Raw genomic sequence first — 55,375 nt, forward strand, 5'->3', positions numbered from 1 at the left:
CGGCAGGCGGCGGCGGTGGCCGCGGCATGCGCGTGGTGCACACCGAGGCGGCGCTGGTCAACGCGATCCAGATGACCAAGGCGGAAGCCGCCGCGGCCTTCAACAATCCGGCCGTGTACATGGAGAAGTTTCTCCAGAACCCGCGCCACATCGAAATCCAGATCCTCGCGGACAAGCACAAGAACGCGGTCTACCTGGGCGAGCGCGACTGCTCCATGCAGCGCCGCCACCAGAAGGTGATCGAGGAATCGCCGGCTCCCGGCATTCCGCGCAAGCTGATCGAGAAAATCGGCGAGCGTTGCGCCACTGCCTGCAAGAAGATCGGCTACCGCGGCGCCGGCACCTTCGAGTTCCTGTACGAGAACGGCGAGTTCTACTTCATCGAGATGAACACGCGCGTGCAGGTGGAGCATCCGGTCACGGAGTTCACCACCGGCATCGACATCGTGAAGACGCAGATCATGGTCGCCGCCGGCGAGAAGCTGCCGTTCACGCAGCGCCAGATCGAGATGCGCGGCCACGCCATCGAGGTGCGCATCAACGCCGAAGACCCGTGGAAGTTCACGCCGTCGCCAGGCCGCATCACCATGTGGCACCCGCCGGGCGGCCCGGGCGTGCGCGTCGATTCGCACGTGTACACCAACTACTTCGTGCCCCCGAACTACGACTCGATGATCGGCAAGATCATCGTGTACGGCGACACCCGCGAACAGGCCATGGCGCGCATGCGCACGGCCCTGAACGAGACGGTGATCGAAGGCATCCAGACCAACATGCCGCTGCACCGCGAGCTGATGGTCGACGCCAAGTTCATGAGCGGCGGCACCAACATCCACTACCTGGAAGAGTGGCTCGCAGCGCACAAGCGCTGAGTCCACGCGCAACGCCTTGTATGTTTGAACTCCGCCTCATGGCGCCGGAAGACCGGGTCGAAATGCTCGGCGATGCGCTCGACGCACTCGATGCGCTGAGCGTATCGGTCGAAGACGCCGATGCGCAGACCGATGCCGAGCAGGCCCTGTTCGGCGAGCCCGGCATGCCGCCGCCCAAGGAGGGCTGGCAGCGTTCGCGCGTGATCGCGCTGTTCCCCGACGAAGCTGCTGCCCACGAGGCGGCCTCGGTGCTCGCGCTGCAGGACTTCTTTGAAGGCTGCGCGGTGCTCGGCGTGGCGCCGGTGCCGGACCAGGACTGGGTGCGGCTCACGCAATCGCAGTTCGCACCGGTCGAGATCACGCCCGAGTTCTGGATCGTGCCCACCTGGCACGAGCCGCCGGCCCAGGCCAAGCAGGTGATCCGGCTCGACCCGGGCCTGGCCTTCGGCACGGGCACGCACCCGACCACGCGCATGTGCCTGCGCTGGATCGCGACGCAAGGCGAGGGCGCTTTTGCCGACCAGCGCGTGCTCGACTACGGCTGTGGCTCCGGCATCCTGGCCATCGGCGCGGCCAAGTTCGGCGCGCGCAACATCGACGCCATCGACATCGACGAAGCCGCGGTCTCCTCGACCCGGCTCAACGCCGAAGCCAACGGCGTGCAGCTGAACGCGGGCCTGCCCGAAGCAGCGAAGGGCGAGTACCAGACGGTGCTTGCCAACATCCTCGCGACGCCGCTCAAGGTGCTGGCGCCGCTGCTGCGCAGCCATGTGGCCGCCGGCGGCTCGCTGGTGCTGGCCGGCATCCTCGAGCGCCAGGCCGACGAGCTCAAGGCGGCCTACGCGCCGTACGCCGCGCTCGAAGTCAGCGACACCGAGGACGGCTGGATCCTCATGACCGCGCGCTGCTGAAGCGCGCGGCCGGGCGCTCGCACCGCGGGCGCCCCGGGCACCTGCCTGCACGGTGAGGGCCCAACCCTACAATCGCCCGGTCATGAGCCTCGTCACGCGTTGCCCCGCCTGCACCACCACCTTCAAGGTGGTGCGCGACCAGCTTCGCATCTCGGACGGCTGGGTGCGCTGCGGCCGCTGCAGCCATGTGTTCGATGCCACGCTCGACCTGCAGGAGGCGCCCGACGGTGCGGCGTCCGCGCCTGCCGCGCCGGCACCCGCGCCCACGCCGTCACCTTCGCCGATGTCTTCGATGGCCGCACTGGTGGCGTCTTTCGAGGACGCGCGCCTCGACCTGGCGGCCGCACGGCCGGCGGTCGAGGAGGCCGACTTTCTCGATGACGAGTCCGAGCCGCAGGCGCCACCGCCTGCCCCTCAAGACGAGGCCGGGTTGTCGACCGCCGCCACCAACGTCGCGCCGGCTGCATCCCCGCTGCCTTTCGAGCTGACGCTGCCCGCACACGGCCTCGCCGCGGACGAACCCTGGTCCGATCTCGATGCCACCGAGCCCGCATGGCGTCCACCCGCGAGTTCGCTGCCGCCGTTTCCGAACATCGACCTGAACCTCGGCGCGCCGCCTCCCGCATCGCCGCCGCCTGCGCCGCCTTTGCCCGACCTGCCGCGCAGCTCAGCGCTGCGCGGGCTGGTTGCAGCGACCGGCGAGAACGACGACGGCGCGGCCGCGGAGCGCGAGCAGGAAGAGAAGGACCACGACCAGCTCCTGATCCAGAAGGCGCTGCGCCGTGCGCGCGCCAAGTCGGCCAAGATCGCGAACGCCAAGGCCCGCGATGCGCAACACGAAGAGGCTGCCGCACCGCTGCCGGGTCCCGGCGTGCGGGCCGAAGGCGAGCCGGACTTCTCGCTCTCCGCGACCTTCGAGGCGCCTGAAGAGCATCCCTTCGCCGAAGAAGACGAGCCGACCGAAAAGGCTGTCGGCTTCTGGCAGCGCAAGGGCGTGCGTCGTCTGCTCGTGCTGCTGGCCGTGCTCGCGGCGTTGGCCCTCATCGTGCAGATCGTTCGCCACGAGCGCGACGGCATCGTGGCGCGCCAGCCGAACCTGCGGCCCGCGCTGTCGGCGCTGTGTCAGTACACCGGCTGCGAGCTCGCGGCGCTGCGCCAGATCGGCGACATCGTGATCGAAGGCGCGGCCTTCGCGCGCGAGAAGAGCGGCGGCAACGACTACCGGCTGAGCTTCACCTTGCGCAATGCGGCGACCGTGCCGCTCGCGATGCCGGCCATCGAACTGTCGCTGCTCGACACGCAGGAACAAGCCGTCGTGCGGCGCGTGCTGACGCCTGCCGACTACGGCGCGCCGGGCGTGCTGGCGGCGCGTGCCGACCGCGCGGCCTCGTTGCCGCTGACCCTGTCGGCCAGCGAGGCGGCGGCATTGCCGCCGATCGCGGGCTACCGCGTCGAAGCTTTCTATCCCTGAGCGGAGCGCCGACACGCGCGCCGCTCGTTCCCTTTCTCATCCAACCTACGGTCCACCCATGGCAGCAGTGATTTGCGGTTCCCTCGCGTTCGACACCATCATGACTTTCGAAGGCCGGTTCGCCGACCAGATCCTGCCGGACCAGCTGCACATCCTGAATGTGTCGTTCCTGGTGCCGGGCCTGCGCCGTGACTTCGGTGGCTGCGCCGGCAACATCGCCTACAGCCTCAACGCCCTGGGCGGCACGGCGCTGCCGATGGCCACGCTGGGCAGTGACGGCGCCGACTACGCCGAGCGCATGCGCACGCTGGGCATCAGCACGGAGTTCGTGCGTCAGCTCGACGACACCTTCACCGCGCAGGCGATGATCATGAACGACACGGACAACAACCAGATCACGGCGTTCCATCCCGGCGCGATGCAGCAGGCCCACATCACGAAGGTGGTGGCGCGCGAGGACATCAAGCTCGGCATCATCGCGCCCGACGGCCGGGAGGCGATGCTGCAGCACGCCGAGCAGTTCGCCGCCGCCGGCATTCCCTTCGTGTTCGATCCGGGCCAGGGCCTGCCAATGTTCGACGGCGACGCGCTGCGCCACTTCATCGAGCTCGCGAGCTGGGTCGTGGTCAACGACTACGAAGGCAAGATGCTGTCGCAGCGCACGGGCTGGAGCCTGGCCGAGATCTCGCAACGCGTGCGCGGCCTCGTGGTCACGCTGGCCGCCGAGGGCTGCGAGGTGTGGACCGGCGGCGAGCGCGAGCACGTGCCCGGTGTGACGCCCACGGCGGTGATCGAGCCCACGGGTTGCGGCGACGCGTGGCGCGGCGGCCTGCTGTACGGCCTGGAAAAGGAATGGCCGCTGGCGCGCTGCGCAGCGCTTGGCAACCGCATCGGCGCGCTCAAGATCGCGCAGCGCGGACCGCAGAACTACCAGATCGACCGCGCGACGCTCGACCTGTGATTCGCTGACGACCCGCCCGCATCGCTTCGGCGATTCGGCGACAGCGGGCGCCCATGAAAAAAGCCCGGCACCTTGCGGTGCCGGGCTTCGTGCCTTTCAAGGCCGCTGAGAATTCACTCAGGGCTTGCTGGCCGTCGGAAACGGCCAGGCTGCCTGGGGATTCAGCGTCGTTTGCGCCGCAGGGGCAGGCGCTACGGCAGCCTTCGCAGGCGCGGCGGCCTTCTTGGCAGCAGGCTTCTTGGCAGCAGCGGCAGGCTTGGCAGCGGGCTTTTTCGCGGCTTTCTTGGCCGCGGCCTTCTTGGCAGGGGCCTTCTTGGCGGCAGCCTTCTTCGCAGGGGCCTTCTTGGCAGCAGCCTTCTTGGCAGGCGCCTTCTTCGCTACGGCCTTCTTGGCAGGCGCCTTCTTGGCGGCGGCCTTCTTTGCCGGAGCCTTCTTGGCGGCGGCCTTCTTCGCCGGTGCAGCCTTCTTCGCTACGACCTTCTTGGCTGCAACCTTCTTGGCCGCGACCTTCTTTGCCGGAGCCTTCTTCGCTACGACCTTCTTGGCGACAGCCTTCTTGGCCGGAGCCTTCTTGGCAGCGACCTTCTTTGCCGGAGCCTTCTTCGCGGCGACAGCCTTCTTAGCCGGAGCCTTCTTTGCAGCGGCCTTCTTGGCCGGCGCTTTCTTTGCAGTTGCCATTTCTATTTCTCCTTGATCAAGTTGAAAAAATCAACCTATTGAAGCACTCCACGCGCGTTGGGAGCGTGAAGCGATTCATGGCGTTGGAATCTGAGCCCCAGCACCATGAACACCTGAGCCCTCGTCCATGCCGCGCTCTTTGGCGCAGTCGGTGGCAAGGGCAATTCTTGAATTCATGAATTGTTGTGTATCGAAAAATTCAATCCCAGGAGAGCGCACCACCCGACTGGTACTCGATCACGCGGGTTTCGAAAAAGTTGCGCTCTTTCTTCAGGTCAATCATTTCGCTCATCCAGGGGAACGGGTTTTCCTCGTTCGGGAAGAGCGTTTCGAGGCCGATCTGCTGCGCGCGCCGGTTGGCGATGTAGCGCAGGTAGCCCTTGAACATGGAGGCGTTCATGCCGAGCACGCCACGTGGCATGGTGTCTTCGGCGTATTTGTATTCGAGCTCGACGGCCTTCATGAAGAGGTCCTTGATCTCGGCCTTGAACTTTGCGGTCCACAGGCCAGGATTCTCGAGCTTGAGCTGGTTGATCAGGTCGATGCCGAAATTGCAGTGCATCGACTCGTCGCGCAGGATGTACTGGTACTGCTCGGCGGCGCCGGTCATCTTGTTCTGACGGCCCAGCGCAAGGATCTGCGTGAAGCCGACGTAGAAGAAGAGACCTTCCATCAGGCAGGCGAACACGATGAGCGACTTGAGCAGCGTCTGGTCGGTCTCGTGCGTGCCGGTCTTGAAGTTCGGGTCGCTGATGGCGTCGATGAACGGGATCAGGAACTGGTCCTTCTCGCGGATCGACGGCACTTCGTTGTAGGCGTTGAAGATCTCGCTCTCGTCCAGGCCGAGCGACTCGACGATGTACTGGTACGCGTGCGTGTGGATCGCTTCCTCGAAGGCCTGGCGCAGCAGGAACTGGCGGCACTCGGGAGCCGTGATGTGGCGGTAGGTGCCCAGCACGATGTTGTTGGCGGCCAGCGAGTCGGCGGTCACGAAGAAGCCGAGGTTGCGCTTGACGATGCGGCGCTCGTCTTCGGTCAGGCCGTTCGGGTCCTTCCACAACGCGATGTCGCGCGTCATGTTCACCTCTTGCGGCATCCAGTGGTTGGCGCAGGTGGCGAGGTACTTTTCCCAGGCCCACTTGTACTTGAACGGCACCAGCTGGTTGACGTCGGTCTGGCCGTTGATGATCCGCTTGTCGGAAGCCTTGACGCGCTGGCCTGCAGCGGCGGCCACCGGTGCGGTGGCAGTGGCGGGTTGTGCAAGCGACGAAGTCGGAGCGGCGACCGCGCGGCCAGCGGAAAGACCGCCGGTCGATGCGTGGTGCTGCTGCAATCCTTGTTGCATATCCTTTGGTAAGGAGGGCTTGACTTCTTCGTCCCAGGTCAACATAGAAAAATCCAATGCGCAATTATCGGAGCAACGATGTGAGTTGCAAAGTGCTCGTTCACATCGTGCGCCATTTATGGGGTTGTTATGTTGCTCGCATGCATCGCGCGACGTCAGTCAATGCCTTGATTGATTGAACGTCGCGCGCTTTTCACTTGTGCGAGCACCTCGCTGATCGATCGAAGCGTCTGGTGTGTTGACGCTTCACTTGCACATCACTGGCAGGCTTCGCAGGTCGGATCGTCGACACCGCAGAACGCGATGTCGGTGGCGGGCATCGCGCTCATCTGTGCCTTCGCTGCAGCAGCGGCGGCTTCGAGTGCGCTCATGCCCGAGGGTGCGTCGTTGCCCGACGACACCGCGTTGAGACGGCCCGATTGCACCGTCGACTTTTCAGCGTGCGTCGCGCTCTGCGTGCGCAGGTAGTAGGTGGTCTTCAGGCCGCGCAGCCAGGCGAGCTTGTAGGTGTCGTCCAGCTTCTTGCCCGAGGCGCCGGCCATGTAGATGTTCAGCGACTGCGCCTGGTCGATCCACTTCTGGCGACGCGCGGCGGCTTCCACCAGCCACGTCGTCTCGACTTCGAACGCGGTGGCGTACAGCGCCTTCACGTCCTGCGGCACGCGGTCGATGGGACGCAGCGAGCCGTCGAAGTGCTTCAGGTCCATGACCATCACGTCGTCCCACAGGCCCAGGCGCTTCAGGTCGCGCACCAGGTAGTGGTTGATCACGGTGAACTCGCCCGACAGGTTCGACTTGACCGACAGGTTGCCGAAGCAGGGTTCGATCGAGGCGTCCACGCCGATGATGTTCGAGATGGTCGCCGTGGGGGCGATGGCCACGCAGTTCGAATTGCGCATGCCGTCGGCCTTGATCTTGGCGCGCAGCGAATCCCAGTCGAGGGTGGCCGAGCGGTCCACTTCGACGTAGCCGCCGCGGGCCTTCTCGAGCAGGTCGAGCGAGTCGATCGGCAGGATGCCCTTGTCCCACAGCGAGCCCTTGTAGCTCGAGTACTTGCCGCGTTCCTTGGCCAGCTCGGTCGAGGCCCAGTAGGCGTGGTAGCAGATGGCTTCCATCGACTCGTCGGCGAACTGCACGGCTTCCTGCGAGGCGTAGGGAATGCGCAGTTCGTACAGCGCGTCCTGGAAGCCCATCAGGCCCAGGCCGACCGGACGGTGGCGCAGGTTGGAGTCGCGCGCCTTCTTCACGGCGTAGTAGTTGATGTCGATCACGTTGTCGAGCATGCGCATCGCGGTCGAGATGGTGCGCTTGAGCTTTTCCTGGTCGACCTTGCCGTCCTTCAGGTGCTGCAGCAGGTTCACGGAACCCAGGTTGCACACGGCGGTTTCGGTGTCGCTGGTGTTCAGCGTGATCTCGGTGCACAGGTTCGACGAGTGCACGACGCCGGCGTGCTGCTGCGGCGAGCGCACGTTGCAGGCGTCCTTGAACGTGATCCAGGGGTGGCCGGTCTCGAACAGCATCGTGAGCATCTTGCGCCACAGGTCCGAGGCCTGGAGGGTGCGCGCGGGCTTGATCTCGCCGCGGGCGGCCTTCTCTTCGTAGGCGACGTAGGCCTTTTCGAAGTCGGCGCCGAACAGGTCGTGCAGGTCAGGCACGTTGGAGGGCGAGAACAGCGTCCAGGTGCCCTTTTCCATCACGCGGCGCATGAACAGGTCGGGGATCCAGTTGGCGGTGTTCATGTCGTGCGTGCGGCGGCGGTCGTCGCCGGTGTTCTTGCGCAGCTCCAGGAACTCCTCGATGTCGAGGTGCCAGGTTTCCAGGTACGTGCAGACGGCGCCCTTGCGCTTGCCGCCCTGGTTCACGGCCACGGCCGTGTCGTTCACCACCTTCAGGAACGGCACCACGCCTTGCGATTCGCCATTGGTGCCCTTGATGTGGCTGCCCAGTGCGCGCACGCGGGTCCAGTCGTTGCCCAGGCCGCCGGCGAACTTCGACAGCAGCGCGTTTTCCTTGATCGACTCGTAGATGCCGTCCAGGTCGTCGGGCACGGTGGTCAGGTAGCAGCTCGAGAGTTGCGAGCGCAGCGTGCCGGCGTTGAACAGGGTGGGCGTGCTCGACATGAAGTCGAACGAAGACAGCACTTCGTAGAACTCGATGGCGCGGGCTTCGCGGTCGATTTCGTTCAGCGACAGGCCCATGGCCACGCGCATGAAGAACGCCTGCGGCAGCTCGATGCGGGTCTTGCGCACGTGCAGGAAGTAGCGGTCGTACAGGGTCTGCAGGCCCAGGTAGTCGAACTGGTTGTCGCGCTCGGCCTTCAGGGCGGCGCCCAGGCGGGGCAGGTCGTACTGCAGCAGCTTCTCGTCGAGCAGCTCGTTCTCGACGCCCTTCTTGATGAACTGCGGGAAGTAGTCGGCGTAGGCGGTGGCGCGCTCGACCGGCATCACTTCGCGGCCGATGATTTCCTTGAAGATCGTGTGCAGCAGCAGGCGCGCGGTGGCGAAGGTGTAGTCGGGGTCCTTCTCGATCAGCGTGCGGGCGGCCAGGATGGAGGCCTTGTAGACCTCGTCCAGCGGCACGCCGTCGTACAGGTTGCGCATCGTCTCGGCGACGATGGGGGCGGCGGTGATGCTGTCGCCCAGGCCCTGGCAGGCCGACTCGATCAGGCCCTTGAGCTCGTTCAGGTCCAGGGCCACGCGCTCGCCGTTGTCGAGCACGTGCAGCGCCGGCGCGGCGGGCACGTCCTGCTCGCCCTGCTTCGAACGTTCCTGGGTGCGGCGTTCGCGGTACAGCACGTAGGCGCGCGCGATTTCATGGTGGCCGCCGCGCATCAGGCCGAGCTCGACCTGGTCCTGCACGTCTTCGATGTGGAAGGTGCCGCCGCCCGGACGCGAGCGCACCATGGCGCGGATCACGCCTTGCGTCAGCGTGTCGACGGTCTCGCGCACGCTGGCGGAAGCCGCGCCCTGGGTGCCGTGCACCGCCAGGAAGGCCTTCATCATCGCGATGGCGATCTTGTTCGGCTCGAAGGGAACGACGGCGCCGTTGCGGCGGATGATCTGGTAGTGCGCGAGGTTCTGACCGGTGGGCGAGCCCGCAGTGTCTTGTTGCTGCTGCGGCGTCGCGGGGACGGCGCGGGGGGTCGACGGGGTGTTCAGTGCAGTTTGCATTCGCTTCCTCTCGGTTGTGCAATTCTTGTTGGTTGGCAAGGCCTCGCGGGCCTTGCGTCGGCGTTGTTGCCGAACGGGAAGACACTATATCTAGGGTGTCTGTGCCCTACAAGCCACTACAGGTAGTGTTTTCCTATGGATGCAAGCCTTACAGGAATTGCGCCGTACCCAGCGCATCGCCAGCGATGCCGCGTGAATACTGGCCCATGGTGGCGCAACCCGCATGGGGCGCGGCTTGCAAGGCGATTTGGGCCTGCAGCCCGCATGGTTGCTACGTCGCGTGCCTGCGCTTGCGAGATTGCTGCGCTGCGAGAGCGGCGCATCGCGGGCCACGGAGCGATTGAAAAAATTAGCGCGCGACCACCTGCTCGGGAAACATCTGTGGATTCCAGCCGAGCTGTTCGCGCAGCAGGCGCCAGTCGAAACCGGCGCCGGGGTCCTGCTTGCGGCCGGGCGCGATGTGCTCGTGGCCGGCGATGTGGGCGATGGCGTAGTGCTGCGCGAGCGCGGCGCACAGGCTCGCCAGCGTCTCGTACTGCGCCTCTTCGAAGCGCTCGCCCTCGAGGCCTTCGAGCTCGATGCCGACGGAGTCGTCGTTGCAGTTGGTGCGTCCGCGCCACGACGACACGCCGGCATGCCAGGCGCGGTCGTCGCAGCTCACGAACTGCCAGAGCTCGCCGTTGCGTCGCACATAGAAATGCGACGACACCTCGAGCCCGCGGATCGACTGGAAGTACGGGTGCGCGTCCCAGTCGAGCCGGTTGGTGAAGAGCTGCTGCACCGCGTCGCTGCCGTACTCGCCCGGCGGCAGGCTGATCGAGTGCAGCACGATCAGGTCGGTCTGCGCGCCGACGGGGCGCGGGCCGAAGTTGGGCGAGGGCAGGGCCTTGGCGAAGCGGTACCAGCCGGCGCGCCAAAGTCTGTCGTCGCCGGCCGGTGTCGTGGCGAAGTCGTCAGTCGTCGGCATGCGCGGTGGCACCGTCGTCGCCGTTGGGCGTGGAGATGCCCAGGCGCGCGATGCGGTAGCGGATCTGGCGCAGGCTCATGCCCAGCCGCGCGGCGGCGGCCGTGCGGTTGAAGCCGCTTTCGTGCAGCGCGCGCACGAGGATCTCGCGCTCCTGCTGGTCGAGCCAAGCTTGCAGGTCGGAGGGCAGCGGCGGCGCGGGCTTGGGCTCGACCGCCGGCGCGGGGGCCGCAGCCACCGCAGCGGCGGCTGGCGCTTCAGCGGATTCGCCGCGCGGCGCGGTGGGCATCGGCGTCATCGCGCCCATCAGGTCGATGTGCAGCTCGTCGCCGTCGTTCAGCGCCACGGCGCGGTGCAGCAGGTTCTCGAGCTCGCGCACGTTGCCGTCGAGCGGGTGCTGGGCCAGGCGCTGCAGCAGCGCGTCGGACAGGCGCGGCACGGGCAGGCCGCCGTCCTGCGCGATGCGCGCGAGCAGCGCGGTGCACAGCGCGGGCAGGTCTTCGCGGCGCTCGCGCAGCGCGGGCACGGCGATCTCGATCACGTTGAGCCGGTAGAACAGGTCCTGCCGGAAGCGGCCGGCCAGCACCTCGGCGTGCAGGTCTTTATGGGTGGCGCTCACGATGCGCACGTCGACCGCGTCTTCCTGCGTCGAGCCGATGGCGCGCACGCTGCGTTCCTGGATGGCGCGCAGCAGCTTCGACTGCATGGCCAGCGGCAGGTCGCCGATTTCGTCCAGGAACAGCGTGCCGTCGCGCGCCGCCTGGAAGTAGCCGTCGCGGTCCTGCGAGGAGCCGGTGTACGAGCCCTTCTTGGCGCCGAAGAACTCGGCCTCGAGCAGGTTCTCGGGAATCGCGCCGCAATTCACCGCGACGAAGGGGCCTTCGCTGCGCTGGCTGCAGCCGTGCACGGCGCGCGCGACCAGTTCCTTGCCGGTGCCCGACTCGCCGCGCACCAGCACCGGCGCCATGCCGCGCGCCACCTTGGCGATGCGCGACTTGACGAGGCGCATCGGGTCGGAGTCGCCGACCAGCCGGTCGAGCGCGGTGGCGCCGCTGCGCGTCACGGCCAGTGCATCGGGGCGTTCCCCGCCCTGGCCGGCGGCCTGCGGCGGCGCTTTCTGCGGCACGACCACCGCCGCGCGGTTGGCCTGCACCGCCGACGCCACCACGGCGCGGAACTGCTTCAGGTCGACCGGCTTCGTGAGGTAGTCGAAGGCGCCGGCCTTCAGCGCCTCGACCGCGTTCTCGGCCGAGCCGTAGGCGGTCATGACGACGCAGCGCTCGCTGCGCTGGTCTTTCTGGATGCGGTGGATGATCTCCATGCCTTCGCCGTCGGGCAGCCGCATGTCGGTGATCACGGCGTCGAAGCGGCCGGCTTCCAGGTGCTGCCAGGCTTCGGACACGCTGCCCGCGGCTTCCACCCGGTAGCCCTCACGCAGCAGCGTGAGTTCGTACAGCGTGCGCAGGTCGGGTTCGTCGTCGATGACGAGGATCTGCGCGGGGCGCGGGGCGGCGGCGGAAGGCGGGAGGGAGCTCACGGCCGCTATTGTGTCAGCCGGTTTTCGCTCGGTGCGAAGCTGACGAAGAATTCATTGCCCTCGGGGCCGCCCGACACCAGCGCGCGCCGTTCGTAGCCGATGGTGGCGCCGTGGCGCCGGCACAGCTCGCGGCACAGGAACAGGCCCAAGCCGCTGGAGCGGCTCTCGGACGAGAAGAAGGGTTCGAACAGGTGACGCTGCACCGCCGGCTCCAGCGGTGCGCCGTCGCTCCACACCAGCAGTGCGGGGCGCTGCACGCCGGCGCGCTGCAAGGTGGTGATGACCTGGATCGCGCCTTCGCGCTGGCTGGCGTAGCGGGCGGCGTTGTCCAGCAGGTTCACCAGCAGGCGGCGCAGGTGCTCGGCTTCGAAGCGCACCTCGCTGCCCTGCGCGTCGAGCGCCACGCGCACGCCCTTGCGCTGGGTCTGGCGTATCCATTCCTCGGCCAGGATCTGCGCCGCCGGGTCGAGCACCAGCTGCTCGCCCAGCGAGAGCACGCGCTGCTGGCGCGCGCGCGAGACGTCGAGCACGTCGTCCACGATGCGCGCCAGGCGCTGCGCGTTGTGCTGCACCATGTCGGTCAGCTTGCGGTGCGCCGGGTCGGTCAGGTCTTCGCTGAGCAGCGCGCTGGCCTGCGCGATGGCGGCCAGCGGGTTGCGGATTTCATGCGCCACCGCGGCCGACATGCGGCCCATCGCGGCGAGCTTCTCGGTGCGGATGCGGGCTTCGAGCTCGCGCAGGTCCTGCAGGAACATCACGCACAGGCTGTCGGCGCGGCGGTCGTCGGTGGGCGTGAGCCGGGTGCGCACGCGCACCTCGCGCGCCGCGCCGCGGGCCTGCGCCACCGGGATCTCTTCGGTCTGCGGCGCGCGCCGCGCGAAGGTCTGGCGCGCCAGCGCGGCCAGCGCATGCCAGGCCGGCTGGGTGTGCAGCGGGAACGGCAGCGGCAGCTGCGCCAGGCCCTGGCCGAGGATCGCGTCGGCCGCCGGGTTGGCTGCGTGCACCAGGCCGTCGGTGTCGATCACCAGCACGCCTTCGCTGAGGGTTTCGATCACCAGGTCGTTGACCTGCGCCTGCATCTGCGCGTGGCTGCGGCTGCGCTGCGCCACCGCTTCCTCGCGCGCCAGCCGGCGCGCGAGTTCGTGCGCGAGCAGCGCCACCACGAACAGGCCGGTGCCGGTGAGGGCGGCCTGCACGAAGCGCGCCGAAGGATCGCCGGGTTGCTGCAGCCAGTGCCAGCCGGCGTCGGCCAGCAGCAGCAATGTCACGGTGGCCGTGGTGCCCAGGCCCACGAGCAGCGTGCCGAGCACCGCACTCATCAGCACCGGCAACGCGAACAGCGGCGTGTAGTTGACGCTGCCGCCCTGCAGCACCTGCAAGGCGCTGAAGATGCCCAGGTCGACCCCGATGGTCAGCAGCCAGAGGGTGGAGAAGCCGCGGATCGGCGGCTCGAAGTGCGCGTAGCGCATCTCCAGCCAGGCCAGCACGAGGTAGCCGCCCGACAGCACGATCGGCAGCGGCTGCACGGCCTGCCCGATGGCGAAGGCCACGCCCTGCAGCAGCACCAGCACCACCGCCACGAAGCAGCGCGCCGCCATGAAGCCGCGCCACAGCCGCAGCAGGGCTGTGCTGTCGCCGGCGCCCAGGTCGAGCACGTCCCAGTCGGTGGCCGGCTCGCCGCGCGACCGGCGCAAGGAACTCATGCGGAGGTGCCGGCCTGGCGGTGGGCGGCGCTGCAGAACACCGCGCCGTCCGGCCCGGCGAGTGCGTCGGCCGCGGGCAGGTGCAGCCCGCAGTGGGCGCAGCGCACCATGGCCTGCGGCGGGCCGACGGCCGGCGTGCGCTGTTGCGCTTTTTTGGCGCGTTCCTGCTGCGCGTCGCGCATCTCTTCGCGCCGGTTCTTGCGCCAGAGCCAGATCGCGACCCACACCACCGCGAGGACGAGCAGGTACTTCATGCGGGCAGGCGCGTCAGCACGACTTCGAGCACGAAGCGCGAGCCCACGTAGGCCAGCAGCAGCAGCGCTGCGCCCGCATACAGCACGCGCCGCGCCGTGCGTCCGCGCCAGCCGAAGCGCGCGCGCCCGGTCAGCAGGACCGCGAAGCTGAGCCAGGCGAGCACCGAGAAGATGGTCTTGTGGTCCCACTTCCAGGCGCGGCCGGCGGCACCGTAGAGCTGCTCGCTGAACAGCAGGCCGGCCAGCAGCGTGGCCGACAGCAGCACGAAGCCCGCCGTGACGAAGCGGAAGGTGAGCCGTTCCAATGTGAGCAGCGGCACGCCGGCCTGTGCATCGGCACTGGCCAGGCGGATCTGCTTTTCGGCCCGCGTGATCAGCCAGGCGTGCACCACGGCGGCGCCGAACAGGCCGTACGAGGCGATGCCCAGCGCGAGGTGCAGCGGAAGCCAGGGCGAGGCGCTGACATGCAGCGGCGTGCCCGGGAACAGCAGCGCCAGCAGCACCGCCGCCGCGCCCAGCCAGGCCAGCGCACGGCGTGCCTTCAGTTGCGGGTACAGGCGGCTTTCGACCGCGTAGACCGTGAGCACCAGCCACGCCGTGACCGACAGCGCCGGCGCAAAACCGAAGCGAGGGTCGCCGCCGATCAGCCCGTGGCCGAGCACCGCAGCGTGCAGCAGCCATGCGATGCCGAGCGCCCATTGGGTGGTCTGGCGGCTGAGCCGCGCACCGGCGGCAGCGGCAAAACCGTAGGCTGCCGCGGTGGCGATGCCCAGCGCCACGCCGAGTGGGGAGGGGATCGCTAAAATCATCGGTGGAGTGTATAGGCTCGCCCCCCGGCTTCGCGCACGTCGCGTCGCTTCGCCCACCCCCGCCGGGGGCACCCCCCGCGAGAGAGCGGGCCCACGTACCGCTTCCAGGTTTTCACGACTTTCCATCGGTCCGCTGCCGCGGACAACAAGGTATTTCCTTCATGGCCACCGCCCTCACCGAAAAGTTCTCCCGCCTCGTCAAGACGATGAGCGGCCAGGCGCGCATCACCGAAAGCAACGTGCAGGACATGCTGCGCGAGGTGCGCATGGCGCTGCTGGAGGCCGACGTGGCGCTGCCCGTGGTGCGCGACTTCGTCGCCCGCGTGAAGGAGAAGGCGCTCGGCCAGGAAGTGCTGGGCTCGCTCAAGCCGGGCCAGGCGCTGGTCGGCATCGTCAACCGCGAGCTCGCCGCCACCATGGGCGAAGGCGTGTCCGACATCAACCTCGCGGCCCAGCCGCCGGCGGTGATCCTCATGGCCGGCCTGCAGGGCGCCGGCAAGACCACCACCACCGCCAAGCTGGCCAAGCACCTGATCGAGAAGCGCAAGAAGAAGGTGCTCACCGTGTCGGGCGACGTGTACCGCCCGGCCGCCATCGAGCAGCTCAAGACCGTCACCAAGCAGGCCGGTGCCGAATGGTTCCCGAGCACGCCCGACCAGAAGCCGCTGGACATCGCGCGCGCCGCGCTCGACCACGCCAGGCGCCACTATTTCGACGTGCTGCTGGTCGACACGGCCGGCCGCCTCGCGATCGACGAAGTGCTGATGACCGAAATCAAGCAGCTGCACGCCGAGCTCGATCCGGTCGAAACCCTGTTCGTGGTCGATGCCATGCAGGGCCAGGACGCGATCAACACCGCCAAGGCCTTCAAGGAGGCGCTGCCCCTCACCGGCATCATCCTGACCAAGACCGACGGCGATTCGCGCGGCGGTGCGGCGCTGTCGGTGCGCCAGGTGACGGGCGTGCCGATCAAGTTCGCCGGCGTGAGCGAGAAGATCGACGGCCTCGAGGTGTTCGATGCCGAGCGCCACGCGGGCCGCATCCTGGGCATGGGCGACATCGTCGCGCTGGTCGAGCAGGTCACGGCCGGCGTCGACGTGGCGGCGGCGCAGAAGCTGGCCGCCAAGGTCAAGAGCGGCGCGGGCTTCGACCTGAACGACTTCCTCGGCCAGCTGCAGCAGATGAAGCAGATGGGCGGCCTTTCCAGCCTGATGGACAAGCTGCCGCAGCAGATGGCCGCCAAGGCCACCGAGGCCGACATGACCCGCGCCGAGCGCGACATCCGCCGCAAGGAAGGGATCATCCAGAGCATGACGCCGCTGGAGCGCCGCAAGCCCGAGCTGCTCAAGGCCACGCGCAAGCGCCGCATCGCGGCCGGCGCGGGCGTGCAGGTTCAGGAAGTGAACCGCCTGCTCAACGAGTTCGAGCAGATGCAGGGCATGATGAAGAAGATGAAGGGCGGCGGCCTGATGAAGATGATGAAGAAGATGGGCGGCATGAAGGGCATGGGCGGGATGCCCGGCATGGGCGGAGGCGGCGGCAAGCTGCCGTTCTGAGCCCGACCGCTCGACGCATGCATATATAGAGAGGCGCGCAGCCCAGCCATGTCCGCAGGCGACTGGAAAGAGCTCTACCAGGGCGCGCTGACCGGCGATCTCGACCTGGTGCGCTATCACATCGGTGCGGGCGTGAATCCGAACTACCAGCACCCCGAGATCCTGTGCACGCCGCTGGTGGCCAGCCTGGTCCAGGGGCACGGCGAGATCGCCAGCTACCTGCTGGACCACGGCGCTGATCCGAACCTGCTGTCTGAGTTCGACGGGCTCACGCCGCTGCAGGCCGCCCGCAAGCACGGCCGCGAGGCGCTCGTCGCGGCGCTGGTGGCGCGCGGCGCCCGCGCACCCCGTCCGCCGTTCTGGCGCCGCTGGCTGCCCTTCTGAGATCTTGATGCGCATGGCGCACCGCCCAGCAAAAAGCCCGCCGAAGCGGGCTTTTTCTTTGGAGCGATCAGCCGCAGGGCTGAGATCGCATCAGGCCGTGGCCAGTGCCGCCGGGCGCGCCAGGCGCAGCGCATGCATCCAGGCGCGGCGCAGCACGGCGGGCGAGCGCGACTCCTCGGGAATCAGCAGGAAGCCGCGGTCGCGCAGCGTGGTGCCCAGCGCGATCTGGCTGGTCAGCACGGTCAGTGGGATCGCCAGCAGCAGCGGCAGGCCGACGGGCATGAGCCAGATCAGGGCGCTCGGGTCGATCATGGCGACGCCGACGGCCAGCATGGCGATCACCAGCGTCATGGGGGCCAGCTGCGAGGCAGCGACCTTCCACGGCACGGCGGCGGCTTCACGCGGGGGCGACTTCCAGTCGAGCTTGATGCCGGTGAGGGCGACGAGCACGAACAGCGAGTGGGCCAGCATGCGCACCGGGGCCTGCACGATGGCCAGGCCGGCTTCGAGCACCGAGCTCTTCACCAGGCCCCACACACCGCCGTACTGGCGTTGTTCGCCGCGCATCAGCACGGCGGCGATGCCCAGCACGCGCGGCAGGAACAGCAGGCACAGGGTCCAGACCCACAGGCCAGCCAGTTCGGCAGGCAGCACGTTCCAGCTCGACACGAGGCTCGAGCCGCTCAGCCACAGGGCGGTGCCCAGCGTCAGGAAGGCGAGCCACAGCGGGGCCGAGACATACGCCATGGTGCCGGTCACGAACATCGCGCGGTGCACCGGGTGGATGCCGGGCTCGGCCATCAGGCGGGCGTTCTGCAGGTTGCCCTGGCACCAGCGGCGGTCGCGTTGCAGCTCGGCCAGCAGGTCCGGCGGTTGCTGTTCGTAGCTGCCGACCAGGTCGGACACCAGCCACACGTGGTAGCCGGCGCGGCGCATCAGCGCGGCTTCGACGAAGTCGTGCGACATGATGCCGCCCGACATGCCGCCGGTGCCCTTGATGGGGGCCAGCGCGCAGTGCTTCATGAAGGCTTCGACGCGGATGATCGCGTTGTGGCCCCAGTAGTGCGACTCGCCGAGCTGCCAGAACTGCATGCCCAGCGTGAACAGGCGGCCGGTGACGCGCGAAGCGAACTGCTGGGCGCGGGCGTGCAGCGTGACGTGGCCGATGGCCTGCGTCGCGGTCTGGATGATGCCGGCGGTGGGGTTGGCTTCCATCAGCTTGACCATCGAGGCCAGGCAGTCGCCGCTCATCACGGAGTCGGCGTCGAGCACGACCATGTAGCGGTAGTCCTTGCCCCAGCGGCGGCAGAAGTCGGCGACGTTGCCGGCCTTGCGGTGCGTGCGGCGGGTGCGCAGGCGGTAGTACACCTCGACCTGCGGCTGGTTCGGGCTCTCGGCCAGCGCGGCGCGCAGGTCTTCCCAGGCGGCGCGCTCGGCGGCGGCGGTCTCGGGGTTGTAGCTGTCGGACAGCACGAACACGTCGAACTGCTTGGCGTGGCCCGTGGAGGCGACCGATTCGCAGGTGGCGCGCAGGCCGGCGAACACGGTGGCCACGTCCTCGTTGCAGATCGGCATGATGATCGCGGTGCGTGCCTCGGGGTTCATCGGGTGGTGGGCCACCTGTTTCGCCGAGAGGGCGTGCTTGTCACCGCGCACGGAGACGTAGAAGCCCATGAGCGCGGTCACGAAACCGGTCACGACCCAGCCCGAGAGCAGGCCGTACAGGCCGATCTGGCCGTATTCGAGCCAGACGTTGTCGTAGTCGGGTTGCACGCTGGCGAACAGCGATGACGCGATCACGGTGCTCAGCAGCGTGAGCAGCATGAAGGCGAGGCGGCGCTGGCCGGCGGCGCGTTCCCAGGCCTGCGGGGCCGGGGTGGCCTGCTTGGCGGCGGGGGCGCTGTCGGCATTGCGGCCGGCGCCCAGGCGCACGAGCAGCGCGGTGCCGAGGCTGTTCCAGAAACCACGCCAGGGGCGCGGGGCCATGGAACCGCGGTTGACCGGCGGTGCAGTGACGGCGTTGGGGTGGCGTTCCTCGCGCAGCGCGCTACGGCGTGCGAAATCGGATTCGGCGAGGACGTTGAGGTGGGAGAAGTCGTTCGGCTTCATCGGTTCATTCACCAACGTTGCTTGTCGAGGGGGGTGTCGCCAATGGCCGGAAGGCGCTTGAAGACGCAATCCGTGGCGGCGCCGCCGACGCCGGAGAGCGCGGTCAGCGAATGGCCCGCGGCACGGGGCCGCGAGGAGGAAAACTGCTTTTGACGCAGGCCGTCGCGCTGCGGACGCAGTGCGAAAGATGGGCTGGTAAGTGCTGTCATGCCAGTACAGGGGCAAACCCTGTGCCAGCCTGGAAAAACGCTTTCAAATCAACGACTTGGCGCGATTCGAAACCGTTTTCCGTGGGGGAGGGGCCTGCCGGGCCCCCGAAACCCCCGTTTTTGTCGCCGAATCCCGACAAGCCGGGGAGGCCCTCGGGAAACAGTCTTTCAAATCAACGACTTAGGCCTGTCGCTACTCGGCGACAGGGTCGCCACCGGGAGCGACAACGTCGGCCTTGAAGTTGCCCGGCGTGAGCTCGTGCTTCTGCAGCAGGCGGTAGAACTCGGTGCGGTTGCGGTCGGCCAGGCGGGCCGCATCGGCCACGTTGCCGTCGGTCAGCTTGAGCAGGCCGACGAGGTAGTCGCGCTCGAAACGCTGCTTGGCCTCGGCGTAGGTGAGCACCTCCACGCTCGGCACGCGCAGCGCGCGCTGCACCAGCGCCAGCGGGATCAGCGGCGAGCCCGACAGCGCGCAGACCTGCTCCACCACGTTGTAGAGCTGGCGCACGTTGCCCGGCCACGCGGCGGTGGTGAGCGCCTTCAGCGCCTCGGGCGCGAAGCCCGACAGCCGCTTGCCGTACTTGGTCGACAGCTTCTGCAGGAAGTGGTTGGCCAGCAGCGGAATGTCCTCGCGCCGCGCCGACAGCGGCGGCAGCGTGAGCGTCACCACGTTCAGGCGGTAATAGAGGTCTTCGCGGAACTGGCCGGCTTCCATCGCGGCGTCGAGGTCGCGGTGGGTGGCCGAGACGATGCGCACGTCGACCTCGATCGACTGGCTCGCGCCCAGCGGGCGCACCGCGCGCTCCTGCAGCACGCGCAGCAGCTTGACCTGCAGCGCGGGCGGCATGTCCCCGATTTCGTCGAGCAGCAGCGTGCCGCCGTCGGCCTGCTGGAACAGGCCCTTGTGGTTCGCGTGGGCGTCGGTAAAGGCGCCCTTCATGTGGCCGAACAGCTCGGATTCGAGCAGCGCCTCGGGAATGGCGCCGCAATTGACCGCCACGAAGGGCTTGTCGGCACGCGCGCTGGCCTTGTGGATGGCGCGCGCCAGCAGCTCCTTGCCGGCGCCGGAGTCGCCGCGCAACAGCACGGACGCGTCCGACTTGGCGACCATGCGCGCCTCGGCCAGCAGCTCGGCCATGCGGTTGCTGCGGCTCACGATTTCCGAGCGCCAGCTGTCGTCGCCGGTCTTGCTCGGCGTGGTGGTCGGCGCGCCGAGCGCCAATGCCTGCGCGATCTTCTCGAGCAGCTCGCGCGCGTCGTAGGGCTTGGTGAGGTAGGTGAACACGCCCCGCGCCGTGGCCTCGACCGCGTCGGGGATGGTGCCGTGCGCGGTCAGCAGGATCACCGGCAGCGTCGGGTGGCGCTTGCGGATCTCGTCGAACAGCTGCAGGCCGTCACGCCCGGGCAGGCGCACGTCGCTGAGCACCAGCTGCGGGTGCTCGATCTCGAGCTGCGTGAGCGCGGTCTCGGCCGAGGTGACGGCCGTGACCTGGTAGCCCGCCGACACCAGCCGCATCGAGAGCAGCCGCAGCATGTCCGGGTCGTCGTCGACCACGAGGAGGCGGGCGCCGGTCGTGCTCATGGATTGGATCTGCTTCCGTTGGAGGAGGGCGTGGGGGCCGGCGTGTTGGGCCGGGCGAAGCTGCGCTCGATGGCGCGCAGCGCCTCGATGCGCTCGTTGAGCTGGTCGATGCGGCGCTGGCTGTCGCGCAGCTGCTGCACCTGCTTGTCGCGGTCGTCCTCGACGCGGCGCTGCTCCACATAGCGCGCGGCCAGCGCCCGCGCGAGCGGGTGCAGCGGCTGCGCCTCGGGCGCCGGGTTGGCGATCACGCGCTGCAGCAGGCCCAGCGCGCGCGCCAGGTCGGCCGGCACGCGGGTCTGTGCGAGCAGGATCGCCAGCTGCATCTGCGCTGCGGGCGTCTCGCCCTGTTCGCCGACGCGGGCGATTTCCGCACTCAGGTCGGCGCCGCCCAGCGGGCGCACCTTGTCGGCGTAGGCCAGCATGGCCGTGAGGGGGCCTTGCGTGAGCTGCGTGAACAGCGAGGCCGGCTGCGTGGCCGGCGCGCGGGGCTCGGCCTCGACCGGCACGACGCGCGGCGCGGCCACGGGCGGTGGCAGCGCGTCGGCTTCGGCCGGCGGCTTGGGCTGGGAGGCGCAGGCCGCCAGCAGCAGGGCGCATGGCACGGCCATGGCCCCGGCGAAGGTGGATCTGCGGACGAACGAAAGGAACATGGGTCGAAAAAGGCGCGGGGCGGTGTGGGTGGGGTGTCCGGGGTCAGGTCGTGCGCGGCAGTTCGATGCGAAAGCGTGCACCGGGGCCGTCCGGCAGCAGGGCGATGCGGCCCCCATGGGCTGCAATGTACTCCTGCACGATGGAAAGTCCGATGCCGGTGCCTTTCACCGTGTGCTCGGGCTGGCGCTCGCCGCGGAAGAAGGGTTCGAAGATACGGTCGCGGTCGCCCACGGCAATGCCGGGGCCGGCGTCGCACACGTCGATGTGCACCGCCTCGGGCGTGCCCGACACGGCCAGCGTGATGACGCCGCCGGCGGCCGAGAAGCGGATCGCGTTCGACAGCAGGTTGGCGATGGCGGTGCCGAGCTTGGTGCGGTCGACCGTGAGGGCGATCGGCTCGCCCTCGGCGCGCACGCGCAGGCCGTGCGCCTGCCACTGCAGGCGCTGGGCCTCGATCTGCTCCTCGATCAGCGGCAGCAGCTCGGTGCGCTCGCGGCGCAGCTCGCGCGCCTCGAAGGCGGCGGCGTTGAAGCGCAGCAGCGCCTCGATCTGGTTCTGCAGCGACACGGTGTTCTGCTGCAGGATCTGCGCGACCTCGAGCTGCGCCGGATTCAGCGGGCCGGTCACGCCGTCTTCGAGCAGCGACACGCCTTCGCGCAGCGCCGCCAGCGGCGTCTTCAGCTCGTGCGATACGTGGCGCAAAAAGCGCGCCTTGTCGGCGTCGAGTTCGGTCAGGCGCAGGCGCAGCCATTCGAGCTGCTGCGACACGCGCCGCACGTCGGCCGGGCCGCGGATGTCGATGGGTTCGTCGAGCCGGTTCTGGCCCAGGCCGACGATGGCGTTCTCGAGCCGCTTGAAGGGGCGCGCGAGCCAGATGCCGAAGGCCAGCGCCAGCAGCACGGCCAGCACGCTGGCAGCCACCACCTCGCGCATCAGCCGGCGGCGCGCGTTCTCGATGCGCTTGGCCAGCGCGTCGTTCTGCGTTTCGATCAGGAACTGCGCCTGCTGGGCGATGTTGGTGTTCAGGGCGTCGAGTTCGCGGAACTGCATCGCCATCGTGCTTTCGCGCGCCAGGGCGCTGTCGGGGCTGCCGCCGAGCAGCCCTTCGATCACGCCGAGCTGGCTGCGCCACATGTCGATGCCGGCGGCCGGCAGGCCGTTACGTTCCAGGCGCTCCAGCACCTGGTGGGCCTCGCGCGCCGCCTCGTCGAAACGGCGGCGCAGCACGGCGTCGTTGAGCACCAGCGACTGGCGTCCCGCGCGCTCCATGGCCGCGCTGCGTTCGGCCAGCGACTGCGAGGCGCCCGACAGGCGCAGCGCGCGCGCGGCGGCGTCGCGGCTTTGCGTGACGAGCGCGTCGTACTGCAGCACCGAGCGCAGCGCCACGCCCACCAGCAGCGCGGTGATCAGCAGGAAGGCAAACAGCAGGAGCTGCTGGAACGAGCCTCGGACGGACGGACGTTTCGCCATCAGTGGGCGAGCACCGTGGCAGCAGCAGCCAGGGCCGATTCGCGCGTGACCACTTCGCCGCGCAGCGTGTAGGCCAGCGAGCGGGTGATGCGCAGGTCGGCCATCTGGCCCACGAGGCGGGCGTCGCCTTCGAAGTTGACGACGCGGTTGCAGGCGGTGCGGCCCATGAGTTCGTTGGCGTCCTTGCGCGACGCGCCCTCGACCAGCACACGCTGCGTGCTGCCCACCAGCGCGTCGCCGAAGCGGCGCACGTTGCCGTCGATCACGCGCTGCAGCGTCTGCAGGCGCGCCAGCTTCACCTCGTGCGGCGTGTCGTCCTGCAGCGCGGCGGCGGGCGTGCCGGGGCGCGGGCTGAAGATGAAGCTGAAGCTGTTGTCGAACTGGCAGTCGTCGATGAGCTTCATCATCTTGTCGAAGTCGGCATCGGTCTCGCCGGGGAAGCCGACGATGAAGTCGCTGGACAGGGCCAGGTCAGGGCGGATGGCGCGCAGCTTGCGCACCGTGCTCTTGTATTCCATGGCCGTGTAGCCGCGCTTCATCGCCATGAGGATGCGGTCGCTGCCGTGCTGCACCGGCAGGTGCAGATGCGAGACGAGCTGCGGCACCTTGGCGTAGGCCTCGATGAGCCGGGGCGTGAACTCGTTCGGGTGGCTGGTGGTGTAGCGGATGCGTTCGATGCCGGGGATCTCGGCGACGTATTCAATCAGCAGCGCGAAGTCGGCGATTTCGGCGGTGTCGCCCATCTTGCCGCGGTAGGCGTTCACGTTCTGGCCCAGCAGCGTGATCTCGCGCACGCCCTGGTCAGCCAGGCCGGCGATCTCGACCAGCACGTCGTCCAGCGGGCGGTTCACTTCCTCGCCACGGGTGTAGGGCACCACGCAGTAGCTGCAGTACTTGGAGCAGCCTTCCATGATCGACACGAAGGCGGTCGCGCCTTCCACGCGCGCGGGCGGCAGGTGGTCGAACTTCTCAATCTCGGGGAAGCTGATGTCCACCTGCGGACGGTCCAGCCGCTCGCGGTCGTTCAGCATCTCGGGCAGGCGGTGCAGCGTCTGCGGGCCGAACACGATGTCGACGTAGGGCGCGCGCGCGATGATGGCCTGGCCTTCCTGACTCGCCACGCAGCCGCCCACGCCGATTTTCACGCCCTTGGCCTTCAGGTGCTTCACGCGGCCGAGGTCGGAGAACACCTTCTCCTGCGCCTTCTCGCGCACCGAGCAGGTGTTGAACAGGATGAGGTCGGCCTCGTCCACGTTCTGCGTGGGTTCGTAGCCCTGTGCGGCGTGGAGCACGTCGGCCATCTTGTCCGAGTCGTACTCGTTCATCTGGCAGCCGAAGGTCTTGATGAATACTTTTTTCATGGGGAGCTCTCTGTGCCCTTCGCAAAGAGGAAGGGCTGCGAGGCGCGCGTGGCGCCCGCGGATTTTTGCTTGCTTGCGGCCCGGCCGCGTTACTGCGTGTTCAGCGTGTCGTTCGAGACGAACGGCCAGATGTTCAGGAACGGCTTGTTCAGCGATTCGCGGCTGGCCATGGCCTCGTCGGGCGTCAGGATCCAGACCTCGCGCAGCAGCCCGGCGGCGTCGCGCGTGTAGTTCACGAGGTACTTCTGGCCGATGATCGCGCCGGGCATCACCAGCATGTTCTGCGGGCTGCGGATGCGCGCGCCGGCGCCCAGGCGGTCGGCCCGGCCGTCGAGCTCGACGTCGGGGGCGCTGGTCACCATGAACTTGCCGCGCAGCGTGCCGATGGGGAAGTTGCGCCCGCCGTTGAGCGACTCGTTCTGGGTCTGCGGACGGGGCACCTCGTCCTGGGCGCTGGCCTGGAGCGAGAAAAGACCGGCGGCGCCGGCAAGGGCGGCGCAGAAGGCAAGGGAGGTGAGTGTTTTCGTGGGTGTCTTGCAGCGGTTCATGGGGTATATCCAGAGGCTGTGGACCGGCGATTTTAGCGAGGGGGTGTTTTCCCTCATACCGGGTGCAGCGGGTGGTGCGGGGGCTTTGCGTCGGCCTGCTTTACATTTCTTTACGGCGCCCATGAACACTGCGCGTCGGCCACTGCTCCAATAGCTGCTGTCAGCCCAAAGTGCACAAGAACCCATGAAGAAATCTGCCGCCTTCGCCCTCGCGGGCGTGTTGATCGTAGCCGTCGCAGGCGGCTGGTGGCGCATGTCGGGCGATCGGTCGGCCGCGAAAGACGCCAAGCCCGCGAACGCCGGGCCTCCCGCCGCGCTGGTCACGCTGGCCACGGCCGAAAAGCAGGACGTGCCGGTCACGGTGCAGGTCAACGGCAGCGTGGTTTCGCTCAACAGCGTCGACCTGCGCCCGCAGGTCACCAACACCGTGAGCGCGGTGCACGTCAAGGAAGGCCAGTTCGTGAAAGCAGGGCAGCTGCTCTTCACGCTGGACGACCGCAACGACCAGGCCAACCTCGCGCGCGCCCGGGCCCAGCAGCAGAAGGACGAGGCCACCATGGCCGACCTGGAGCGCCAGTACAAGCGCAGCCAGGACCTGGTGGCACAGAACTTCATTGCCAAGAGCGCGGCCGACGCCACGCTGTCGCAGCTCCAGGCGCAGCGCGCCGCCGTCGCGGCCGACCGCGCCGCCGTGCAGTCGGCGCAGGTGGCGCTGGGCTACGCCACGCTGCGCGCGCCCATCGCGGGGCGCATCGGCGCCGTCAACATCTACCCGGGCACGCTGGTGCAGCCCACGCTGTCGCTGGTCACGATCACCCAGCTCGACCCCATCGCCGTGAGCTTCCCGGTGCCCGAAGGCAACCTGCAGGACCTGCTGGCCGCGGCGCGCACGCGCGCCAAGGTCGAGGCGCTGGTCACGGGCCGGCGCGAGCCGCTGTTCGGCACGCTCGACTTCGTCGACAACACGGTCGATCCGCAGATCGGCACCGTGCGCGCCAAGGCCGTGTTCGCCAACGCCGACCAGAGCCTGTGGCCCGGCCAGTTCGTCAACACGCGCATCACGGTGCGCATGCTCGACGGCGTCACGGTGGTGCCGGCCGCGGCGCTCATGATGCTGTCCGACGGCGCCACGCTGTACGTGGTCGATGCCGAGCGCAACGCGGCACGTCGTCAGGTCAAGGTGCTCCACACCTTCGGCACCAAGGTGGCCGTGAGCGGCGTGACGCCCGGCGAGCAGGTCGTGATCGAAGGCAGCCAGAACGTGCGCCCGGGTGGCAAGGTGCGCATCGACGTGAAGGCGCCGGCCGGGCCGGGCGGTGCCCCCGCCAACGGCACCACGGGTGTCACGCCCGGCAGCGCCGCTTCGTCGGATGTTCAGCCGGCGCGAGAACGCGCATGAACATTTCAGAGCTCTGCATCCGCCGTCCGGCGATGACGGTGCTGCTGTCGGCGGCCGTCGTGGTCATCGGCATCTTTGCGTACTTCAGCATCCCGGTCGCGGCGCTGCCCAGCTACAACACGCCGGTCATCAACGTCAACGCGCAGTTGCCGGGCGCCAGCCCCGACACCATGGCGAGTTCGGTCGCGCTGCCGCTCGAAAAGCAGTTCTCGACCATCCCCGGCCTGCAGACCATCAGCTCGGTGAACACGCAGGGCGTGACCTCGCTCACGCTCGAATTCGTCAGCAGCCGCGACATCGACGCCGCCGCGGTCGACGTGCAGGCCGCGCTGCTGCGCGCCCAGCGCCAGCTGCCGCAGGAACTCACGCAGCTGCCTTCATACCGCAAGGTGAATCCGGCCGATGCGCCGGTGCTGTTCATCGCGCTGATCTCGCCGTCGATGAACCCGTCGGAGCTCAACGACTACGCCGAGAACCTCATTTCGCCCACGCTCTCGACCATCGACGGCGTGGCGCAGGTGGGGGTGTACGGGCGCAAGGCCTTCGCGGTGCGCATCAAGGCCAACGCCGACCTGCTCAACGCGCGCAACATCACGCTCGACGAGCTGGCCAAGGCGGTGAACTCGGCCAACGCCAACACGCCGGTCGGCACGCTCGACGGCCCGCGCCAGACGCTCACCATCCAGGCCAACCGCCAGCTCATGAAGGCGGCCGACTTCGCCAAGCTGATCATCGCGCAGCGCAACGGCGCGCCGGTGCGGCTGGACGAAGTGGCCACGCTCGAAGACAGCTTCGAGTCGGTCAAGACCGCCAGCAGCTTCAACGGGCAAGACTCGATCTCGCTGGCCGTGCAGCGCCAGCCCAACGCCAACACCGTGCAGGTGGTGGACGCGGTGCGCGCGCTCATCCCGCGCTTCAAGGCCGAGCTGCCGCAGTCGGTCGAGATCCACATGGTCAACGACCGCTCGCTCTCGATCCGCGAGGCGGTGCACGACGTGCAGCTCACCTTGCTGGGCACCATCGCGCTGGTGGTGCTGGTGATCTTCCTGTTCCTGCACCGGCTGGTGGCCACGCTGATTCCGGCGGCCACCATCCCGATCTCGCTGATCGGCGCCGTGGCGCTGCTGTACGCCTTCGGCTACAGCCTGGACAACGTCTCGCTGCTGGGCATCACGCTGGCCGTGGGCCTGGTGGTGGACGACGCCATCGTGGTGCTCGAGAACATCATGCGCTACGTCGAGAAGGGCATGGAGCCGATGGCCGCCGCGCTGCGCGGCGCGCGCGAGGTGGGCTTCACCATCGTGTCGATCTCGATCTCGCTGGTGGCCGTGTTCATCCCGATCTTCTTCATGCCGGGCGTGATCGGCCTCTTGTTCCACGAGTTCGCCGTGGTGGTGGCGCTGGCCGTGCTGGTGTCGGCCGTGGTGTCGCTCACGCTCGTGCCCATGCTCGCGAGCCGGCTGCTCAAGCACGTGCCGCGCAAGGCCGGCGCGCTCGACCACGAGGAAGAGCACCCCGAGCCCGGCACGGCGATCGGCCGTGCCTTCGAGCGCGGCTACCGCGCCGTGCACGGCGGCTACATGCGCACGCTCGACTGGACGCTCGGGCACCGCGCGCTGATGCTGGTCATGGCGGGGCTGACCTTCGTGGTCACGGCCTGGCTCTTCATCAGCATTCCCAAGGGCTTCTTCCCCGAGGAAGACATCGGCCAGATCCAGATCACCACCGAGGCGGCCGAAGACATTTCGTTCACCGCCATGAAGGCGCTGCAGGACCGCGTGGCCGCCGCGCTCAAGGCCGATCCGAGCGTGGACTACGTGAGTTCCTTCGTCGGCGTGGGCGGCCCGACGGCCACGCAGAACTCGGGCCGGCTGTTCGCGGTGCTCAAGCCGCGCAGCGAGCGCCCCAAGATGGCCAAGGTGCTCGAGTCCCTGCGCCAGCGCTTCCGCGAGATCCCGGGCATTGCCGTGTACATGCAGCCGGTGCAGAACCTGCGCCTGGGCGGGCGCCAGAGCAAGGCGCGCTTCCAGTACACGCTGCAGAGCGTGAACGCCGGCGAGATGGTGCCGTGGTCGACGAAGCTCATGGAGCGCATGCGCGCCGACCCCGACTTCCGCGACGTGACCAGCGATTCGCAGAACCGCGGCCTGCAGGCCACGCTGGAGATCGACCGCGACAAAGCCGGCGTGCTCGGCGTGGCCGTGGGCGACCTGCGCACCGCGCTGTACAACGCCTACGGCGACCGCCAGATCGGCAGCATCTACGGCGCCAGCAACACCTACCAGGTGATCCTGTCGGCGGCCGACAGCGACCGCCAGTTCGAGGAAGACGTGGCGCGCTTGTCGGTGCGCAGCACCACCGGCAAGCTGGTGCCGCTGTCGGCCTTCTCGACCGTCAAGCGCACCGTGGGGCCGACCTCGGTCAACCACCAGGGCCAGCTGCAGGCGGTGACGGTGTCGTTCAACCTCGGCCCCGACGTGCCGCTGGGCAACGCCACCGCGAAGATCGACCGCTTCAAGGACGAGCTGAAGATGCCGCAGTCGATCATCACGACCTACGGCGGCGACGCGGCGGTGTTCCAGAGTTCGCAGGGCAGCCAGGCCGTGCTGCTGGTGCTCGCGGTGCTGGTCATCTATGTGCTACTGGGCGTGCTGTACGAGAGCTACATCCACCCGATCACCATCCTGGCGGGCCTGCCCTCGGCGGCGGTGGGGGCGCTCATTTCGCTGAAGCTCTTCGGCTTCGACCTCACGCTGATCGCGACCATCGGCATCCTGCTGCTGATCGGCATCGTGAAGAAGAACGCGATCATGATGATCGACTTCGCGCTCGACGCGCAGCGCACCGAGGGCATGAAGCCGGTCGACGCGATCCGCGAAGCCTGCCGGCTGCGCTTCCGCCCGATTCTCATGACCACGCTGGCCGCGCTGATGGGCGCGCTGCCGCTCGCGCTGGGCCTGGGTGCCGGCGCCGAGCTGCGCCAGCCGCTGGGCGTGGCGGTGGTGGGCGGGCTGATCTTCTCGCAGGTGATCACGCTGTACATCACGCCCGCGATCTACCTGGCGCTCGACCGCTACAGCGGCAGCGGGCCGATGGTGGAGCTGCCGGGCGAGGCGAAGGCCGAGGCTGCGGCGGGGCACGCGGCCTCGCACGCTTGACGGCGATTCAAAAGATGCCGGATGGCCATGAGCGTGAGCCACCCGGCCAGGAAGGACTTGTGCAGTCCTGTGTTACGCCACACCCGGACCATCGCCCATTGAAGGCGCTCCGGCCTCTCTCCTCAACGGCTCGCTCCATTCCCTCCGCCGCTGCTCTTCCCATGTGTGTGACGGGATGAATGATCGCGAGGGGATGAGGGGGTCGACGGTATCCAGCGATACAGGAAGCGGGCTTTTTCCTTACGGTGTCGCGTCGCGGAAACGATGCAGAGCCGGCGCATTCGGAATGCTGACCTGCCGCGCCCTCGTTTCAATGAGCCCTTCTCTCGCCAGCGCATTCAACGTGCGCGTGACGGTGACACGGCTCAAGGCCGTCATGGCGCCGATCTGCTCGTGGGTCAGATCGACGGTGAGTTGTTTCGGTGCCTGCGCCGATGGCGGGCGCGCCACCCGCAGCAGCAAGTCGATGACCCGCTCCTTGGGTGCCGCCGAGGCCACCCCGGCCAGCTTGGCGACGATCATGTGGTTCTTGAAGCCGAGCAGCTGGATCAACGAGGTCGCGAGTTCGGGCAGCGCCGAAAACTGCTGCGCGACATCCGCCGGCCGATAGCGGCTGAGGAGGGCCGGCGCGACCGCCCGGGTCGTCGTCGGCCGGGGGCTGTCGGCAAACGCCGGGCCTTCGCCGAAGATCGCGCCCGGCCCGAAGATCTCGAGCAGGAACTCCGCGCCGTTGCTTCGGTGGACCGTGGAGTGCACGAAGCCCGACCGCAAGAGATAGAAGTAGTCGTGCCGTTCGCCTTCGCGCGCAATGGTGTCGCCGGCCTCCAGGGTGACGAAGCTTCCCAGGTGCGTGGCGTCGATCCACGGCGCGGACAGCGACTGGGAGGCGTCCCAGCTGGCGTACGCCGAGGGCGTGGGGTTCGTTCTTTTCATGGGAGCGTCTTGCCCGGGGCGAAGAAAGGCAAGCGGCTCGCCCCACTAGGTCGTGGTCTCGTCCAGCGGCGTGTCCGTCGCCAGGTGGGCGATGTCGCTCCAGCCGACGAGGCTGAAGCCCTCGGGCGTCCACAGCATGCGGTTGATCGCCGCGTTGCCGAGCTGCCAGGTGCGCGGCGCCTGCAGCTCCTGGCGCGTGGCGGCGCGGTAGAGCACGTCCATCACGCCGCCGTGGGCCACCAGCACCACCAGCTGGCCCGGGTGGCGCGCGGCGATGGCCGAGGCGGTGCCGGTCACGCGGTCGCGAAAGGTCAGCAGGCTCTCGCCGCCGCCTTCGGGCTCGAACTCGGGGTCGCGCTCGCGCCAGCGGCGCGCGTCCTCGGGCAGCGTGGCCTCGATCTCGGCGAAGCTCATGCCCTCGAAGCGACCGAAGGCGCGCTCGCGCAGGCCCAGGTCGGGCTGCACGGCGAGGCCGTGGGGCTCGGCGATGGCCTGGGCGGTCTGCCAGGCGCGCGAGAGGTCGCTGGCGTAGACCGCCGCGATCGGCTCGTCCGCCAGCGCCTGTCCGGCGCGCTGCGCCTGCCAGAGGCCGGTGGCATTGAGGCCGATGTCGAGGTGGCCCTGGATGCGGGTGTCGACGTTCCAGGCGGTTTCGCCGTGGCGCACGGCGATCAGGCGGGTGAGATTGGCTTCCATCCGTCCGAATTCTAGAAGTGCATCATTTTTTGGCAGCCGGCGTGAGCTCGATGTTCACGCGGCGCTCGCCCGGCGGCGGGTTCGGAAAGCCCTGCAGCGCGGCCTCGAACATCACCGGCAGGATCGCCGCGCTCGCGCTGTAGGGGCCGTCGTTGCGCGCGCGGGTCTCGTACACCACGCGGTGGCTGCCACCCGCCTCGCGCAGCACGAGGCTCACCTCGCGCTGGTACCAGGGGTTGGCCGGCGGCGTGAACATCGGGCCGCCGTACCAGCCGCTGCCATACCAGCGGTGGCCGTAGTAGCCGCCGTAGCCGTAGCCCCACGGGCCGGGCCCGTACAGCCACGGATCGGCCCAGGGCGACAGCGCCGCCGTGACGCGCGCGCCGATCTGCGCCGTGTACTGCGGTTGGGCGTCGTCGCGGCGCAGGCCGACCTTGTCGAGCGCAGCCGCGGCCATGGCCTCGAGGCCCTCTTGGCGCGCCGTATCGGCCTGCTGCGAAGGCAGGCGCTCGAAGCGGTAGGTGGCGCCGGGCGGCACGGTCGTGCCCGGCGTGGCAAAGCTCTTGACGTTGCTGTCGACCACCCAGGAGGTGGCGCAGCCGCTCAGGGTTGCTACCAAAAATAGAGCTGAAAACGCACGATACATAAGGGTCTCCGGGCCTTAGGCCCTCAAAGTCCCCTGGGTTGCCCGAGTCAGCCCTGGACGATGCGCAGGGCCGAGGGTGCCTGGGAGAGCAGGTCGAAAGCGGGCGTGTCGAAGGCCTTGTCGCCGTTCTCGTCGGCCACGCCCGTCGCCTTCAGACCCTGGAAGTCGTGCAGCGTTCCGTCCAGCAGGTGCGAAGGCACGACGTTCTGCAGCGCGGTGAACATGTTTTCCACGCGGCCGGGGTACTTCTTGTCCCACTCGCGCAGCATCTCGCCGACCTGCTTGCGCTGCAGGTTTTCCTGGCTGCCGCACAGCGTGCAGGGAATGATCGGGAACTCGCGGTGCTGCGCCCAGCGCACCGTGTCCTTTTCGGCCACGTAGGCCAGCGGGCGGATCACGATGTGCTTGCCGTCGTCGCTCACCAGCTTGGGCGGCATGCTCTTGAGCTTGCCGCCGAAGAACATGTTGAGGAAGAAGGTCTGCAGCATGTCGTCGCGGTGGTGGCCCAGCGCGACCTTGGTGGCGCCCAGCTCGTCGGCCACGCGGTACAGGATGCCGCGGCGCAGCCGGCTGCACAGGCCGCAGGTGGTCTTGCCCTCGGGGATCACACGCTTGACGATGCTGTAGGTGTCCTGGTTCTCGATGTGGAAGGCCACGCCGAGCTCGCTCAGGTACTTGGGCAGCACCTCTTCGGGGAAGCCGGGCTGCTTCTGGTCGAGGTTGACCGCGACGATGTCGAAGTGGATGGGCGCGCGCGCCTTCATCTTGAGCAGGATGTCGAGCAGCGCGTAGCTGTCCTTGCCGCCCGAGACGCACACCATGACCTTGTCGCCCTCTTCGATCATGTTGTAGTCGACGATGGCCTGGCCGACCTGGCGGCACAGGCGCTTCTCGAGCTTGTGCGTCTCGCGTTCGATCTTCAGCGAGTTGGAGGGCGCACCGGCTTCGGGCGTATCGTCGATCCAGACGGCGTTCATTGGGGGGCTACTTCGGGCAAATCAGGGGAAAGATCCCCGATTTTGCCTTGGATCACCATTCCCCGGCTTCGATGCGGATGGCGACTTCGCAGTCGTCGAAGATTTCGAGCTTGGCGATCTTCACGCGCACGCCCCGCACGCCGGGCAGTTGCAGCAGGCGCTGCGCGAGCTTGCCGATCAGGCTTTCGAGCAGGTTGACGTGCTCGGCGGTGCACTCGTCGATGATGATGCGGCGCACCTTGCGGTAGTCCAGCACGTGGAAGATGTCGTCGTCCTGCGGCAGCAGCGGCTGCGGGCCGAGGTTGAGTTCGGCGTCCACCAGGATCGGCTGCGGCGCGGTCTTTTCCTGCTCCAGGATGCCCAGGTTGGCGTCGAAGCGCAGGCCCTGGAGGGTGAGTGTCTGGTGGCCGTGCGGTGTGTTCGTGGACATGGTGGTGGTGCTCGTCACATGAGCGAGAAGTCGCGCTCGAATTTCATGAGGTGCTGGCCGCCGTCGACGAGCAGCGTGGTGCCGGTGATCGAGCTGTTTTCCAGCGCGAACTTCACGGTGGCGGCCACGTCTTCCGATGTGGACGAGCGGCCCAGCGGCGACAGCTTGTGCAGCTGCGCGAACTTGTCGTCGTCGAGCATGTGGCTCGCCAGCGTGAGGCCGGGCGCCACGCCCACCACGCGCACGCGCGGCGCGAGCGCCAGCGCGAGCATGGGAGTGGCGGCTTCGAGTGCGGCCTTGGAGAGCGTGTAGCTCAGGAAGTCGGGGTTCGGGTTCCAGAGCTTCTGGTCGAGCAGGTGCACCACGGCGCCGCCCTGCGCATCGCGCCGGGCCAGGTGGTCGTGCAGCGCCTGCGCCAGCAGGATGGCCGCGCCGGTGTTGCTGCGTGCGTGGCGCTCCATGAGCGCGTAGCTGAAGCTGGCGGCGTCGTCGTGTTCGAAGAGGGCGGCGCTGTGCACCACGGCATCGACGGCGCGAAAGCGCGCTGCCACGCGCGGCAGCAGGGCGCGCGTGGCCTGCTCGTCGGCGAGGTCGGCCTCGAACAGGGCCGAGTCGCCCGAGCGCGCGGCGCAGTCGGCCACGGTCTGCTCGGCCTCGGCGCGCGAGCTGCGGTAGTGCACCGCCACCTGCCAGCCGCCCGCCGCGAGCGCCAGCGCGATCTCGCGGCCCAGCCGGCGGCCCGCGCCCGTGACGAGGACGGTGCGGCGGCGATCGGAGGAGGAGGGTGGGATGACGCTCATTCGGAGGAAGAAGACAGAAGACAGGAAGAGGACAATGGCGCCGTGACGACGCCAACGACAAACAGTTTACCCATCGCCCTCGACCATCTGATTGCCCGCTCCGTCGAGCGCGCGGGCGGATGGATCGGCTTCGACCGCTTCATGGCCCTGGCCCTGTATGCGCCGGGGCTCGGCTACTACGCCAACACCTCGGCCAAGTTCGGCCACATGCCTTCATCCGGCAGCGACTTCGTGACCGCGCCCGAGCTGACGCCGATGTTCGGCCACACGCTCGCGGTGCAGGTGCTCGAAGCGCTGGAGAAGACCGGCACCGACACCGTGTGGGAGTTCGGTGCGGGCTCGGGGGCGCTGGCGGTGCAGCTGCTGCATGCGCTGGGCGAGATGGGGCGCGGCGATGTGCGCTATCGCATCGTCGACCTGTCGGGCACCTTGCGCGAGCGGCAGCAGCAGGCGCTGGCGGGGTATGCGGGGCGGGTCGAATGGCTTGGGGAGCTGCCTGAGTCCATGCAGGGTGTGGTGGTCGGCAATGAGGTGCTCGATGCGATGCCGGTGCAGTTGCTGGCGCGGGTGAAGGGGGTCTGGTTCGAGCGGGGGGTGGTGCGGAATCTGGCGGGGGATGGGTGGACGTGGGCGGACCGGCCGACGGATCTTCGGCCGCCGGTCGAGGTGCCTGGGGTGCATGACTACCTCACGGAGGTGCATCCGCAGGCTCAAGCTTTTATTGCGACGCTGGCGGACCGGCTTGAGAAGGGGGCGGCTTTTCTCATCGACTACGGGTTTCCCGAGGGCGAGTACTACCACCCGCAGCGGCACATGGGGACGGTGATGTGCCATCGGGGGCATCAGGCGGATGGCGATCCGCTGTCGGAGGTGGGGTACAAGGACATCACGGCGCATGTGGACTTCACGGGGATTGCGGTGGCGGGGCAGGAGGCGGGGCTGGCTGTTCTTGGCTATACGAGTCAGGCGCGGTTTCTCTTGAACTGCGGGATCTTGGGGCGGATGGAGCGGGGGACCGTGGCGCAGCGGGGGATGGCGGCTCGGTTGATTCATGAGCATGAGATGGGGGAGTTGTTCAAGGTGGTGGGGTTTGCTGTCGGTGAACCCTGGGACGCGGTGGGTTTCTCTGAAGGGGATCGGAGTCACACCCTCTGAGGGTTTGCTTCCCGAGGCCGGGTCTCGCCCCGGCGGGCGACTCACTTTCTTTTGCTTCGCCAAAAGAAAGTAAGCAAAGAAAAGGCGACCCCACTGTCTGCGTCCCTCCGCTTCGCTGCGGGCAACCTGCGGTGCTCGCGTTTCGCGGGGTCTCGCCCAAACTCGCTTCGCTCAAACAAGGGCGAGCCCTGATCCGCGAAACGCTGCGCTCCTCGGCGCAGCCAGAGGGGCTTGGATACCGGGCGGGCCGTCGCTTCGCTCGGCCCGGGGCTTGTGCTTTCAACGGAAAGAGTTGGTCATAAGCAAGCAACAAAGACTTCGTTGGGGAATGGAGGGCGCGCTTCTACATTCGCGGCATGACTGCCGTTCTTTCCCGCGCTACCCCCGCCGCAGAGGCGCCCGCGCAGCACTTCGAGGTGCGGCCTTTCGATGCGCCGGTCGGTGCGGAGATCGTCGGGCTCGACATCGCTGAGCCGATCAACGCCGCCGACTTCCAACGCATCCACCGCGCACACCTGGACCACCACGTGCTGGTCTTTCGCGACCAGCGCATCACGCCCGCACAGCACATCGATTTCAGCCGCCGCTTCGGGCCGCTCGAGATTCACGTGCTGCACCAGTTCCAGCTGAAGAACCACCCCGAGATCCTGATCGTCTCGAACATCAAGGAGAACGGCGAGCCGATCGGTCTCGGCGATGCAGGCGTGTACTGGCACTCCGACATTTCGTACAAGCCCCATCCCAGCCTGGGCTCGCTGCTGCACGCGCAGGAGCTGCCGAGCGAAGGCGGCGACACGCTGTTCGCCGACCAGCACCTGGCATGGGAGGCGCTGCCTGCCGAGCTGCAACAGCGCATCCTGCCGCTGAAGGCGGAGCACAGCTACCTCGCGAAATACGAGGAGCTGCGTGCGAAGAATCCGTGGCGCCCCAAGCTCTCGCAAGCGCAGATCGATCAGGTCGCACCCGCCGTGCAACCCGTGGTGCGCACGCACCCGGAGACGGGGCGCAAGGCGCTGTTTGTCAGCGAGCACTTCACGACGCGCATCGTCGGCCTGCCGCAAGGCGAGAGCGATGCGCTGCTGGCCGAGCTGTTCGCGCACAGCACGCGGCCGGAGTTCGTGTACCGCCATGCGTGGGCACCGCACGACCTGGTGTTCTGGGACAACCGCTCGCTGATGCACCTCGCGGCAGGCACGCCCGACCACCTGCGCCGCCGACTCAACCGCACCACCATCGTGGGCGACACGCCTTTCTGATTTCTTTTCCTTCCCTTTTCCGGACTTTCCAATGAACCGCTTCACCCGCCGCGCCGCCGCGCTCGTCACCGGCCTCGGCCTGCTCGCCGGCAGCCTGGCCGCGCACGCCGAAGGGCAGATCCGCATCGCCGAGCAGTTCGGCATCGTCTACCTGCTGCTCAACGTGGCGCAGGAGCAGAAGCTGATCGAGAGGCACGCGAAGGCCGCGGGGGTCGATGCGAAGGTGGAGTGGGTCAAGCTCTCGGGCGGCTCGGCGGTGAACGACGCGCTGCTGTCGGGGAACATCGAGATCGCGGGCGCCGGCGTGGGGCCGCTGCTCACGCTGTGGGACCGCACCAAGGGCAAGCAGAACGTGAAGGGCGTGGCTTCGCTGGGCAACTTCCCGTACTACCTGGTGAGCAACAACCCGAACGTGAAGTCGATCGCCGACTTCACGGACAAGGACCGCATCGCGCTGCCCGCCGTGGGCGTGTCGGTGCAGTCGCGTGTGCTGCAGATCGCGTCGGCCAAGCTGTGGGGCGACAAGGAGTTCAACAAGCTCGACAAGATCAGCGTGGCGCTGCCGCACCCCGATGCGGCGGCGGCGATCATCAAGGGCGGCACGGAGATCACGGGGCACTTCGGCAATCCGCCGTTCCAGGAGCAGGAGCTCGCGGGCAACCCGAACGCGCGCATCGTGCTCAATTCGTACCAGGTGCTGGGCGGGCCGTCGTCGGCCACGGTGCTGTACGCCACCGAGAAATTCCGCAACGAGAACCCCAAGACCTACAAGGCCTTCGTCGATGCGCTCGACGAGGCGGCGAAGTTCGTCACGGCCAACCCCGAGAAGGCGGCCGACATCTACCTGAAGGTGAGCAACGCCAAGCTCGACCGCGAGCTGCTGCTGAAGATCATCAAGAACCCCGAGGTGCAGTTCAAGACCGCGCCGCAGAACACCTACGTGTTCGCGGAGTTCATGCACCGCGTGGGCGCGATCAAGAACAAGCCGGCGTCGGTGAAGGACTATTTCTTCGACGACGCGCACACCGCCTCGGGGAACTGACGCGATGCTGTCCCGGCTCGAGCGCCTGGCAGGGCCGCCCGCCGCGGCCTTCCTCGGCGGCAGCGTGGCGCCGCAGCGGCCGGCCCGGCGGCGCGGCGTGGTGGCCACGGGCGACGCGGCACCGCCGTACGTGCACGAGGCGTTGCTGCAGGTCGACGGCGTCAGCCTCGAGTACCGCACGCCCGAGCGCGTGGTGCGCGCCACGCACCGCGTGAGCTTCGACGTGCATGCCGCCGACCGCTTCGTGCTGCTCGGGCCCTCGGGCTGCGGCAAGTCGACGCTGCTCAAGGCTGTGGCCGGGTTCATCCCGCCGGTCGAGGGCGAGATCTGGCTCGACGGCCGGCGTGTGTCGCAGCCGGGCCCCGACCGCATCGTCGTGTTCCAGGAGTTCGACCAGCTGCCGCCGTGGAAGACGGTGAAGCAGAACGTGATGTTCCCGCTGCTCGCCTCGCGCACGCTGGGGCGCAAGGAAGCGGCCGAGCGCGCGCTGCATTACCTCGACAAGGTGGGCCTCTCGAAATTCGCCGACGTGCACCCGCACCAGCTCTCGGGCGGCATGAAGCAGCGCGTGGCGATCGCGCGGGCGCTGGCGATGCAGCCGCGCGTGCTGCTGATGGACGAGCCCTTTGCCGCGCTCGACGCACTCACGCGCCGCCGCATGCAGCAGGAGCTGCTCGAGCTGTGGGACGAGGTGCGCTTCACGCTGCTGTTCGTCACGCACTCGATCGAAGAGGCGCTGGTGGTGGGCAACCGCGTGGCGCTGCTGTCGCCGCATCCGGGGCGCATGCGTGCCGAGCTCAACAGCCACGGTTACTCGCTGGACAGCCTGGGCGGTGCGGACTTCCAGGCGACGGCGCGGCGCATCCACGACATGTTGTTCGAGGAAGAACAGGGCACCCCATGAGCACCCTGACGCCACCCATCCGCCCCGAGTACGAACGCACGCTCGAGCCCTTCACCGAATTGCCGGTCGAGCGCGCGCTGCCGCTGGCCACGCGCGTCGCCTCGCACACCTGGCTGCGCAAGGGCCTGATCCTCGCCGTCATCGCCGTGCTGTGGGAGCTGGCGGCGCGCTGGCAGGACAACGACCTGCTGCTGCCCACCTTCACCGCCACCGCCCGTGCATTGATCGAAGGGCTGGCCAGCGGCGAGCTGGTCGAGAAGGTGCGCATCTCGCTGGCCGTGCTGCTGCAGGGCTACCTCGCGGGCGTGCTGCTCGCCTTCGGGCTCACGACGCTGGCGGTGTCCACGCGCATCGGGCGCGACCTGCTGGACACGCTGACCTCGATGTTCAACCCGCTGCCCGCGATCGCGCTGCTGCCGCTGGCGCTGCTGTGGTTCGGGCTCGGGCGCGGCAGCCTGGTGTTCGTGCTGATCCATTCGGTGCTGTGGCCGCTGGCACTCAACACCTATGCGGGCTTCCAGGGCGTGCCCGAGACGCTGCGCATGGCAGGGCGTAACTACGGGCTGAAGGGGCTGCGCTACGTGCTGCAGATCCTGGTGCCGGCCGCGCTGCCGTCGATCCTGTCGGGGCTGAAGATCGGCTGGGCCTTTGCCTGGCGCACGCTGATCGCGGCCGAGCTGGTGTTTGGCGCCTCGTCGGGCAAGGGCGGGCTGGGCTGGTACATCTTCCAGAACCGCAACGAGCTCTACACCGACCGCGTGTTCGCCGGCCTCGCGCTGGTGGTGCTGATCGGCCTGCTGGTGGAAAGCCTGGGCTTTCGCACGCTGGAGCGGCTCACGGTGCGGCGCTGGGGCCAGCAGCGCTAGCCCACAGGTGAAGGGGCCGGGCGGACGAATGCCCCGGCGATGGCGCAAGGGCCGTGGGCTCGGGTCTAATCGCAGCTTTTGGCACGCGTTCTCCTTCCCATGAGCTCTTCCGCCCCCGACCTTTCCGCGATCGCCGGTGCGCTGGCCGACGCGGCCGCCGCCCAGTCGATGCGCTACTTCCGCACGCCGCTGGACATCATCACCAAGGCCGACGAAAGCCCGGTCACGCTGGCCGACCGCGCCGCCGAAACGGCCATGCGCGAGATCCTCGGCGCGCGCGTGCCCACCGACGGCATCTTCGGCGAGGAGCACGGTCCCGAGCGCCTCGACGCCGACCGCATCTGGGTGCTCGACCCGATCGACGGCACGCGCAGCTTCATCACCGGCTCGCCACTGTGGGGCACGCTCATCGGCGTGCTGCAGGGCGGTCGCGTGGTGCTGGGCATGGTCGACATGCCGGTGCTGAAAGAGCGCTGGATCGGTGAGGCCGGCAAGGGCGCCACGCGCGACGGCCAGCCCGTGCGCGTGAGCGGCTGCACCGAGATCGCCAAGGCCCGCATCGTCACCACCTCGCCCGACATCTTCTCGCCGGCCGACTGGAGCGCCTTCGACCGCCTGAGCCGCCAGTGCGCGATGCGCCGCTTCGGCGGCGACTGCTACGGCTACGCGCAACTCGCGGGCGGCACCATCGACCTCGTGGTCGAGACGGGGCTGCAGCCCTACGACTTCCTGGGCCCGGCGGGTCTGATCGAGGCCGCGGGCGGCGTCGTCACCGACTGGGAGGGCCGGCCGCTGGGGCTGAATCCCGACCAGCGCGTAGTTGCGGCGGCCACACCCGAACTTCACCGACAAGCCCTGGCTGTACTGGCCGCCTAGACTGTCTGCATGTTCCGCTGGCTGATCGTCGTCGTCCTGGCGCTGGTGCTCATGAGCGGCCTGACCGCCTGGCTGCGCCGCTTCGGCTTCGGACGGCTGCCCGGCGATTTCGAGTTTCGCGCCTTCGGCCGCGACTGGCAGCTGCCGATCGCGAGCACGGTGGTGCTCAGCATGATCGCGGCGCTGGTGGCGCGGCTGCTCTGAGCACGGCGCGGCGACGACTGAGAAAGAAGAGAACCCCGCAATGAGAGCCTGCGTAGACATCGGTGGCACCAAGGTCGCCGTGAGCCTTTCCGCTTCGAGCGACGCGCCGCTGATCGGCCGCCGCAGCGAGCCCACCGCCAAGACCGGCAACAACGACGCCGTGGCGGTGCAGATCCTGCGGCTCATCGACGAGGTGTGCGCCGAGCAGGGCATCGACCCGGCCAGCATCGACCGCGTGGGCGTGTCGTCGACAGGGCCTTTCGAGCTGCACGACGGCATGGTCGAGCTGGCCACGCCCAACATCTGCGGCGGCATCGCCGGCCCCTCGCGCGGGCTGCCCAACAACTGGATGACGGCCATCGTCGAGGCGCCGCTGGCGCGCCGCTTCGCCCGCGTGCGCGTCGAGAACGACGCCGTGGCCGCGCTCGAGGCCGAGCGCCACTGGGGCGCGCTGAAGGGGCTCGACAACTGTGCCTACGCGACCTGGAGCACCGGCGTGGGCGTGGGCCTGTGCGTCGACGGCAAGGCGCTGCGCGGCAAGAACGGCAACGCCGGCCATGCGGGCCACAGCTTCGTGGTCGACGACGACAGCGGCGCGCTGTGCGGCTGCGGCAACCTGGGCGACGTGGAAGCGCTGGCGGGCGGCAATTCGATCGCGCACCGCTTCGGCCAGCCCGCGGCCGATCTGTTCACGGCCGCCGCGGCCGGTGACGCCGCGGCCCTCGAGAAGGCCGACGCGCTGTGCCGCGTGATCGGCCGCATGCTCTACAACCTCGTCATCACGCTCGACCTGCAGCGCATCAGCCTGGGCGGCAGCGTGTTCTGGCACCACCGCGACTTCGTGCTGCCGCGGCTGCAGGCGCAGGTCGACGGCAAGCTGCCGCCGCTCACGCGCGGCGTGCTGCTGGTGCCCGCCGGGCTCGGCGACAAGGTGGGCGACTACGCGGCCCTGGCGCTGCTGGACTGAGCCGCGGCGCGCGGCGATCGCACCCCCGTCGCCGGCGGGTGCTTCTGCGCCGCGCAGCCTTCCTCGACGATCCGCCCGAGCCGCCGCAGCCCCGCATCGACCGCTTCGCTGAAGGGCCAGCCGCAGTTGATGCGCAGGTAGTGGTCGAAGCGCGAGGCGTTCGAGAACTGCGCGCCCGGCGCCACCAGCATGTGCTCGCGCAGGGCCGCCTCGAACACGGCCACAGACGACAGCCGCTCGGGCAACTCCACCCACAGCTGGAAGCCGCCGCGCGGCAGGTTCAGCCGCGTGCCGGCCGGGAAGTAGCGGGCGATGGCGTCGGCCGTCTGGTCGCGCTGCGTGTGCAGGCGTTCGCGCAGCCGGCGCAGGTGGCGGTCGTAGCCGCCGCTGGCAATGATCTCGCCCGCGGCGATCTGCGCCAGCGCCTCGTTGTTGCGCGTCTGCGCGTACTTGAGCATCTCGACCTGCGCGTGCCAGCGCCCGGCCGTGATCCAGCCCAGCCGCAGGCCTGGCGCCAGCACCTTGTGCAGCGAGGCGCAATACACCACGTTGCCCGTGCGGTCCCAGGACTTGATGGCGCGCGGCGGCACCTCGGTTTCCACCAGGTCGCTGTAGGTGTCGTCCTCGACCAGCGCGATGCCGTGGCTTTCGCACAGCTGCACCAGCCGCTGCTTGTGGGCGTCGGGCATCACGCTGCCGATGGGGTTCTGCAGGTGCGGCACCACCACCACGGCCTTGATGTCGTCGTAGGTGTGGATGGCCAGGTCGAGCGCCTCGAGCGAGATGCCGGTCTGCGGGCTGGTCGGAATCTCCAGCCCGCGCAGGCCCAGGCTTTCGAGCACCTGCAGCAGGCCGTAGAAGGTGGGCGATTCGACGGCCACGGTGTCGCCGGGCTTGGCGATGGCGCGCAGCGCGAGGTTCAGCGCCTCGATGCAGCCGTTGGTCACCAGCACGTCGTCGGGCGCCACGGTCATGCCCACGCGCAGGTTGCGCTGGGCCACGACCTGGCGGAACTGCTCGTGGCCTTTTTGCGAAGAGGCCGTGGTCAGCAGCTCGGGGCGCTGGCGCAGCGCGCGCGTCATGGCGTTGCGCAGCGCTTCGGCGGGGTAGAGCTCGGGGGCGGCGCGCGAGATCGCGAAGTTGAGCTTCACGTCGTTGAGGCGTCCGCGCGCCATGAAGTTGGCCATGCGCGTGCGCATGTTGACGAACTGCGCCGGGTCGGGCGGCACGCCGGACACGGGTTCCTCCATGGCCGCGATGGCCAGGCGCTGCGGGCGGCGCACGAAGTAGCCCGAGCGGTCGCGCGCCTCGACCCAGCCTTCGCTTTCCATGGCGCGGCACACCTGCAGCGCGGTCGAGAGGCTGATGTCGTGCAGCCGCATCAGGCTGCGCAGCGAGGGGAGCTTGTCGCCGGCCTTGAGCGAACCGGCGTGGATCGCGTCCACGTAGTGCGCCGCGAGCTGGCGGTAGAGCGGTAGCGAGTCCATGGGTCGATGTTCCCCGCATCGGGCATCCGAAAACAGATGCAGTTGACTGGGAAAAAGACCATAACAGATGGCGTGGCGGCCCGGCTGTTCCGGTCGCAATAGCCATCGGGTGTGCCTGTTTTTCGGGCGGCGGAATTCCTACGATGAAGCCCACATCCACCCGAGGTCCGCCATGATCACCACCCTGTCCGAAGCCCCCGATTCCATCGTCCTCGAACCCGGCCAGTCGCTGCGCACCGCCGTCGATGCGGGCGCCTGGCTGCAGCTGGCCGAGGGCCGCGCCCGCGTGGTGTCGCCGCCGGGCTGGCTGGGCGAGACGGTGTTCATGACCGAGACGCTGCTCGGCGAGGGCGACATGCACTGCGTGCCGCAGGGCGGGTGGATCGAGGTGTCGGCGGTGACGGCGGTGCACCTGCGGGTGCATGCGCCCCAGCGCGCGGCCCGGGCCACGGCGCCGGTGGCGGCGCGGCCGGTGATGCGCTTCGTGCGTTTGCTGACGGGCTGGTGAGGTCCGGGGCAGGGTGCCTGCCCCGAACCAGAGCCCGAAGCCGCCGTCAGTTCTTCGGCAACTTCTGCGGCCGCTTCCAGTTCGCGAAGCTGACCTGCTTGCCCCGCGCCACGGTCAGCGCGCCCGGCTCGGTCGACTTGTTCACCGTCGAGCCGCCGCCGATGGTGCCGCCCGCGCCGATGGTCACGGGCGCCACGAGCACGCAGTTGCTGCCCACGTGCACGTCGGCCTCGATCACGGTGCGGTGCTTGTTGGCGCCGTCGTAGTTGGCCGTGATGCTGCCCGCGCCGTAGTTCACGCGCTCGCCCACCGTGGCGTCGCCCAGGTAGGCCAGGTGGTTGGCCTTGGCGCCCGCCGCCAGCGTGGAGTTCTTGACCTCGACGAAGTTGCCGATGTGCACCTCGGCGCCCAGCTGGGCACCGGGCCGCAGCCGCGCAAACGGCCCGACCAGCGCGCCTGCGCCCACCGTCACGCCGGCCTTCTCGCCATCGATGTGGGTGAAGGGGTGGATCACCGCGCCCGCCTCGATGCGCACGTTGGCAACGACGCAGTTGGCGCCGATGCGCACGCCTTCGCCCAGCGACACCGTGCCTTCGAACACGCAGTTGACGTCGATGTCGACGTCGGCGCCGCAGCTCAGCGTGCCGCGCAGGTCGAAGCGCGCCGGATCGGCCAGGCGCACGCCCTGTTCCATCAGCGCATTCGCCTGGCGCAGCTGCCAGGCGCGCTCCAGCGCGGCGAGCTGGGCCGGGCTGTTGATGCCGGCCACCTGCAGCGCGTCGGTCGTGACATGCGCCACCACCGGCACGCGGTCGTCGGCCGCGAACTTCACGATGTCGGTCAGGTAGTACTCGCCCTGGGTGTTCTTGTTGTCCAGCCGCGCCAGCCAGCCCTTGAGCAGCCGTGCGGGCGCGGCCATCACGCCGCTGTTGATCTCGCGCACGGCGCGCTGCGCCTCGGTGGCGTCCTTGTGCTCGACGATGGCCGTCACCTCGCCGCCGGCACGGGTGCGGATGATGCGGCCGTAGCCCGTGGGGTCGTCGAGTTCGATGGTCAGCAGCGCGAGCCGCTCGCCGCCGCTGGCAGCGATGAGGGTGCGCAGCGTGTCTTCGGCGATCAGGGGCACGTCGCCCGACAGGATCACCACGGTGCCGTCGTCCGGCAGCTGCGGCGTGGCCTGCTGCACGGCGTGGCCGGTGCCCAGCTGGGGCTCCTGGCGCGCGAAACCGAGGGCGGCGGCGTTCACGGCGGTGGCCTTGATGGCGGCCTCGACCTGCTCGGCGCCGTGGCCTGTCACGACCACGACATGGCGCGCGCCGATGCGCGCGGCGGTGTCGGTCACGTGGGCCAGCAAGGCGCGGCCGGCCAAACGATGCAACACTTTGGGCAGCTTGCTCTTCATGCGCGTGCCCTTGCCGGCCGCCATGATGACGACGTCGACCGGTCCCTGGTTGCTCTGCTGCGGAGTCTGATTCATGCGCTTTTCTTCCCGGATTCGTTGTGCTGGACTGGCCCGAATTATCGGTGTGCTGCTGCTGGCCGCTGCCCTGGGGGCTTGCAGCGCGGTCAAGCTCGCCTACAACAACCTGCCCGAGCTGAGCTACTGGTGGCTCGACGGCTACTTCGACTTCGACGGCGCCCAGACCCCCAAGGTGCGCGACGAACTCGCCCAGCTGCTGGCCTGGCACCGCCAGAACGAGCTGCCGCGCATCATCGGCCTGCTGCAGGAGGCCCAGGGCCTGGCGAGTGCCGAGGTGACGCCGGCCCAGGCCTGCCAGCTGGCCGACCGCGTCCGCGAGCGCCTGCTCGCCGTCACCGAGCGCGCCGAGGCCGCCAGCGCCGAGCTGGCGCTGAGCCTGAGCGACGCGCAGCTGCAGCAGCTCGAACGCAAGTACGCGAAGAACAACACCGACTACCGCAAGGACTGGCTCGACCGCAGCCCCGCGCAGGTGCAAGAAAAGCGCTACGACCAGTTCCTCGAGCGCCAGGAAGACTTCTACGGCCGCCTGACGACCGAGCAGCGCGCGCTGCTGCGCCAGCAGGTGGCGCAGTCGGTGTTCAGCCCGAAGCTGGCGTACGAGGAGCGGCGCCAGCGCCAGCAGGAGGCGCTGGTGCTGTTGCGCGGCTTCCTGGGCAGCAACGGCGGCCCGCGCGCCTCGCCGGCCGAGGCCCGCGCCGCGCTGCATGCCTACATCCAGCGCATCGCCGATCCGCCGCCCGGCCCCTGGCGCGACCAGCAGCAGGCGCTGCTGCAGGAAGGCTGCCGCAACCTGGCGGCGCTGCACAACACCACCAGCGCCACGCAGCGCGAGCAGGCGGTGCGGCGGCTGCAGGCCTACCTGGGCGACCTGCGGCAGCTGGTGGCGGCGCGCTGAGTCAGGCGGCGCCTTCAGATCATCGGCACCGGGCGCAGCGGGCGCTCGAAGTAGTCGCCCAGCGTTTCGAGCGCATGCGGCTCCAGGATGCGCAGCCAGCCGCCGTCGAGCTTGTACAGGCCCAGGCGCTGCAGCCGCCGCATCGTCTTGTTGGTGTGCACCAGCGACAGTCCCAGCGCGTCGGCAATGTGCTGCTGGTTGAACGGAAACTCCACCCAGCCGTCGCGCACCATGCCCACGCGCTGGGCGCGGCGGTACAGGTGCATGAGCAGCATGGCCACGCGCTCGCCGGCGTTGCGGCGCCCGGCGGTGACGAGGTGATCGTCCACCAGCTTTTCCTCGCGTGCGGCCAGCCAGGTGATGTCGTAGCCGAGCCGGGGCTGGGTCTGGAACAGGGCCCACAGCCGCTCGCGGGCAAAGGCGCACAGCGTGGCGTCGGTCACGGCCTCGACGCCGTGGGTCTGGCCGTCGGCGAACTCGTCCTGCAGGCCGATGAAGTCGCCGGGCAGCAGAAAACCCAGGATCTGCCGCCGGCCGTCGCTCAGGGTCTTGTAGCGGAAGGCCCATCCTGCGTAGAGCGTGAACAGCTGCGGGCTGGCGCGGTGCTCGTCGACGATGGTGCCGCCCGCCTCGACGCGCCGGGTGCCGGTGCGAAAGGACTGGATCGCCTCCAGCTGCTGCGCCGTCACCGGCAGGAAGGCCTCCAGGCGCCGCAGCGCGCAGTGTTCGCAGGGGTTCGCACCCTGCGGCGGGGAGGCGGCAACGGGGTAGTCCTCGAACTTCACGCCGCACTATAGGCTGGCGGGGCTATGTCTTTTGACATTTCGGGGCGCAGGATGGCCCCCTAGACTCGAAACGATGTCCCCTTTTTGCACCGCATGACACCAGAACAAGCCTCTGCAGAACTCCTGCACGAATTCCTCTATTGCAGCCTGCTCGCCTCCGACCTGCCGCCCGCCACCGTGGGCGCGATCGTCACCCAGGCCCGCGCGCGCAACGCCGAGGACGGCATCTCCGGCCTGCTGGTGTTCGACGGCCAGTGCTTCTGCCAGCATTTCGAGGGGCCGCGCGAGGCGGTGCAGGCGCTGATGGCGCGGCTGCAGCGCGATCCGCGCCACGTGGCGCTCGTGGTGGTCCACGACGGCCCGCTGGCCGTCCGGCGCTACAGCGGGTTTGCGATGGGCCTGGCCGAATGCGAGGGCCCGGACCCGGTCTCGGGCCTGCGGGCCCTGCGCGGTGAGGCGGCGCTGGCGCACTTCCTGGCGCTGCGCGCCAGCTTCGACATCAGCACCTGACCGGCTGACTGACGGAAAACTGAAAACGACGGGCAAAGAAAAAGGCGGCCGAAGCCGCCTTTGTTCAGAAGAGCCGGGAGTGCAGGCGGTCGGTCAGACCGGGTCCCACACGTAGGTGGCACCGTAGCCATCCCAGGCTTCCATGACGATGCGCTGGCCGGCGGCCACGGTGAGCGATTCGCCCGGGGCCAGCACGATGTCTTCACTGGGGCCGTGGGCGGTGGCGTCGGGCGTGACCCACACGCGGCCCTGCTTGACGCGCAGCACGCTCGCCGACCGCGCCTTCAGGCTCATCGCCTCGCCGGGCGCAATCTGCCAGGCGCCACGGCGCACGGCCGGCGGAATGGCCGCGGTGCGGGTGGAACGGGACAGGGAAGCGAGCGATTCGTTGGTGCAGACGGCGGTGGACATGATGAGGACTCCTTGGCTGATCCGAAGCGCCTTTGACAGACAGAGAGGTTGGCGCAGTTCGGGAATGAATGATCGTTTTTGCGGCCTTGGAGGTCCAATGAAAACGAGGTAGCCTACTGATGCGATTCCCGCATCAATCAACTGGGCGCCGGGAACGCACACCAAAGTCATACCCATGCAACATTCGCAAACCCACCTGCGCTCCCGGCCCATCTCCGCGGGGCACCTGCGGGCCTTCGAGGCGGTCGCGCGGCACCTGAATTTCCGCGCCGCGGCCGAGGAAATGGCGCTCACCCAGTCGGCCGTGAGCCGGCAGATCCAGTCGCTCGAAGAGGAAGTGGGCGTGTCGCTGTTCCTGCGCCACACGCGGGCGGTGGAGTTGACCAGCGCCGGGGCGCAGTTGCTGCTGTCGGTGCAGCAGGCGCTGCCGCGCATCGACATGGCGGTGCGGCAGATCCGCCAGAGCGCCGGGCGCAAGAGCGTGGCGCTCACCACGTTTGCCTCGTTCGCCTCGATGTGGCTGATCCCGCGGCTCGAAGCCTTCCAGCGCGACAACCCCGAGATCGACATCCGCATCGACGCCAGCGACATCGCGGTCGACCTCGACGTGGCCGACGTGGACATCGCGCTGCGCTACGGCCCACCCGAAGGCATGCCGCCCGGCGCCGTGCGGCTGTTCGGCGAAACGCTGACGCCGGTGGCGAGCCCGTGGCTCATCAAGAGCAACCCGCCGATCAAGACGCCGGCCGACATCGCCCGCTTCACGCTGATCGAGGCGGGCGACGCGCACCGCACGCACCTCGAGTGGCTCACGTGGCGGCGCTGGTTCGAAGTGAACGGGCTGGAGCGCGCGCAGCCCAAGCGCTGGCTCTATTTCAACTATGCGTACCAGATGGTGCAGGCCGCGCTCACGGGCCAGGGGCTGGTGCTGGCGCGCAGTTCGCTCATTGCCGAAAGCCTGGCCAACGGCGACCTGATCGAGGTGCTGCCGCAGCACCGGCTGGATTCACCGATGGCCTACTGGCTCATCTCGGGGCCGCGCAACGCGCTGCGGCCCGAGATCAAGGCCTTTTCCGACTGGCTGGAGGCGCAGGCCGTCACCACGCGCCAGACCATCGGCGAGGTGCCCGACCCCGACACGGTGGACAACCTCGACTGAGCCGGCTCAGGAGGTCGGCCAGACGACGCCGTTGTCGTTGAGGATGGCGTCCAGCGGCAGGTCGTGCGCCTCGGGTTCGAAGTCTTCCAGGAAGCCGTTCGTGAAGCCCAGCCCCACCGTGAACGGCCGGGGCTCCAGCGCCGCCAGCGTGCGGTCGTAGAAACCACCGCCGTAGCCCAGCCGGTAGCCGCCCGCGCTGTAGCCCACGCAGGGCACGAACAGCAGGGTCGGCACGATCAGCTCGGTGTCCTTGGGCTTGGGAATGCCGTAGGCGTCTTCTTCCATCTGGCAGCCCGGGTACCAGGCATGGAAGGTGAGCGTCTTGTGAACTTTGTCGATCACCGGCAGTCCGATGCGGCGGCGCTGCGTTTCTTCCATGAGTTCGCCGTCTTCCTTCCAGCGATGCAGTGCGGGCAGCGGGTCGAACTCGCCCTTGATCGGCCAGTAGGCACCGATCACGGTGTCGGGCCGGCCGACCAGCCAGATCCGCATCACCCGCTGCAACAGGTCGGCCCGCGCAAGGCGGTCGGGCAGCGCCAGGCGTTGCTCGATGAGTGCCTTTCGCAGTTGACCCTTCAGAAAACTCGCCGTGGCCGAGGTGTCGGCATCCTTTGACTTGTCCATAATCCCCCGATGCAGTTCCCAAGCATTTTGGCATCCGCGCGCGCTCGTCAGCGTCGCGGCGCGCCCGCCCTGGTTTTTTCCGCCGTTCTCGCACTCGCCGCGCTGCTGTCGCAACAGCCCGCCGCCGCGCAGAACAACACCAACGACGACGTGCTGGTCCAGATGAAGCAGGCCTTCCAGCGCGGCGACAAGGCCCGTCTCACGGCCTTGCTGCCGCAGGCCCGCGGCCACGCACTCGAGCCCTGGGCCGCCTACTGGGAGCTCAAGGCCCGCCTGCAGGAAGCCGCGCCCAACGAGGTGCAGGACTTCTACGCGCGCTACCCCAACACCTACCAGGAAGACCGCCTGCGCAACGACTGGCTGCTGCTGCTCGGCCAGCGCCGCGACTGGGACGGCTTTGCCGCCAACATCGCCGGCTTCCGCATGGGCGACGACGCCCAGGTGCGCTGCTACGCGGTGCTGGTCGACACGCTGCGCACCGGCACGGCCACGCAGGCGCAGGCCGACGAGGTGCGCCGCAACTGGTTCGCGCAGAAGGACAGCGACGACGGCTGCCTCACCGCCGCCGACCGCATGGTCGCGGCCCGCCTGATGACGACCAACGACGCCTGGAAGAAGGCGCGCCTGGCCATCGAGGCCAACCGGCCCGCGGCCGCGCGTGGCGCCGTCACCATCGCCGCGCCCGACGCGCTGCCGCTGTTCGAAGAGGTCAACGCCAGCGCCGCCAAGTTCCTCACGGGCCGCGCCTTCGTGGCCGCCAAGTCGCGCAAGGAACTGGTGGTGCTCGCGCTCATCAAGATCGCGGTCGCCGACCCCGACCAGGGCGCCGCACAGCTCGACGGCAAGTGGGGCCCGATGCTCTCCGCCGAAGAGCGCAACTGGGTCTGGGGCACCATCGGCCGTGCGGCCGCGAACAAGCTCTCGCCGATGGCCGTGAGCTATTTCGGCAACGTCACGAAGAACAGCGACCTGTCCGACGACATGCTCGGCTGGCGCGTGCGCGCCGCCCTGCGCGCCAGCCAGTGGAAGGACGTCGCGCCCGCCATCAACGCCATGAGCGACGCCGCCCAGCAGGACCCCACCTGGGTCTACTGGAAGGCCCGCGCGCTCAGCAGCGCCGGCGGCGACGAGCGCCGCGCCCAGGCCCGCGAGCTGTACACCAGCATCGCCGGCACGCGCGGCTTCTATGAAATGCTGGCGCTCGAAGAGCTGGGCCAGCGCGTCGTGGCGGCCACGCGGCCCGCGCCGCTCACGCCCGAAGAAAAGAACGCCGCGCGCACCAACCCCGGCTTGCAGCGCGGCCTGCAGGCCATCGGCATGGGCCTGCGCTCCGAAGGCACGCGCGAGTGGAACTACGCCACCAACCTGCACGACAAGGGCGGCATGGACGACCGCGCCCTGCTGGCCGCCGCCGACCTGGCCTGCCAGCGCGAGGTGTGGGACCGCTGCATCAACACCAGCGAGCGCACCAAGGGCGTGATCGACGTCGAGCAGCGCTTCCCCATGCCCTTCCACGACACGGTGCTGCGCAAGAGCCAGGACATCGGCCTGGACCCGGCCTACGTCTACGGCCTGATCCGCCAGGAAAGCCGCTTCATCATGGACGCGCGCTCGGGCGTCGGTGCCTCGGGCCTGATGCAGGTCATGCCCGCCACGGCGCGCTGGACCGCCCGCAAGATCGGCCTGACCGACTTCACGCCCGGCCAGATCAACGACCGCGAAACCAACATCACCATCGGCACCAACTACCTGAAGCTCGCGCTCGACGACTTCGACGGTTCGATGGCGCTGGCCGCCGCGGCCTACAACGCCGGCCCGGGCCGGCCGCGCAACTGGCGCAACGGCCCGGTGATCGACGCGGCCATCTGGGCCGAGAACGTGCCCTTCAACGAGACGCGCGACTACGTGAAGAAGGTGCTGGCCAACACCACCAACTACGCCGCCATCATCAGCGGCAAGCCGCAGTCGCTGAAGGAGCGCCTGGGCCGCGTGGGCCCGCGCAACGCCAACGAGCCGGAACCCAACAAGGACCTGCCCTGACATGAGCTGGCGCGACGAGGTGCTCGACACCGTCGCGTCCGAATTCTCGGACGCGGGAGACGTCGCGCAACTCACGCGCATCTCGGTGCGGCTGCTCTTGGCGGCCGTGCTGGGTTTCCTGCTCGGCTTCGAGCGGGAGCAGCAGGGCAAGGCGGCCGGCGTGCGCACGCACATGCTGGTGGCGATCGGGTCGGCGCTGTTCGTGCTGATCCCGCAGCAGACCGGCATCGTGCCGGCCGACATGAGCCGCGTGATCCAGGGGTTGGTGGCCGGCGTCGGCTTCCTGTGCGCCGGCACCATCCTCAAGCAGGGCAAGGACGAATCCCACGTGCAGGGCCTCACCACCGCCGCCGGGCTGTGGATGACCGCCGCCATCGGCATGGCCTGCGGGCTCGGCCGCGAGGTCACGGCCGTGTTCAGCGCGCTGCTGGCGCTCGCGGTGCTGTCGCTGGTGCCGCGCCTCGTGAGCCTGATCGAGCGCGTCGTGAAGCCCTCGCCGGACACGAACGCCTCCGGCCCGCGCGTGATCGTCCCGCCCGAATCCCGCCAGGACGGCGAACGCTGAAGCGGCCCGCATCAATTCGCGCCGCCTTCGTCATCAATCGCAGCCCGCTGCCCGGCTAGCATCGACGGCTTTGCCCCGCATTCCCGCACTGACCCGGAGACCCAGATAGATGTCCAAGCTCTACATCGGCAACAAGAATTACTCGTCGTGGTCCATGCGCCCCTGGGTGCTCATGACGCAGGCCGGCATTCCCTTCGAGGAGGTGATGGTGCGCTTCGATTCGTTCGACGCCACCTCGCAGTTCAAGCACGTGATCGGCGCCATCAACCCCGTGGCCAAGGTGCCGGTGCTGGTCGACGGTGACCTGGCCGTCTGGGACACGCTGGCCATTGCCGAGTACCTGGCCGAGCGCTTCCCCGAGAAGCAACTGTGGCCCCAGGGCCTGGCCGAGCGGGCCCGTGCGCGCAGCATCTGCGCCGAAATGCACTCGGGCTTCACCCACCTGCGCGGCAACTGCCCGATGAACATCGAGGCCTCGCTGCCCGAGGTGGGCGCGCGGCTTTTGGCCGAGCAGCCCGGCGTGCAGGAAGACCTCGACCGCATCGTGCAGATGTGGACCGAGCTGCTCGAGACGCACGGCGGCCCGATGCTGTTCGGCGCTTTCACGATTGCCGACGCCTTCTTCGCGCCGGTGGGCATGCGCATCCGCGGCTACGGCCTGCCGGTGCCGCCGGCCATCGACGCGTACATCGCGCGCGTGGCGGCCCTGCCGGGCGTCGCCGCGTGGATCGACGGCGCCCTGGCTGAAAAGACCTTCGTGGCTTTCGACGAGCCTTACCGCACCTCGCGCGACTGAGCGCGGGATCGGGGCTCGCCGGACCTCATCAGAACCGGTACGTCGCCGCCAGGTAGGTGACGATCGGGTTCAGCTTCAGGCTCGCTTCGCTGCGCGCCACCGGCAGGCCGGTGAGGCTGGTCGTGGTGAGCTTGGCCTTGGTCTTCAGCGGGATGTAGGACACCGAGAACGACACGCCCCAGTGCTTGTCGAACTGGTAGGCCACGCCGGCGTTGAGCACGGGCGCGAACGAGCTGTCGAGCTTGGCGGTGGTGTTCACCGAAGACGGACGCACGTGGAACTGGCTGGCCAGCGCGCCCTGCAGGTTCGACGTGAGCTTCACGTCGCTGTACCAGACGTAGGTGGCGCCCAGGCCCACGAACGGACGGAAGGCGTCGTTGCCTTCGTTGAAGTAGTACTTGGCCAGCACGGTCGGGCTCCACTGGCGGGCCTGGCCGAGTTCGCCCACGCGCGCCAGCGTGCCGCTGCCGTTGAGCTTGAACTTGGGCGGCACGCCGAGCACGCCCTCGACGGCCCAGTGGGGATCGATGAAGTACGCGACGTTCAGGCCCAGCGTGTCCGAGTTGGTGACGCTCGCGCCCGAGCCGGCCAGCACGCTGTGCACGGGCGAGGTCACGGTCAGCGGCTTGCTCGAATCCTGCGGCGACAGGTGGAACCAGCCGGTGCCGACGACCCAGTCGCCGGCGTTCTGCGCCAGGGCGCTGCCCGATGCCAGGACCCCGAGTGCCGCCAATGCCAACGATGCTGTTGTTGTGAGTTTCTTCATAGCTGTGAATGCTCCTTGGGTATTGAAAACAGCCCCGCGCACGGGGGCACCGGCCAGCGACCGGTGCTTCGCGCGACACGAATTTACGAACGGTCGTTCGCATCGCTCGGCGATTATCGAACGACCGTTCTTTTTGTGCAGGGAGAGTATCCCTACACTGCACTCATGAACATTTTTCTCGTCGGCGGTGCACTGCGCGACCGGCTGCTGGGCCGCCCCGTTTCCGACCACGACTGGCTGGTGGTGGGCGCCACGCCCGAGGCCATGGTGGCGCGCGGCTACCTGCCCGTGGGGCGCGACTTCCCCGTGTTTCTGCATCCGCGCACGCGCGAGGAATACGCGCTGGCCCGCACCGAGCGCAAGAGCGCGCCGGGCTACCGCGGCTTCGTGGTGCATGCGGCGCCCGACGTCACGCTGGAGCAGGACCTCGCCCGGCGCGACCTGACCGTCAACGCCATCGCGCTGCCCGCCGAGCACGTGGGCGCCGACGGCAGCTTCGACCCTCGTCCCGAGACCCTGGCCGACCCCTTCCACGGTCAGCGCGACCTGCGCGACAAGGTGCTGCGCCATGTGACCGACGCCTTCCGCGAAGACCCGGTGCGCATCCTGCGCGTGGCGCGCTTTGCCGCGCGCTTCGACGACTTCACCGTCGCGCCCGAAACCATGGCGCTCATGCGCGAGATGGTCGCGGCCGGCGAGGTCGATGCGCTGGTGCCCGAGCGCGTGTGGCAGGAGCTCGCGCGCGGCCTGATGGAAACGCGCCCCTCGCGCATGTTCGAGGTGCTGCGCGACTGCGGCGCGCTTGCCGTGCTGCTGCCCGAGGTCGACCGGCTGTGGGGCGTGCCGCAACCGGCGCAGCACCACCCCGAGATCGACACCGGCGTGCACCTGATGATGGTGCTTGACACCAGCGCGCGGCTGGGCGCCACGCTGCCCGTGCGCTTCGCCTGCCTGATGCACGACCTCGGCAAGGGCACCACGCCCGCCGACATGCTGCCGCGCCACATCAACCACGAGCTGCGCAGCGTCGACCTGCTGCAGGCCGTGTGCGAACGCTGGCGCGTGCCGGTGGAGCTGCGCGAGCTGGCCGAGGTGGTGGCGCGCGAGCACGGCAACATCCACCGCAGCGGCGCGCTCGACGCGACGCCGCTGGTGCGCCTGCTGGAGCGCTGCGACGCCTTCCGCAAGCCGGCGCGCTTCGCCGAGGCGCTGCTGGCCTGCGAATGCGACGCGCGCGGCCGGCTCGGCTTCGAGGACACCGCCTACCCGCAACGCCCGCGCCTGCTCGCGGTGCTCGCGGCCGCCCAGGCCGTGGCCACCGACGTGGTGGCGCGCGAGGCGCAGCAGGCCGGCGCCACCGGGCCGCGCATCGGCGAGGCGATCCACCGCGCGCGCATCGCGGCGGTGAAGGCCTCGTTGCCGGCCACGGCCGACTGAATCCCCGCCATCGGCGCACGCCGGGACTTTGGCCGACACGCGCCGCGTGCGAGCCGTGCTATGGTTTTTCCCAATGCCAAAGTCCTCCAGCAGCAACGCCCAGTTGCCACCTCCGCCGGGCCGGGACGCCGCCCTTTTTCTCGACTTCGACGGCACGCTGGTCGGCCTCGCCGCCACGCCTGAAGCCATCGAGGTGCCGCCCGCCCTCGTGCCCCTGCTGAGCGACCTGCGCGACCTGCTCGGCGGCGCGCTCGCCGTGGTGTCGGGGCGCCAGATCGATGCCATCGACCGTTTTCTCGCGCCGCTGCGGCTGCCCGCGGCCGGCGAGCACGGCGTGCAGCGCCGCGATGCCAAAGGCGGCATGCAGGAGCAGCGCCCGCCCGACCTTGTGCCGATCCTGGACGTGGCCAACGAACTCGCACGCATCCACGAAGGCCTGCTGGTGGAGCGCAAGCACGGCGCCATCGCGCTGCACTACCGGCTCGCGCCGCAGCTGGAGGCCGTGTGCCGCGACGCGATGGCGCGCGCCATCGAAGGTCGTCCGCAGCTCGAGCTCATGCACGGCAAGTTCGTGTTCGAAGTGAAGCCTTCGGGCGTGAACAAGGGCCTCGCGATCGAAGCCTTCATGACCGAAGCGCCGTTCGCGGGCCGCACGCCGGTCTTTGCGGGCGACGACACCACCGACGAGAGCGGCTTTGCCGTCGTGCAGCCGCGCGGCGGCGTCGCGATCAAGGTCGGCGCCGGGCCGAGCCTGGCGCTGCACCGGCTCGAATCGCCGCGCGCGGTCTACGAATGGCTGGTGCAGGCGCGCGACCTGCTGGCCGCGCCTGCCCCCCAGACACCATCACCGAGGAAGCCCGCATGAGCGAACAACAACTGCCGAAGGCTCCGGAGGACCGCGCGGGCGACGCCCTGGCCGGCGCGGCAGGCCCCGACGACCAGGCGCCCGTCGACGCCGCGAAAGTGGCTGCGGCCCCGCCGCGCGGCTTTGCGCCGCCGGCCGAGCCTTCGCTCAATGTCGGCGTGATCGGCAACTGCGCCTACAGCGCGCTCATCGA

General features: G+C 68.8%; 53 protein-coding genes (2 of these 53 running past the window's edge). 26 read left to right on the forward strand and 27 right to left on the reverse strand.

What is annotated here, in order from left to right; genetic code table 11:
* The 4 genes from accC to AC1RAA_RS23180 form a co-directional block, all read left to right on the forward strand.
* A protein-coding gene (gene accC / locus AC1RAA_RS23165) for an acetyl-CoA carboxylase biotin carboxylase subunit (RefSeq protein WP_062480332.1) crosses the window boundary here: on the forward strand, positions 1-872 show its 3' portion. Its footprint begins 478 nt before the window's first position; 872 of the gene's 1,350 nt are visible here — the last part of the coding sequence; its start codon lies off the left edge, out of view; the stop codon is at positions 870-872.
* Positions 873-892: 20 nt separating this feature from the next.
* Positions 893-1,783: a 50S ribosomal protein L11 methyltransferase gene (gene prmA, locus AC1RAA_RS23170; protein ID WP_492731852.1), complete on the forward strand. Its 891-nt coding sequence runs from the start codon at positions 893-895 to the stop codon at positions 1,781-1,783.
* Positions 1,784-1,865: 82 nt separating this feature from the next.
* Entirely contained in the window at positions 1,866-3,254 is a 1,389-nt protein-coding gene (locus AC1RAA_RS23175) for a zinc-ribbon and DUF3426 domain-containing protein (protein ID WP_492731854.1), read from the forward strand.
* A 58-nt stretch (positions 3,255-3,312) separates the two neighbouring features.
* Positions 3,313-4,215 carry a carbohydrate kinase family protein gene (locus tag AC1RAA_RS23180; protein ID WP_492731855.1) on the forward strand — a complete coding sequence of 301 codons (903 nt, stop codon included), beginning with the start codon at positions 3,313-3,315 and terminating at the stop codon, positions 4,213-4,215.
* Between the two features lie 117 nt (positions 4,216-4,332).
* Here AC1RAA_RS23180 and AC1RAA_RS23185 read toward each other — a convergent pair whose 3' ends face one another.
* The 8 genes from AC1RAA_RS23185 to AC1RAA_RS23220 all read right to left on the reverse strand — a co-directional run bounded on the left by AC1RAA_RS23185 (position 4,333) and on the right by AC1RAA_RS23220 (position 14,675).
* Entirely contained in the window at positions 4,333-4,893 is a 561-nt protein-coding gene (locus AC1RAA_RS23185; protein ID WP_056575601.1) for a histone H1-like DNA-binding protein, read from the reverse strand.
* Between the two features lie 199 nt (positions 4,894-5,092).
* On the reverse strand, positions 5,093-6,283 hold the full coding sequence (locus tag AC1RAA_RS23190) for a ribonucleotide-diphosphate reductase subunit beta (protein WP_492731856.1): 1,191 nt from the start codon (positions 6,281-6,283) through the stop codon (positions 5,093-5,095).
* 212 nt (positions 6,284-6,495) lie between these two features.
* Positions 6,496-9,408, reverse strand: a complete 2,913-nt coding sequence (locus AC1RAA_RS23195; protein WP_062480342.1) for a ribonucleoside-diphosphate reductase subunit alpha — start codon at positions 9,406-9,408, stop codon at positions 6,496-6,498.
* Positions 9,409-9,757: 349 nt separating this feature from the next.
* Positions 9,758-10,375, reverse strand: a complete 618-nt coding sequence (gene ampD, locus AC1RAA_RS23200) for a 1,6-anhydro-N-acetylmuramyl-L-alanine amidase AmpD (RefSeq protein WP_492731858.1) — start codon at positions 10,373-10,375, stop codon at positions 9,758-9,760.
* Entirely contained in the window at positions 10,362-11,909 is a 1,548-nt protein-coding gene (locus AC1RAA_RS23205) for a sigma-54-dependent transcriptional regulator (protein WP_492731860.1), read from the reverse strand. The genes ampD and AC1RAA_RS23205 overlap by 14 nt, the downstream gene beginning before the upstream one ends.
* A gap of 5 nt (positions 11,910-11,914) precedes the next feature.
* Positions 11,915-13,612 carry a two-component system sensor histidine kinase NtrB gene (locus AC1RAA_RS23210; RefSeq protein ID WP_492731862.1) on the reverse strand — a complete coding sequence of 566 codons (1,698 nt, stop codon included), beginning with the start codon at positions 13,610-13,612 and terminating at the stop codon, positions 11,915-11,917.
* Positions 13,609-13,866, reverse strand: a complete 258-nt coding sequence (locus AC1RAA_RS23215; protein WP_070060105.1) for a PP0621 family protein — start codon at positions 13,864-13,866, stop codon at positions 13,609-13,611. The genes AC1RAA_RS23210 and AC1RAA_RS23215 overlap by 4 nt, the downstream gene beginning before the upstream one ends.
* Positions 13,863-14,675 (reverse strand): cytochrome C assembly family protein, encoded by an 813-nt coding sequence (locus AC1RAA_RS23220; RefSeq protein ID WP_056575582.1) that lies wholly within the window; start codon positions 14,673-14,675, stop codon positions 13,863-13,865. Before AC1RAA_RS23220 ends, AC1RAA_RS23215 begins: the two co-directional genes overlap by 4 nt.
* 161 nt (positions 14,676-14,836) lie before the next feature.
* Between AC1RAA_RS23220 and ffh the strand changes: the two genes are divergently transcribed.
* Together ffh and AC1RAA_RS23230 are read left to right on the forward strand one after the other, a co-directional pair.
* Positions 14,837-16,231, forward strand: coding sequence for a signal recognition particle protein (gene ffh, locus AC1RAA_RS23225; protein ID WP_095743629.1), 1,395 nt, complete (start codon positions 14,837-14,839; stop codon positions 16,229-16,231).
* 48 nt (positions 16,232-16,279) lie between these two features.
* Positions 16,280-16,615 carry an ankyrin repeat domain-containing protein gene (locus tag AC1RAA_RS23230; RefSeq protein WP_159278540.1) on the forward strand — a complete coding sequence of 112 codons (336 nt, stop codon included), beginning with the start codon at positions 16,280-16,282 and terminating at the stop codon, positions 16,613-16,615.
* Between the two features lie 90 nt (positions 16,616-16,705).
* Here AC1RAA_RS23230 and mdoH read toward each other — a convergent pair whose 3' ends face one another.
* From mdoH to AC1RAA_RS23265, 7 genes are all read right to left on the reverse strand, one after another.
* The gene (gene mdoH / locus AC1RAA_RS23235) at positions 16,706-18,724 is read right to left on the reverse strand and encodes a glucans biosynthesis glucosyltransferase MdoH (protein ID WP_492731865.1); all 2,019 of its coding nucleotides are present in this window, start codon (positions 18,722-18,724) and stop codon (positions 16,706-16,708) included.
* A gap of 8 nt (positions 18,725-18,732) precedes the next feature.
* Positions 18,733-18,933, reverse strand: coding sequence for a hypothetical protein (locus AC1RAA_RS23240; RefSeq protein WP_082818265.1), 201 nt, complete (start codon positions 18,931-18,933; stop codon positions 18,733-18,735).
* A 193-nt stretch (positions 18,934-19,126) separates the two neighbouring features.
* On the reverse strand, positions 19,127-20,515 hold the full coding sequence (locus AC1RAA_RS23245; protein ID WP_095948204.1) for a sigma 54-interacting transcriptional regulator: 1,389 nt from the start codon (positions 20,513-20,515) through the stop codon (positions 19,127-19,129).
* Positions 20,512-21,123 carry a hypothetical protein gene (locus AC1RAA_RS23250; protein WP_307695574.1) on the reverse strand — a complete coding sequence of 204 codons (612 nt, stop codon included), beginning with the start codon at positions 21,121-21,123 and terminating at the stop codon, positions 20,512-20,514. Before AC1RAA_RS23250 ends, AC1RAA_RS23245 begins: the two co-directional genes overlap by 4 nt.
* Before the next feature lie 85 nt (positions 21,124-21,208).
* Entirely contained in the window at positions 21,209-22,636 is a 1,428-nt protein-coding gene (locus tag AC1RAA_RS23255; RefSeq protein ID WP_492731867.1) for a sensor histidine kinase, read from the reverse strand.
* Positions 22,636-23,997, reverse strand: a complete 1,362-nt coding sequence (gene miaB / locus AC1RAA_RS23260; RefSeq protein WP_159278536.1) for a tRNA (N6-isopentenyl adenosine(37)-C2)-methylthiotransferase MiaB — start codon at positions 23,995-23,997, stop codon at positions 22,636-22,638. Before miaB ends, AC1RAA_RS23255 begins: the two co-directional genes overlap by 1 nt.
* Before the next feature lie 89 nt (positions 23,998-24,086).
* Positions 24,087-24,545, reverse strand: coding sequence for a hypothetical protein (locus tag AC1RAA_RS23265; protein ID WP_070060097.1), 459 nt, complete (start codon positions 24,543-24,545; stop codon positions 24,087-24,089).
* Between the two features lie 253 nt (positions 24,546-24,798).
* Between AC1RAA_RS23265 and AC1RAA_RS23270 the strand changes: the two genes are divergently transcribed.
* Both AC1RAA_RS23270 and AC1RAA_RS23275 read left to right on the forward strand, forming a co-directional pair.
* On the forward strand, positions 24,799-25,944 hold the full coding sequence (locus AC1RAA_RS23270; RefSeq protein ID WP_492731890.1) for an efflux RND transporter periplasmic adaptor subunit: 1,146 nt from the start codon (positions 24,799-24,801) through the stop codon (positions 25,942-25,944).
* A complete protein-coding gene (locus AC1RAA_RS23275; RefSeq protein ID WP_492731870.1) occupies positions 25,941-29,102 on the forward strand; it encodes an efflux RND transporter permease subunit in 3,162 nt (1,053 codons plus the stop codon). The genes AC1RAA_RS23270 and AC1RAA_RS23275 overlap by 4 nt, the downstream gene beginning before the upstream one ends.
* Positions 29,103-29,342: 240 nt before the next feature.
* Here the strand turns inward: AC1RAA_RS23275 and AC1RAA_RS23280 are convergent, their stop codons facing one another.
* The 6 genes from AC1RAA_RS23280 to AC1RAA_RS23305 are packed head-to-tail and all read right to left on the reverse strand — an operon-like array spanning position 29,343 to position 33,584.
* The gene (locus tag AC1RAA_RS23280) at positions 29,343-30,035 is read right to left on the reverse strand and encodes a Crp/Fnr family transcriptional regulator (protein ID WP_492731872.1); all 693 of its coding nucleotides are present in this window, start codon (positions 30,033-30,035) and stop codon (positions 29,343-29,345) included.
* A 45-nt stretch (positions 30,036-30,080) separates the two neighbouring features.
* Complete coding sequence (locus AC1RAA_RS23285; RefSeq protein WP_492731874.1) at positions 30,081-30,731, reverse strand: histidine phosphatase family protein; 651 nt, start codon at positions 30,729-30,731, stop codon at positions 30,081-30,083.
* Between the two features lie 22 nt (positions 30,732-30,753).
* Entirely contained in the window at positions 30,754-31,377 is a 624-nt protein-coding gene (locus tag AC1RAA_RS23290; RefSeq protein WP_492731876.1) for a DUF4136 domain-containing protein, read from the reverse strand.
* A gap of 47 nt (positions 31,378-31,424) precedes the next feature.
* Positions 31,425-32,354 carry a tRNA 2-thiocytidine(32) synthetase TtcA gene (gene ttcA / locus AC1RAA_RS23295; protein ID WP_062477895.1) on the reverse strand — a complete coding sequence of 310 codons (930 nt, stop codon included), beginning with the start codon at positions 32,352-32,354 and terminating at the stop codon, positions 31,425-31,427.
* A 52-nt stretch (positions 32,355-32,406) separates the two neighbouring features.
* Positions 32,407-32,784, reverse strand: a complete 378-nt coding sequence (locus tag AC1RAA_RS23300; RefSeq protein WP_056576172.1) for a dihydroneopterin aldolase — start codon at positions 32,782-32,784, stop codon at positions 32,407-32,409.
* A 14-nt stretch (positions 32,785-32,798) separates the two neighbouring features.
* Entirely contained in the window at positions 32,799-33,584 is a 786-nt protein-coding gene (locus AC1RAA_RS23305) for an SDR family oxidoreductase (protein ID WP_390346611.1), read from the reverse strand.
* A gap of 42 nt (positions 33,585-33,626) precedes the next feature.
* Between AC1RAA_RS23305 and AC1RAA_RS23310 the strand changes: the two genes are divergently transcribed.
* The 8 genes from AC1RAA_RS23310 (at position 33,627) to AC1RAA_RS23345 (ending at position 40,854) form a co-directional block, all read left to right on the forward strand.
* Entirely contained in the window at positions 33,627-34,739 is a 1,113-nt protein-coding gene (locus AC1RAA_RS23310) for a class I SAM-dependent methyltransferase (RefSeq protein ID WP_492731878.1), read from the forward strand.
* A gap of 356 nt (positions 34,740-35,095) precedes the next feature.
* Positions 35,096-35,995 (forward strand): TauD/TfdA dioxygenase family protein, encoded by a 900-nt coding sequence (locus tag AC1RAA_RS23315; protein WP_492732245.1) that lies wholly within the window; start codon positions 35,096-35,098, stop codon positions 35,993-35,995.
* Between the two features lie 31 nt (positions 35,996-36,026).
* Positions 36,027-37,037 (forward strand): ABC transporter substrate-binding protein, encoded by a 1,011-nt coding sequence (locus AC1RAA_RS23320; protein ID WP_492732243.1) that lies wholly within the window; start codon positions 36,027-36,029, stop codon positions 37,035-37,037.
* Between the two features lie 4 nt (positions 37,038-37,041).
* Positions 37,042-37,941, forward strand: a complete 900-nt coding sequence (locus AC1RAA_RS23325; protein ID WP_492732241.1) for an ABC transporter ATP-binding protein — start codon at positions 37,042-37,044, stop codon at positions 37,939-37,941.
* Positions 37,938-38,807, forward strand: coding sequence for an ABC transporter permease (locus AC1RAA_RS23330; protein WP_492732239.1), 870 nt, complete (start codon positions 37,938-37,940; stop codon positions 38,805-38,807). Before AC1RAA_RS23325 ends, AC1RAA_RS23330 begins: the two co-directional genes overlap by 4 nt.
* Before the next feature lie 99 nt (positions 38,808-38,906).
* The gene (hisN, locus tag AC1RAA_RS23335) at positions 38,907-39,683 is read left to right on the forward strand and encodes a histidinol-phosphatase (RefSeq protein WP_492732237.1); all 777 of its coding nucleotides are present in this window, start codon (positions 38,907-38,909) and stop codon (positions 39,681-39,683) included.
* Between the two features lie 9 nt (positions 39,684-39,692).
* Positions 39,693-39,887 (forward strand): DUF2905 domain-containing protein, encoded by a 195-nt coding sequence (locus AC1RAA_RS23340; protein ID WP_056575522.1) that lies wholly within the window; start codon positions 39,693-39,695, stop codon positions 39,885-39,887.
* A gap of 40 nt (positions 39,888-39,927) precedes the next feature.
* On the forward strand, positions 39,928-40,854 hold the full coding sequence (locus AC1RAA_RS23345; RefSeq protein WP_307583105.1) for an ROK family protein: 927 nt from the start codon (positions 39,928-39,930) through the stop codon (positions 40,852-40,854).
* Here the strand turns inward: AC1RAA_RS23345 and AC1RAA_RS23350 are convergent.
* Positions 40,827-42,341 carry an aminotransferase-like domain-containing protein gene (locus tag AC1RAA_RS23350; RefSeq protein ID WP_492732235.1) on the reverse strand — a complete coding sequence of 505 codons (1,515 nt, stop codon included), beginning with the start codon at positions 42,339-42,341 and terminating at the stop codon, positions 40,827-40,829. The two genes, AC1RAA_RS23345 and AC1RAA_RS23350, sit on opposite strands and share 28 nt — an antisense overlap.
* A gap of 172 nt (positions 42,342-42,513) precedes the next feature.
* Here AC1RAA_RS23350 and AC1RAA_RS23355 point away from each other — a divergent pair, with 172 nt between their 5' ends.
* On the forward strand, positions 42,514-42,849 hold the full coding sequence (locus AC1RAA_RS23355) for a hypothetical protein (protein ID WP_062477921.1): 336 nt from the start codon (positions 42,514-42,516) through the stop codon (positions 42,847-42,849).
* A 46-nt stretch (positions 42,850-42,895) separates the two neighbouring features.
* Here the strand turns inward: AC1RAA_RS23355 and glmU are convergent, their stop codons facing one another.
* On the reverse strand, positions 42,896-44,326 hold the full coding sequence (gene glmU / locus AC1RAA_RS23360; protein WP_492732234.1) for a bifunctional UDP-N-acetylglucosamine diphosphorylase/glucosamine-1-phosphate N-acetyltransferase GlmU: 1,431 nt from the start codon (positions 44,324-44,326) through the stop codon (positions 42,896-42,898).
* A 49-nt stretch (positions 44,327-44,375) separates the two neighbouring features.
* On the opposite strand from glmU, the gene AC1RAA_RS23365 reads away from it, so the two are divergent.
* Complete coding sequence (locus AC1RAA_RS23365; protein ID WP_492732232.1) at positions 44,376-45,224, forward strand: DUF6279 family lipoprotein; 849 nt, start codon at positions 44,376-44,378, stop codon at positions 45,222-45,224.
* 14 nt (positions 45,225-45,238) lie between these two features.
* Here AC1RAA_RS23365 and AC1RAA_RS23370 read toward each other — a convergent pair whose 3' ends face one another.
* On the reverse strand, positions 45,239-46,009 hold the full coding sequence (locus AC1RAA_RS23370; protein ID WP_174254419.1) for a Crp/Fnr family transcriptional regulator: 771 nt from the start codon (positions 46,007-46,009) through the stop codon (positions 45,239-45,241).
* Between the two features lie 93 nt (positions 46,010-46,102).
* Between AC1RAA_RS23370 and AC1RAA_RS23375 the strand changes: the two genes are divergently transcribed.
* The gene (locus tag AC1RAA_RS23375; protein ID WP_492732231.1) at positions 46,103-46,519 is read left to right on the forward strand and encodes a BLUF domain-containing protein; all 417 of its coding nucleotides are present in this window, start codon (positions 46,103-46,105) and stop codon (positions 46,517-46,519) included.
* A 93-nt stretch (positions 46,520-46,612) separates the two neighbouring features.
* Here the strand turns inward: AC1RAA_RS23375 and AC1RAA_RS23380 are convergent, their stop codons facing one another.
* On the reverse strand, positions 46,613-46,930 hold the full coding sequence (locus AC1RAA_RS23380) for a DUF2917 domain-containing protein (RefSeq protein WP_062477930.1): 318 nt from the start codon (positions 46,928-46,930) through the stop codon (positions 46,613-46,615).
* Positions 46,931-47,105: 175 nt separating this feature from the next.
* Here AC1RAA_RS23380 and AC1RAA_RS23385 point away from each other — a divergent pair, with 175 nt between their 5' ends.
* Positions 47,106-48,089, forward strand: coding sequence for a LysR substrate-binding domain-containing protein (locus AC1RAA_RS23385; RefSeq protein ID WP_062477933.1), 984 nt, complete (start codon positions 47,106-47,108; stop codon positions 48,087-48,089).
* A 6-nt stretch (positions 48,090-48,095) separates the two neighbouring features.
* On the opposite strand, the gene AC1RAA_RS23390 is transcribed toward AC1RAA_RS23385, so the two are convergent.
* The gene (locus AC1RAA_RS23390; RefSeq protein WP_095743648.1) at positions 48,096-48,713 is read right to left on the reverse strand and encodes a 5-formyltetrahydrofolate cyclo-ligase; all 618 of its coding nucleotides are present in this window, start codon (positions 48,711-48,713) and stop codon (positions 48,096-48,098) included.
* Positions 48,714-48,722: 9 nt separating this feature from the next.
* Between AC1RAA_RS23390 and AC1RAA_RS23395 the strand changes: the two genes are divergently transcribed.
* The 3 genes from AC1RAA_RS23395 (at position 48,723) to AC1RAA_RS23405 (ending at position 52,114) form a co-directional block, all read left to right on the forward strand.
* Entirely contained in the window at positions 48,723-50,753 is a 2,031-nt protein-coding gene (locus tag AC1RAA_RS23395) for a lytic transglycosylase domain-containing protein (RefSeq protein ID WP_070060072.1), read from the forward strand.
* Position 50,754: 1 nt separating this feature from the next.
* The gene (locus tag AC1RAA_RS23400) at positions 50,755-51,318 is read left to right on the forward strand and encodes an MgtC/SapB family protein (RefSeq protein WP_492732230.1); all 564 of its coding nucleotides are present in this window, start codon (positions 50,755-50,757) and stop codon (positions 51,316-51,318) included.
* Positions 51,319-51,427: 109 nt separating this feature from the next.
* Positions 51,428-52,114: a glutathione S-transferase family protein gene (locus AC1RAA_RS23405; RefSeq protein ID WP_095948223.1), complete on the forward strand. Its 687-nt coding sequence runs from the start codon at positions 51,428-51,430 to the stop codon at positions 52,112-52,114.
* Between the two features lie 28 nt (positions 52,115-52,142).
* Here the strand turns inward: AC1RAA_RS23405 and AC1RAA_RS23410 are convergent, their stop codons facing one another.
* Positions 52,143-52,880 (reverse strand): OmpW/AlkL family protein, encoded by a 738-nt coding sequence (locus AC1RAA_RS23410; RefSeq protein WP_492732228.1) that lies wholly within the window; start codon positions 52,878-52,880, stop codon positions 52,143-52,145.
* A gap of 165 nt (positions 52,881-53,045) precedes the next feature.
* Between AC1RAA_RS23410 and AC1RAA_RS23415 the strand changes: the two genes are divergently transcribed.
* The 3 genes from AC1RAA_RS23415 to AC1RAA_RS23425 form a co-directional block, all read left to right on the forward strand.
* On the forward strand, positions 53,046-54,317 hold the full coding sequence (locus AC1RAA_RS23415) for a multifunctional CCA addition/repair protein (protein WP_062477956.1): 1,272 nt from the start codon (positions 53,046-53,048) through the stop codon (positions 54,315-54,317).
* Positions 54,318-54,390: 73 nt separating this feature from the next.
* A complete protein-coding gene (otsB, locus tag AC1RAA_RS23420) occupies positions 54,391-55,182 on the forward strand; it encodes a trehalose-phosphatase (protein WP_139705317.1) in 792 nt (263 codons plus the stop codon).
* On the forward strand, positions 55,179-55,375 hold the 5' portion of the coding sequence (locus AC1RAA_RS23425; RefSeq protein ID WP_492732225.1) for a glycoside hydrolase family 15 protein. The gene runs 1,726 nt beyond the window's last position; the window shows 197 of its 1,923 coding nt (coding positions 1-197); the start codon lies at positions 55,179-55,181; the stop codon falls past the right edge of the window. The genes otsB and AC1RAA_RS23425 overlap by 4 nt, the downstream gene beginning before the upstream one ends.

The organism is Variovorax sp. GW823-FHT04F07 (assembly GCF_058795995.1).

Coding starts and splice junctions, on each gene's coding strand:
- prmA (WP_492731852.1), top strand. CDS start 893: ATGTTTGAACTCCGCCTCATGGCGCCGGAAGACCGGGTCGAAATGCTC.
- AC1RAA_RS23355 (WP_062477921.1), top strand. CDS start 42,514: ATGATCACCACCCTGTCCGAAGCCCCCGATTCCATCGTCCTCGAACCC.
- AC1RAA_RS23350 (WP_492732235.1), bottom strand. CDS start 42,341: ATGGACTCGCTACCGCTCTACCGCCAGCTCGCGGCGCACTACGTGGAC.
- AC1RAA_RS23180 (WP_492731855.1), top strand. CDS start 3,313: ATGGCAGCAGTGATTTGCGGTTCCCTCGCGTTCGACACCATCATGACT.
- AC1RAA_RS23265 (WP_070060097.1), bottom strand. CDS start 24,545: ATGAACCGCTGCAAGACACCCACGAAAACACTCACCTCCCTTGCCTTC.
- AC1RAA_RS23305 (WP_390346611.1), bottom strand. CDS start 33,584: ATGAGCGTCATCCCACCCTCCTCCTCCGATCGCCGCCGCACCGTCCTC.
- AC1RAA_RS23415 (WP_062477956.1), top strand. CDS start 53,046: ATGAACATTTTTCTCGTCGGCGGTGCACTGCGCGACCGGCTGCTGGGC.
- AC1RAA_RS23375 (WP_492732231.1), top strand. CDS start 46,103: ATGACACCAGAACAAGCCTCTGCAGAACTCCTGCACGAATTCCTCTAT.
- AC1RAA_RS23315 (WP_492732245.1), top strand. CDS start 35,096: ATGACTGCCGTTCTTTCCCGCGCTACCCCCGCCGCAGAGGCGCCCGCG.
- AC1RAA_RS23395 (WP_070060072.1), top strand. CDS start 48,723: ATGCAGTTCCCAAGCATTTTGGCATCCGCGCGCGCTCGTCAGCGTCGC.
- AC1RAA_RS23380 (WP_062477930.1), bottom strand. CDS start 46,930: ATGTCCACCGCCGTCTGCACCAACGAATCGCTCGCTTCCCTGTCCCGT.
- AC1RAA_RS23385 (WP_062477933.1), top strand. CDS start 47,106: ATGCAACATTCGCAAACCCACCTGCGCTCCCGGCCCATCTCCGCGGGG.
- AC1RAA_RS23325 (WP_492732241.1), top strand. CDS start 37,042: ATGCTGTCCCGGCTCGAGCGCCTGGCAGGGCCGCCCGCCGCGGCCTTC.
- AC1RAA_RS23330 (WP_492732239.1), top strand. CDS start 37,938: ATGAGCACCCTGACGCCACCCATCCGCCCCGAGTACGAACGCACGCTC.
- AC1RAA_RS23400 (WP_492732230.1), top strand. CDS start 50,755: ATGAGCTGGCGCGACGAGGTGCTCGACACCGTCGCGTCCGAATTCTCG.
- AC1RAA_RS23220 (WP_056575582.1), bottom strand. CDS start 14,675: ATGATTTTAGCGATCCCCTCCCCACTCGGCGTGGCGCTGGGCATCGCC.
- AC1RAA_RS23390 (WP_095743648.1), bottom strand. CDS start 48,713: ATGGACAAGTCAAAGGATGCCGACACCTCGGCCACGGCGAGTTTTCTG.
- AC1RAA_RS23345 (WP_307583105.1), top strand. CDS start 39,928: ATGAGAGCCTGCGTAGACATCGGTGGCACCAAGGTCGCCGTGAGCCTT.
- AC1RAA_RS23250 (WP_307695574.1), bottom strand. CDS start 21,123: ATGGCCGTGCCATGCGCCCTGCTGCTGGCGGCCTGCGCCTCCCAGCCC.
- AC1RAA_RS23190 (WP_492731856.1), bottom strand. CDS start 6,283: ATGTTGACCTGGGACGAAGAAGTCAAGCCCTCCTTACCAAAGGATATG.
- AC1RAA_RS23405 (WP_095948223.1), top strand. CDS start 51,428: ATGTCCAAGCTCTACATCGGCAACAAGAATTACTCGTCGTGGTCCATG.
- miaB (WP_159278536.1), bottom strand. CDS start 23,997: ATGAAAAAAGTATTCATCAAGACCTTCGGCTGCCAGATGAACGAGTAC.
- AC1RAA_RS23270 (WP_492731890.1), top strand. CDS start 24,799: ATGTCGGGCGATCGGTCGGCCGCGAAAGACGCCAAGCCCGCGAACGCC.
- AC1RAA_RS23210 (WP_492731862.1), bottom strand. CDS start 13,612: ATGAGTTCCTTGCGCCGGTCGCGCGGCGAGCCGGCCACCGACTGGGAC.
- AC1RAA_RS23175 (WP_492731854.1), top strand. CDS start 1,866: ATGAGCCTCGTCACGCGTTGCCCCGCCTGCACCACCACCTTCAAGGTG.
- hisN (WP_492732237.1), top strand. CDS start 38,907: ATGAGCTCTTCCGCCCCCGACCTTTCCGCGATCGCCGGTGCGCTGGCC.
- AC1RAA_RS23215 (WP_070060105.1), bottom strand. CDS start 13,866: ATGAAGTACCTGCTCGTCCTCGCGGTGGTGTGGGTCGCGATCTGGCTC.
- ttcA (WP_062477895.1), bottom strand. CDS start 32,354: ATGAACGCCGTCTGGATCGACGATACGCCCGAAGCCGGTGCGCCCTCC.
- AC1RAA_RS23255 (WP_492731867.1), bottom strand. CDS start 22,636: ATGGCGAAACGTCCGTCCGTCCGAGGCTCGTTCCAGCAGCTCCTGCTG.
- ffh (WP_095743629.1), top strand. CDS start 14,837: ATGGCCACCGCCCTCACCGAAAAGTTCTCCCGCCTCGTCAAGACGATG.
- otsB (WP_139705317.1), top strand. CDS start 54,391: ATGCCAAAGTCCTCCAGCAGCAACGCCCAGTTGCCACCTCCGCCGGGC.
- AC1RAA_RS23245 (WP_095948204.1), bottom strand. CDS start 20,515: ATGAGCACGACCGGCGCCCGCCTCCTCGTGGTCGACGACGACCCGGAC.
- AC1RAA_RS23290 (WP_492731876.1), bottom strand. CDS start 31,377: ATGTATCGTGCGTTTTCAGCTCTATTTTTGGTAGCAACCCTGAGCGGC.
- AC1RAA_RS23410 (WP_492732228.1), bottom strand. CDS start 52,880: ATGAAGAAACTCACAACAACAGCATCGTTGGCATTGGCGGCACTCGGG.
- ampD (WP_492731858.1), bottom strand. CDS start 10,375: ATGCCGACGACTGACGACTTCGCCACGACACCGGCCGGCGACGACAGA.
- AC1RAA_RS23300 (WP_056576172.1), bottom strand. CDS start 32,784: ATGTCCACGAACACACCGCACGGCCACCAGACACTCACCCTCCAGGGC.
- AC1RAA_RS23185 (WP_056575601.1), bottom strand. CDS start 4,893: ATGGCAACTGCAAAGAAAGCGCCGGCCAAGAAGGCCGCTGCAAAGAAG.
- AC1RAA_RS23240 (WP_082818265.1), bottom strand. CDS start 18,933: ATGACAGCACTTACCAGCCCATCTTTCGCACTGCGTCCGCAGCGCGAC.
- AC1RAA_RS23195 (WP_062480342.1), bottom strand. CDS start 9,408: ATGCAAACTGCACTGAACACCCCGTCGACCCCCCGCGCCGTCCCCGCG.
- AC1RAA_RS23275 (WP_492731870.1), top strand. CDS start 25,941: ATGAACATTTCAGAGCTCTGCATCCGCCGTCCGGCGATGACGGTGCTG.
- AC1RAA_RS23340 (WP_056575522.1), top strand. CDS start 39,693: ATGTTCCGCTGGCTGATCGTCGTCGTCCTGGCGCTGGTGCTCATGAGC.
- AC1RAA_RS23280 (WP_492731872.1), bottom strand. CDS start 30,035: ATGAAAAGAACGAACCCCACGCCCTCGGCGTACGCCAGCTGGGACGCC.
- mdoH (WP_492731865.1), bottom strand. CDS start 18,724: ATGAAGCCGAACGACTTCTCCCACCTCAACGTCCTCGCCGAATCCGAT.
- AC1RAA_RS23285 (WP_492731874.1), bottom strand. CDS start 30,731: ATGGAAGCCAATCTCACCCGCCTGATCGCCGTGCGCCACGGCGAAACC.
- AC1RAA_RS23320 (WP_492732243.1), top strand. CDS start 36,027: ATGAACCGCTTCACCCGCCGCGCCGCCGCGCTCGTCACCGGCCTCGGC.
- AC1RAA_RS23230 (WP_159278540.1), top strand. CDS start 16,280: ATGTCCGCAGGCGACTGGAAAGAGCTCTACCAGGGCGCGCTGACCGGC.
- glmU (WP_492732234.1), bottom strand. CDS start 44,326: ATGAATCAGACTCCGCAGCAGAGCAACCAGGGACCGGTCGACGTCGTC.